The following is a 44,701-nucleotide window of genomic DNA, read 5'->3' on the forward strand; positions in this document are numbered from 1 at the left end:
GGATTGCCTATCCCTTTGGCGTAGTGGGCGTGGTGCTTTTTGTGCAGCTTGTTCCGAAGTTTTTAAAGACGGATATGGCGGCGGAACGGGCCAGGTTTGAGGCAGCCCAGAATGTGGGTGACGATGCTCTGAAGAAAAAAGAGAAGCTGTTTATTGTGGATGAGATGGGGCTTTGTTCCTTTGCCTTGGCGATCGTGCTGGGGATCATCCTGGCAAAGATCGTGATCCCTCTGCCTGGAGGGGCAGAGTTTTCGCTGGGAACTTCCGGCGGACCCCTGATCGCCGGGCTGATCCTGGGACACTTCGGGCATGTGGGAAATATCAGCCTGCATGTGGAGAAATCTGTGCTGGAGTGCCTGCGGGAGTTTGGGCTTGCCATGTTTCTGATCGGAGCGGGTGTGGAGGCAGGCGCCGGATTTATTGAAATCCTGAAGGAACAGGGGCTGATCCTGTTTGTTTACGGTGCGCTGATTACCCTGATCCCGATGTTTATCGGATATTTTGTGGCGGTTAAGATGATGAAGTTAAGTCTGTTCAACACGCTGGGATCTATCTGCGGCGGAATGACCAGCACCCCGGCTCTGGGGACGCTGATCCGTGTGACGGGTACTGACGACGTGGCAAGCGCTTATGCGGCGACCTATCCGGTAGCGCTGGTATTCGTGGTGCTGTCCTGTCAGTTTATCGGGATATTCCTCTGATAGCTGGGCCGTGGTGAATGGAGAAGAAATCGAAAGGAGTAAATTGCCATGCGTGAGATTAATGTAAGCACGCTGACGGATGTGATCGAAAAGCTTTGTATTGAAGCGAATAATCACTTGCCGTCGGATGTGAAATGTGCGATTAAGGATTGCCGTGCCTGTGAGGACGGAGAGATTGCAAAGGGTGTTCTGGACAATATCATAGAAAATTTTGAGATTGCAGATAATGAGAATGTTCCGATCTGCCAGGATACAGGAATGGCCTGTGTCTTTCTGGAGATCGGACAGGACGTACACCTGACAGGCGGTGACCTAAGGGAAGCCGTGGATGAGGGTGTGCGCCGCGGATACGACAAAGGATATCTGCGCAAATCTGTCGTAAAAGATCCGGTGCGCCGGGGAAATACCGGAGATAACACGCCGGCTATGCTCTATACGGAGATTGTTCCGGGCGAGCAGATTAAGGTGACGGTAGGCCCGAAGGGCTTTGGAAGTGAAAATATGAGCCAGATCCGGATGTTTAAACCGTCTGCGGGACTACAGGGGATCAAAGACTTTATCCTGGAGGCTGTAGAGACAGCCGGACCGAATCCCTGCCCGCCTATGGTGGTGGGAGTCGGCATAGGCGGAACCTTTGATAAGTGTGCACTTCTTGCAAAAAAAGCTTTGATGAGACCGCTTGATTCTTCCAATCCGGATCCATTCTATGCGGATCTGGAAAGGGAGATGCTGGAAAAGATCAATGAGCTGGGCATCGGCCCCCAGGGATTCGGAGGAAAGACGACAGCCATCGGCCTGAATATTGAAACATTGCCGACTCACATTGCAGGAATGCCCTGTGCGGTGAATATCAACTGTCATGTGACACGCCACAAAACGGAGGTGATATAAATGGCTAGAAAGATTACCTTACCGCTGACAGAAGAGCTGGCAAAGACCTTGCATGCAGGCGACCAGGTGCTGCTGACAGGCACTATTTACACATCCAGGGACGCCGGCCATAAGAGAATGTGCGAGGCGCTGGCAAGGGGGGAAGAGCTTCCCTTTGACCCGACAGATGCAACCATTTATTATGTAGGCCCCACACCGGCGAAGCCGGGGCAGGTCATCGGCAGCGCCGGACCTACCACCAGCGGGCGTATGGATGCTTATGCGCCGACCATGATGTCGGTGGGCGCCAGAGGCATGATCGGGAAAGGAGCACGCCTCCCGGAAGTGGTAGACGCCATGAAAAAATACAGCGGCGTGTACTTTGGCGCCATCGGCGGCGCTGGCGCGCTGCTGGCCAAGTGCATCAAAAAAGCAGAGCTGATCGCCTATGAAGACCTGGGCGCAGAAGCCCTGCGGAAATTATATGTGGAAGATATGCCGCTTGTCGTTATCATTGACAGCGAAGGCAATAACCTGTATGAGCAGGGACGGAAAAGATATCTGGAGAACAGGTAAAATCGGGGACGTACACTTTTTGCAAAAGTGTACGTCCCCAATTGCGTTTTGGGGTGTCCCTAATTGCATTTGCCCCTGTCCCCAAATGAAATATTCTGATGAATTTATAACGGGAAATTGCTTAGTCCGATGGCTTTTATTCGAAAAGGATTTTTGACAAAATTTAAGGTGGAAGAGTTTGAAGACCAATATATTTATGAACTGGAACGTATAGAACGCTACGGGGCGGACGAGGTTGAAAACATATATATGTTTTATCCGGGGTTCAGGGAAATTAGTGTAGAAGGCGCCAGGAAGGGCGACAGGCCAAAAGTAGAGCGGACAGTACCATTTCTGTATCATTGGGAAATGGATAAAGACAACGACGCCTATAAGGTGACGATAGGAAAAGAGAAATATTATTTTGCGTGGCTCTTTAATTAAGCCATTGAATAGAGGGAAATTGCGGAGTGTCCTGGGGAAAAGGGGGCAGGGATACGAATGAATTTTTTTGAAAAGATTGTTTTTGCTTCATTAGCGGGAAACATGCTCCTAAGCGCCGGTGTATGGGGATTCTGGATGAATCAGATCCCTATAGTAGCATTAAATGAAATATGGCTGATTGTTAATATCCTCTTGATTCCAGCCGGAGTCTTATGGAAAAAGAAAACATGCCGGTTTGAATTAGGGCTGATGACCATATTGTTGTCCCTGTTTTGTTTGTGCGGAAATACTTTTCTGCTTTTATTTTCGCTTAGTGTACGGAACGAAAATTTTCATGCATTATAGAGAAAATAACAAAAGGGGACAGGGGATAATGCAAAAAGGGACATAGACAAACGCAATTGGGGACGTAGACCAAGTGCAAAAGTGTACGTCCCCATTACGTCAAAACAACTCTTGCGAAACGTACCGTAACATGATATACTCCTTCTAAAATGATTTGTTTTAGGAGGAGTTTTTTATTATGGACGCAGACCCTGCGGGGACTAGTATTATTTTCACATTAGTGCTGTTATTGTTTTTTACCCTGATGAATGCCTACTTTGCGGGAGCAGAGATGGCGGTTGTATCCGTAAACAAGACAAGGATACATACGCTGGCAGCGGATGGAAACAAGAAAGCGAAATTGATCGAGGGCTTATTTGAAGACTCGACTAAATTTTTGTCTACAATTCAGGTGGCGATCACATTTGCGGGATTCTATTCCAGTGCATCTGCGGCAGCCGGGCTGGCACCGTATGTGGCGGAGTGGCTGCAGAACTTTGAGATTCCATACAGCAGTGGAATTGCAAGAAACGGCCTGACCTTGATTTTGATGTTTTTTAATCTGGTGTTTGGCGAACTTGTACCCAAAAGGATCGCACTTCAGAAGGCAGAAGCCTTTTCTATGCTGACGGTCATGCCGATCCACTATATTTCGATCGTGCTTTCACCGTTTATCAAACTTCTTTCTGTATCTACAAAAGTGGTATTAAAAGCTTTGCATATGAAGACAGAAGACCAGGAGGAGGCCGTAACAGAGGAAGAGATTAAAGCGCTTCTAAAGATGGGAAATGAGACAGGAACCTTTGACGACGAGGAACGGGAGATGATTGATTCCGTATTTGCATTTGACGATCGGACGGCAAGGGAGCTGATGGTCCCGAGAAGGGATGTGTTTACCCTGGACATAGAAGAGCCTTTTGAAGAGATGATTGATGAGATTCTGGAGTCCCGGCATTCACGAATTCCGGTATATGAAGAAAATATCGACAATATTATCGGTGTTCTATATGTCAAGGATGTGATGATCGAGCTGAGAAAATCTCAGACAGCTAAGATGGATATCCGGAGTATGCTTCATAAAGCATTTTTCGTGCCGGAGACCAAGGAGGCGGACGCACTGTTCCGTGAGATGCAGAAGGCAAGAAAACGAATGGCAATCCTGGTGGATGAGTATGGAGGCTTTTCTGGTATCGTGACCATTGAGGATCTGGTAGAAGAAATCATGGGTGATATTAATGAAGAGTATGAAGAAGTTGAGCCGGAGATTGTTAAGCTGGACGAGCAGACCTACCTTCTGGATGGAGGAATGCAGATCTGGGATCTGAATGAGGAACTGGAGCTTTCTCTGGAAACAGAAAACTATGATACTCTGTCAGGATATCTGACAGAACAGCTGGGATATATCCCAAGCGAAGGCAGCAATGATGTGGTAGAAATCAAAGAAGATGGTTTGACCTTTGTGGTAGAGGAGGTAAAGGACAAGCGTATCACCAGGGTACGCCTGCATATTGAACCCCCCGCTGAAGAGGAAGAATAAGAAATAAAACAGACAGCATCTGGCCGTGTGAAATACGAAGGCCAGGTGTTGTTTTCTTTTTTTGCCCGTTTTATAATAAAATGAGAGTGCAAAATCAACGGATGAAAAAGAAAGGATGAGTGGCCAATGGAATATGAGGGTCAGATCTGCAGGGCTCCTATGGAACGGGCGTCTTTTATGCTGCCAGTGGTGGTTGGGTGTGCTTATAACCGATGCAAATTTTGTGATCTATTTAAGCATTTAAAATATCGGGAACTTCCTCTTGAACAGATTGAAGAAGAATTAAAGCGTGTCAGGGACATTGGCGGAAATCCCAGGAGAGTATTTCTGGGAGACGGCAGTGCATTTACGCTTTCCGTGGAAAAGCTGCTTGCGGTTCTTGATCTTATACATCAGTATTTCCCGGGATGTGAGAGTGTCAACATGGATGCAACGGTGAGCAGCATCCTTAATAAAACTCCGAAGGAACTGAAAACTTTATATGAAAACGGGGTGCGCCATCTGTATATCGGTATTGAGAGCGGGCTTGATGACGTGCTTCGGTTTATGGATAAGGATCATGGCCTTTTGGAAGCGTATGAAGCGGCATCACAGCTGAATAGAGCAGGGCTTATTTTTGACGCCCACATTATGACCGGCGTGGCGGGAAAAGGGAGAGGAATAGAAAATGCCAAGGCTCTTGCAGAGTTTTTTAACCGGACCAGGCCAAAGCATGTTGTGAATTTTTCGATGTTTCTTCACCGGAAACTCGCTTTATACCGGGAGATTCAGGCGGGCAATTTTGCTCCGGCAGACGAACTGGAGAATCTGAAAGAAGAACGATACCTGATAGGGCATCTGGAGGCCCAAGATGGAATCATCTACGACGGCTTCCACGATTTTCTGGAATTCCGGGTGCGGGGACGTCTTCCGGAGGACCGGGAAAAGATGCTTGGAAAACTTGACGGCGTTATAGAAACAAATGTTGGACAGGGGGTATATGCCTATATAGGATAAGAAGGATAAAAAGAAGGATAAGAAGAAATTAAAAAAATTAGCACTCAATACTTGTTATCGCAGTGTGGCTTTTGTCTAACTTCATAGAGTGCCGTAAGTGCCTATTTATGGGTGTTTCTCGGATTTTATGATTTTATCTCAACTCGTCAGAAATCGTCATTTTATAAAAAATTGGTGTCAAAATTGGTGTCAATCAGCAGAGAGATACCTTTTCTTGTTACAGTATATCAGTATCACAAATTGTAAAATTGAATATCGCAAGTAGATTATGGAACGCCGATATTAACGTTCCTTTTCTATTTCCAGCCGTTCAGAAATGGACGGCTTTTTCTATATCCAAACGAAAGGAGAATTTTAAAAGCTATGAAAAAGATATTGAAGCGATTAGCCACAGGCTTCCTTGCCTTTGCGACTATCGTTACCGCTTTGCCGACAACGGCAGTCCACGCTTCCGAGAAGCAATACTGGACAGAAAGTGCCGAGCGTGTCGGTATTGTTGAAAAAGTAATGAATGACGGCTCTATCGGTTCGACATTCAATGAGGGACACATGACCGTTGAGGGCGAGGACGCTTTCTGCGTGGATATTAACACCAACTTCAAGAACGGCTATAAGACCAGAGCTGACGCAAGCACACGCATGAGCTACGACCAGATTTCAGATGTTGCCCTCTCAATCGAGTATGTCAATCAGTATGTGCAGAGCCACAGCGGATTGAGCAGTCAGCATATCTACCTTTTGAAACAGTGCGTCGTATGGCAGAGATTGAGTGTTCATCTGGGCTGGCAATGCGATAACGTCAGAGCTTCCTATGATGAAATCCCAAAGGCGATACAGGACGAGGTGTACGCTGGGGCGAAAGCCTTTGCCAGCGAGAACAAAGGACGCTATGAATGTGGCGGTTATATCTACTCTGGCGAGGGACAGGACATTGGACAGTTCTGGGCGAAACTTGCCGTAGGAAATGCCACCCTTAAAAAGACTTCCAGTAATGCCAGCATTACCGACGGGAACGGGCTTTACTCTATCGCTGGTGCGACTTATGGTGTCTATTCTGATAAGGGCTGCACAAAACAGCTTGCCACACTTACGACTGATAACAGCGGGAACACTGATACCGTGGAAGTAAAGGCTGGTACAGTCTACATCAAAGAGCTTTCCGCTCCTGCTGGCTACAAGGTGGATAATACAGTGTATTCCTTAAATGTGGAAGCTGGCAAGACGGCAACGCTCAATGTATCAGATACGCCAAAGGTTACAGATACCCTTATCGAGCTTTTCAAGATTGACATGGAAACCCAGAAAGACGCTCCACAGGGCGACGCTTCCCTAGAGGGTGCGGAGTTCACATGGAAATTCTATGCGGGACACTATACCGCTGACAATCTCCCCAGCGAGCCGACAAAAACATGGGTGACAAAGACAATCGCTGAAAAGGACAGCGACGGCACTATCCATTACGTTTCCCGCCTTTCTGATGAATACAAGGTATCTGGGGACAGCTTCTATACACAGGATGGAAAGAACGTGCTTCCTTTAGGAACGCTGACCGTTGAGGAAACGAAAGCTCCTAACGGCTATCTTCTTGACGGTGCATATATGCAGGCAAATGGTAGCGAGGAACAGATTAAGGGAATGTACCTTACACAGATTACCGAGGACGGCGACATTGCCGTACTGTCTGGAAGCAATCAGTATCATGTATCAGATAAAATCATTAGAGGTGGTGTAAAAATCCAGAAAAGAGATTTAGAAACCAGCGATACCAAAGGTCAAGGTAGTGCGACCTTGAAAGACGCTGAATTTGAAATCATTTCCCTTAATGACAATGCCGTACTTGTCGAGGGCAAGCTCTACAATAAAGGCGAAGTGGTAAAGACAATCCTTGCCGACATTGAGGGCGTGGCTTCTACTTCTGCCGATTTACTTCCTTACGGGAAATACCGTATCGAGGAAAGCAAAGCACCAGAGGGCTATTTGACGGATGGTGCAGAACCGATTGAATTTGAAATCACAGAGGACGGAAAAATCGTTGACCTTACAGGGACAGACACTTCCATTTACAATCAAGTGAAGCGTGGCGACCTAGAGGGTGTCAAGATTGGAGCTGGCACACACCAGCGTCTTGCGGGAGTTCCGTTTAGGATCACAAGCAAGACCACAGGTGAGAGCCACATTATCGTGACAGATGATAACGGGCAGTTCTCCACTTCTTCTGACTGGGCTTCCCACAAGCACAACACCAACGCAGGAAAGACCAGCGAGGACGGTATCTGGTTTGGAACAAGTGAGCCAGACGACAGCAAGGGTGCATTGCTTTACGATACCTATATCATTGAGGAATTACGCTGTGAGGGCAACAAAGGCTTTGAGCTTATCCCGCCGTTTGAAATCGTAGTATCCAGAAACAATGTGACCGTTGACTTAGGGACACTCACTGATGAATACGAGAAAGAAATCTCTATCCATACCACAGCCACAGGCAAGGACGGCGAGAAGTCTATCGTAGCTGGCAAAGAGGTAACAATCATTGATACGGTTACCCTTGACGGGCTGGAAAAAGGCACAAAATATCAGCTTGTAGGCTGGCAGATGTTGAAAGAGGAAAACGCCGAGCTTCTTATCGACGGACAGCGTGTGGAAAGTGATTACACATTCACAGCCGACAGCGAAGAAATGAAGATTGAAATGGAATATACGTTCAACGCTTCTTCTCTGGGCGGTCAGAACCTTGTAACCTTTGAGGAACTTTACGACCTTTCCAATGAGGACGAGCCTGTAAAGGTGGCAGAACACAAGGACATTGACGACGAGGGACAGACTGTGCTTATCACAGAGCGTATCATCTCTATCCATACCACAGCGACCAGCGAGGACGGAAAGAAAGAGATTGAAGCAGGAAAAGACGTGACAATCATTGATACCGTTACCCTTGACGGATTGGAAATCGGCACAAAGTATCAGCTCAAAGGCTGGCAGATGATTAAGGACGAAAACGCCGAGCTTATCATCAATGGTGAGCGTGTCGAGAATGACTATACCTTTACTGCCGACAGTGAAAGCATGGAAGTCCAGATTGCCTTTACATTCGACGCTTCCGAGCTGGGCGGGAAAGAGCTTGTGACCTTTGAGGAATTATACGATTTGAGCAATCCAGACGAACCGACAAAGGTTACAGAGCATAAGGACATTGAGGACGACGGGCAGACGGTGACAATCACAGAAGTACCAGAAACGCCAGAAGAACCAACAGAGCCAGAACAGCCGACCACACCAGATACACCGAGCAAGACAACGGACGCTCCAAAGACAGGTGATAATACAAATATTGCCTTATTCTTAGGGCTTCTTGTTCTTTCTGGTGCAGGCGTGGCAGGAACATACTTCTTCAAGCGTAGACGCTCATAATCGGGCGGTCTGCTTATGATGATGAAGAAATCACGTTCCCCGCCGATACATGGAAACGGTGGAGCTTCCCTTTATTCAGGCTTGTCCGCCACCCACCTGTAAGCACACGGACAGTCAAGGGTGCTTTTAAGCATTTACCTGCCCTTGACGGTCTGGGGGCTTGCTGGTATCACACCACCAGCCAGAATAAAAGCATGAACAATCAACAGATTTTATAGAAATGAGGTATGAACACATGAAATTGAAATATATCGTGCCTGACATGGCACAGACATTTGGAAATTTGGAGTTTGCAGGAGAAAATGACGTGGAGCAACAGCGTGTCAATGGTCGCTTTGTTCCCGTGACAAGAAGCTATAACCTGTATTCCGACATTCAGAGAGCCGACGACATTATCGTGGTGCTTCCCGCAAAGGCTGGTGAAAAGCGTTTCAAGTATGAGCAGAAAGTAAAGCTCGTCAATCCTAAGATTACCGCCGAGGGAAAGAACGTGCGAGGTCGTGGCTACACCAACTACATTTTAAACGCTGACGATATGCTTCCAGTCGAGGAAAGCAAGTAAAGGGGGTATCAGACTATGAGATTAGCGAATGGAATTGTATTAGATAAGGAAAAGACGTTTGGAGTGCTGAAATTCTCTGCCCTTAGACATGAAGTGCGTGTGGAGAATGAGGACGGGACGACCACCGAGGAAATCAAGCGTAGAACTTACGATTTGAAATGCAGTCAGCAGGAACGCACGATACAGGTATCTATCCCAGCGGAAATACCTGTCAAGGACTATCCGTACAATGCTGAGGTGGAGCTTATCAACCCTGTTGCCGATACGGTGGCAAACGCCAACTACCGAGGGGCAGACGTGGAATGGTACATCAAGGCAGACGACATTGTGCTGAAAAATAAAGGCGGTCAGCCCGCAGGCAATCCACAGAACCATGCTCCGCAAGGACAGCAGAAAAAATAAAAATTGTAGGATAAAATTAAGAAACTATTTTACTTATCTTTGAAATTTTTTCAGAATTATATAGTAAAATATTGTACATAGTTTCAGAGAGGAGTGAGGATAGTGATTTTAATGCTGATTATTCCAATCATTTTAACTGTGTTTCCAGTAATGCTGTATCAAGTAGTTTTAGTGTTATGTAAGAGAAAATCAACTTCTACACATTATTTTTGGACATACACTATGATGATTTATGTATGGCTTGTTTTTTCTGTTACGGGTATCGGCACTGTATGGGACATTATTTCAAAAGGTGGGCTGATTGAGACTTTTCAACAGGCAAACATTGGAATTATCCCATTTCAGTCAGACGGTTTATTTACTTATTGTATGAATGTAATTATGCTTATGCCATTGGGATTTTTATTGCCGTATATATGGAGAAATTTTAGAAATCCAATAAAAGTAGCCCTAACAGGATTAGTATTTTCGGTATTTATCGAATTTGCTCAATTACCAACTAATCGTTTGATAGATATTGATGATTTGCTGATGAATACATTAGGTGCAGTTTTAGGATATGTTGTGTGGAAAATGATTGGAAATCATTTCTTTAACAAAAAAGAAAAACAGCGAACTATTTCATTGGGGAATTTCGAGCCAGTTATCTATTTGGTGTTAGCTTGTGCAAGTAATTTCCTACTATATAACTGGACATGGTTTCTTTAAAGAAAAAGCGGTTGGTCTTTACGATTGACCGCTTTTTCCATATCCAGAAAGGGGTGTTTATGAACCTATATAAATACAAGGGAAAGCGTATCAGAGCCAGCGACAAGAACCTTGTGTACCGCTTCTGTGCGGGTACGCTCCTGCTCCTGTTCGTGGCGGTTCTCCTGCTACTGAACATGGGACAGCTCATGCGTACCGATTGGGAGCATTTCAGTTTACTAGATAATGGCATAACGCTTTCCACCTACAACTTCATAACGATTTTGATAGCGACTGGTGTTTGTGCATTGGTCGCTTTTCTTTATTACCGCTTTTGCTATGACAGCTTCAAGAAGCTATCGCACCGTCAAAAGCTGGCACGCATGATACTGGACAACAAGTGGTATGAAGCACAGACCGTACAGGACAGCGGTTTTTTCACTGACCTGCAGAGCAGATCAAGGGAAAAAATCGTCTGGTTTCCTAAAATCTATTATCAAATGGAAACGGGCTTGCTCCATATCCTCTGTGAAATCTCTTTGGGAAAGTATCAAGACCAGCTTTTACGTCTGGAAGATAAGCTGGAAAGCGGGCTTTACTGTGAACTGACCGACAAGACGCTCCATGACGGCTATATCGAGTACACCCTGCTCTATGACATGATAGCGAACCGTATCACGATTGACGAAGTAAAAGCTGAAAACGGGGGCTTGCGTCTGATGAAGAACCTTACATGGGAATACGACGCACTCCCTCACGCCCTCATCTGTGGCGGGACTGGCGGTGGAAAGACCTATTTCCTGCTGACAATCATTGAAGCCCTCTTGCAGACCAACGCCCAGCTTTTCATCTTAGACCCTAAGAACGCTGACCTTGCGGACTTGGGTACGGTCATGGATAACGTGTACCACACCAAAGAAGATATGATTGAATGTGTCAATGCGTTCTATGAGGGCATGGTACAGCGAAGCGAGGAAATGAAGCACCACCCAGACTACAAGACGGGCGAGAACTATGCCTATCTGGGCTTGCCGCCCTGCTTCCTTATCTTTGACGAGTATGTGGCGTTCTTGGAAATGCTGGGGACAAAGGAAAGCATAAGCCTACTTAGCCAGCTAAAGAAAATCGTCATGCTTGGCAGACAGGCAGGGTATTTCCTCATTGTCGCCTGCCAGCGTCCCGACGCAAAGTATTTCAGTGACGGTATCAGAGATAACTTCAACTTCCGTGTGGGTTTGGGACGTATCAGTGAGCTAGGCTACGGTATGCTCTTTGGAAGCGACGTAAAGAAACAGTTCTTTCAGAAGCGTATCAAAGGACGTGGCTATTGTGACGTGGGTACGAGCGTCATATCGGAGTTTTACACTCCCCTTGTACCAAAGGGGCATGATTTTTTACAGACTATCGGCTCTCTTGCACTGGCAAGGCAAGCCGCACCAGATGAACGAAAGGAGAATTGAAAAATACATGGGACTTTTAGAAATGGGGTACAGCGACCCTAACACAGATTTGCATGTCGAGGGTGTATGCGTAGACTTTGGCCGCTTTCTTGAGGATTTGGAAAGTGTCGCTGGCACGACTGACGATAAATGTGAGGAATTTCCGACAGAAGCCTATCATGCACACATGGAAGATATTCTGATAGAAGCGGGGCTTGGGAGATTGAAACTTCCGTTGCTCTTTTCCGTTGTGCTGGACGAATGGCTTTCCATTCATGGCTTCAACTATCGTTTTTCGTTCCTTGTGGTGGATAAGGATTTTTTCAGACAGATACACCATGAATATGAGATTGACAAAGAGATTGTCAGAAAATGCCTTTCTGCTGATACCGACGTTATCGTAGTTTATACGGGCATGACAAGGATAGACTGAACCACTGACGGCTGGAACGGTCAGCTTTAGCGTCCAGACCGTGTAAGCCGTCCTGTGGAGCAGGGCTTGCCCTGCTCCACGAAAGAAGCCCCTCGGTATCTAACAGAGGGGCACAATTCCGCTGGAAACTACGGTCAAAAAGTCTGGAAATTCCGCTAGGCATAAGGGTTTTCTCTCACTCATGGCTGACTGTGACAATCGGCGGAAAATATCACAAATTTCTATAAATACATGATTGGGGGTATGCAGGCTGAATGAAAGCACCTTTATCACCGCCTTGAAAGAGAAACGCCTATCTTACGGCGTGTCCCAGACAAGGCTTGCTATCATGGCTGGTATCAGCCGTGAACACTTGAACCGTATCGAAGCGGGAAAGGTCAACCTCACGGACGATATGCAGGACAAGCTCATGGAAGCCGTCGAGAAATTCAATCCCGACGCTCCTATGTTCCTGCTGTTCGACTATGTGCGTATCCGTTTCCCCACGCTGGATATACAGCACGTTATCAGAGATATATTGAAGCTCAACATTGACTATATGCTCCATGAGGACTACGGACATTACAAGTACACAGAGCATTACTATCTGGGTGATGTGTTCGTCTACACCTCGCAGGACGAGGAAAAAGGTACGCTTCTGGAGCTGAAAGGAAAAGGCTGTCGCCAGTTTGAAAGCTACCTGCTGGCACAGGGGCGTAGCTGGTATGACTTCCTCATGGACGCACTCATTGAGGGCGGTGTGATGAAACGCCTTGACCTTGCGATTAACGACAGGGCGGGCATACTGGATATTCCAGATCTGACCGCCAAATGCAACCGTGAGGAATGTGTTTCCCTGTTCCGTTCTTTCAAGTCCTATGCTTCGGGTGAGCTGGTGAAGCACAACGAGCAGGACAAGGCGGGCATGGGACATACGCTGTATATCGGCTCTCTGAAATCGGAAGTCTACTTCTGCTGTTACGAGAAAAGCTATGAACAGTACGCAAAGCTGGGAATACCGATTGAGGAAGCACACATAAAGAACCGCTTCGAGATACGATTGAAAGATGAAAGAGCCTATTATGCCGTCCGTGAACTGCTGACCCATTATGACGCAGAACAGACGGCATTTTCTATCATCAATCACTATATCCGCTTCGTGGACAGAGAACCAGAGAAGCGAAAGACAGACTGGAAGCTCAATGACCGCTGGGCGTGGTTTATCGGAAAAGACCGCCCGCCTGTCAAGCTGACGACAGACCCAGAGCCTTACACATTGGAAAGGACGCTGGGCTGGATAAGCCGACAGGTCGCCCCTACGCTGAAAATGCTGAAAAAGATAGACGCTGGCAACAGCACAAGCTATCTGAAAGAGATTGAGGACAACGCAAAGCTGACGGAAAAGCACTTGCAGATAATCAAACAGCAGACAGCGGACACAGAGGAACTTATCACAGAGTAAAGGAGAATTTAGATTATGGCAGAACTTGTCAAGGACTTGGTGCTGGTATCGCTGGGAATGGGTATCGGCGTTGTCCTTATGTGTATCGCACAGGTCAGCAAAATGGCTGACGAAGAAATGGAAGAAATCAAAAAAGAAAGGATTGATAAAGAATGAATTTCGGACAGAACTTATACAACTGGTTTTTAAGCAACGCCCAGAGCTTGGTGCTTATGGCAATCGTGGTAATCGGTATCTACTTAGGATTTAAGAGAGAGTTTTCTAAACTTATCGGCTTCCTTGTGATTGCTTTAATCGCTGTCGGGCTGGTATTCAATGCCGGCGGTGTCAAGGACGTGCTGTTAGAGCTGTTCAACCGTATCATTGGAGCGTAATAATCAGTAGTTTGCGGACACGCAAACTTACCTGTCCCCCCTATGGGAGTTCGGGCATAGGGGGAATGAAAGGGGGTGACGGAATGGTACACAGATAAAAGATAGTCACGCTATGAATTTCATTGAATGGTTGAATTTCAACTGATATAATGTGAGTATAGAAATCGACAAATTGAAAGTTATAAAGGAGAAACGAATATGCTGGATAAAATACCTAATGCAGAAGAAATGACTGCTTTAATCGGACAATCATTATATGATATATGGAATAAACTTTGTGCTTTAATTGATGAAAAGTATGACATGGAATGTTTATGGAACAAAGGTGGTAAAGCGTGGACTTATGAGTATAAATATCGTCGTGGCGGAAAAACGCTTTGTGCATTGTACGCAAGGGAAAACTGTGTAGGATTTATGATTATCTTGGGGAAAGATGAACAATTAAAATTTGATACAGATAGAAATAGTTATTCAAAAGAAGTGCAGAAAATTTATGATGAAACTAAAACCTATCACGACGGAAAATGGTTAATGTTTGAGCCAACAGATACAGCCTTATTTGATGATTTTGTTAAACTGCTGGGAATAAAAAGAAAACCAAACAAGAAGTGATGATTTTTTTCGTAAATGAATAAATACAAATCCTAATTTAATAATTACATATCCCGACACAAAGCGGTTACTCCATTGGAGATCAACCGCTTTTTCTATACTCAAATTTCAGATTGGAGTGATTGATTGAAAGATATTTTTACGGATATGCAGGCAAAAATCGGCTGTCCGTATCTCTCCGACCTGCCCTACTACAAGCGTGCGGTCTGGTTTGAGATGAAACGCCTTTGCCTGTCCGACTACCCTAAAAAACAGTTAGAAGATTTTTCACGCTATGTATTCGGTGTGCCTTACGCCGTCATACAGGAAGCGTTGCAAAGAAAGGACGTGATGAAACATGGAAGAAATGCGTGTGCAGATTGAAGCCAGAGAGCCGACAGACGGAGAAATCAGAGCCTTTTGGTTCACCCTGCCTATCGACACAGAACAGGTAGAAGAACTGCTGGGGATTGATATAGATACGGACTATTACTATATCACGGGAAAGGAGCTTCCCTTTGCTGATGAAGTGCAGGAAGATACCACCATTGAAAAACTCGACGACCTGTACCATACCTATGAAAGTCTACCCTCTGACTTGAAAGAGGACTACGGGGAGCTGATGTGCTATTTCACCGACCTTGACGAACTGCACCGATATAGAAATGACATTATTCATTACTCATGGTGCAAGAACATGACGGACGTTGCCCGCCACATTCTGAACAACGACCCAGACTTTACTTCCCTTAGTGAGAACGTCACCCGCTATTTCGATTATGAAGCCTACGGGCAGTACCTTGACGACAACGGACGCTTTGTGGAAACCGACCACGGTATCTATGAACTTCCATAGAAAAGAGGTGTAAGCCTGTGGTGGACGACATGAGGGTGTATATCGCTAATCTTGGCAAGTACAACGAGGGTGAGCTTGTCGGGGACTGGTTTTCTTTCCCTATCGACGAGGAAGATGTTGCGGAGCGTATCGGGCTGAACAGCTATTATGAGGAATACGCTGTCCATGATACCGACAACTTCCCTATTGAAATCGGGGAGTATATCTCCATTGAAGAACTCAATGAAATGTACGACATGATTTGTGAGCTTCCCGACTATATCACGGACGCTCTGGACGAGTTTGTTTCCTACTATGGAAGTCTGGAAGAAGTTTACGAGCATAAGGACGAGATTTATTATTATCCAGACTGCGGGGACATGACCGACGTTGCCTATTACTTCATTGACGAGTTGCAGGTATTGGGACAGATACCGCTACCGTTGCAGAACTATATCGACTATGAAGCATACGGCAGGGACTTATCCATAGAGGGGACGTTCATTGAAACAAGCCGTGGGATATGCGAGATACCATATTAGAGCTGGCAGATCAGCGACAGGCAAGGTCGCTACTGACAGCTTTTTCTATCAAGGACAGTCTGAAAATGGCTATCCTTTTCCATTACAACGAAAGGAGCTGAAACGAATTGAAGAAGATTAAGAGCTACACGGGTATCTGGAACGTGGAGAAAGTCTTGTATGCAATCAATGACTTTACTCTCCCGTTTCCCGTTACCTTTACCCAGATAACGTGGTTTGTCATCACGGAGTTTGCTGTCATTCTCTTGGGGGACTTACCGCCGTTATCGCTTATCGAGGGGGCATTTTTAAAATACTTCGGTATTCCCGTCGCCCTCACATGGTTTATGAGTCAAAAGACCTTTGACGGCAAGAAGCCTTACAGCTTCTTGAAATCGCAGATTACGTTTGCCCTGCGACCAAAAGTGACCTATGCAGGAAAAGCCGTGAAGCTGGAAAAGGAAGTGTTCAGCGAACCCGTCACGGCAGTTAGGAGTGTGATGTATGTTCCCGATTAAATATATCGACAACAACCTTGTATGGAACAAGGACAATGAGGTATTCGCCTACTATGAGCTGATACCGTACAATTACAGCTTCTTATCGGCTGAACAGAAGTTTATCGTCCATGACAGCTTCCGTCAGCTTATCGCACAGTCCCGTGAGGGTAAGATACACGCCTTGCAGATAGCGACGGAAAGCTCCGTAAGAAGCATACAGGAGCAGTCAAAAAAGCTGGTGACGGGGCGACTTCGTGATGTGGCGATACAGAAGATAGATGAACAGACAGAAGCGTTAGTAAGCATGATTGGGGACAATCAAGTAGACTACCGCTTTTTTATCGGCTTCAAGCTCATTGTAACAGAGGAAAAGGTCAGCCTTGAAAGCATGAAGAAATCGGCGTTTATGACGTTCAAAGAGTTCTTGAATGAGGTCAACCATACGCTGATGAACGACTTTATCTCCATGCCAGATGATGAAATCAACCGCTACATGAAAATGGAAAAACTGCTGGAAAATAAAATCTCCCGCCGTTTCAAGTTCCGACGCTTGGATAAGAACGACTTCGGGTATCTTATCGAGCATATCTACGGCAGGGACGGCGTGGCGTATGAGGACTACGAATATTCGCTTCCAAAGAAGAAGCTGAAAAAGGCAACGCTCATCAAGCAGTACGACCTTATCCGTCCGACCCGCTGTCTGGTAGAAGAAAGCCAGCGATACTTGCGACTCGAACATGAGGACAGCGAGAGCTTCGTGTCCTACTTTACCGTCAATGCCATTGTGGGCGAGCTGGATTTTCCGTCCAGTGAGATATTCTATTTCCAGCAACAGCAGTTCACTTTTCCCGTGGACACTTCTATGAATGTGGAAATCGTCGGCAACCGCAAGGCACTTTCCACGGTGAGAAATAAAAAGAAAGAACTGAAAGATTTGGACAACCACGCCTATCAGTCTGGGAGTGAAACAAGCTCAAATGTGGTGGACGCATTAGACAGCGTGGACGAATTGGAAACCGACCTCGACCAGAGCAAGGAAAGTATGTATAAACTTTCTTACGTTATCCGTGTGTCTGCTCCCGACCTCGACGAGCTGAAACGACGCTGTGATGAGGTCAAGGACTTCTACGACGACCTCAATGTAAAGTTAGTCCGACCTGCTGGGGATATGCTGGGGCTTCACTCTGAATTTCTCCCCGCCAGCAAGCGTTATATCAATGACTATGTGCAGTATGTGAAATCGGACTTCTTGGCTGGGCTTGGCTTTGGGGCGACACAACAGCTTGGCGAGAATACAGGTATCTATATCGGCTATTCCGTGGACACGGGAAGAAACGTCTATTTACAGCCGTCCCTTGCTTCACAGGGTATCAAGGGGACAGTCACCAATGCTCTGGCTTCTGCCTTTGTGGGAAGTCTTGGCGGTGGAAAATCATTCTGCAACAATCTGATTGTCTATTATTCCGTCCTCTTTGGCGGACAGGCGGTCATTCTCGACCCTAAGAGCGAGCGTGGCAACTGGAAAGAAACGCTCCTAGAGATAGCCCATGAAATCAATATCGTAAACCTTACCAGCGATAAGGAAAACGCTGGGCTTCTTGACCCGTTCGTGATTATGAAGAATGTAAAGGACGCTGAAAGTCTGGCGATAGACATTCTCACATTCCTTACGGGGATTTCCTCTAGGGACGGCAAGAAATTCCCTGTCCTTAGAAAAGCGGTGCGAGCCGTGACCCAGAGCGATCAGCGAGGACTTCTCCATGTGATAGACGAGCTACGCAGAGAGGAAACGGCGATTGCCCGCAATATTGCCGACCATATCGACAGTTTTACGGACTATGACTTTGCACATCTGCTGTTCTCCGACGGAACGGTTAAGAACGCTATCAGCTTGGACAACCAGCTCAACATCATACAGGTGACAGACTTGGTACTCCCCGATAAGGACACGACCTTTGAGGAATACACCACCATTGAACTGCTGTCCGTGGCTATGCTGATTGTCATTTCCACCTTTGCCCTTGATTTTATCCACAGTGACAGAAGCATTTTTAAAATCGTGGATTTAGATGAAGCGTGGGCGTTCCTCAACGTGGCACAGGGCGAAACCCTCTCCAACAAGCTGGTGCGTGCGGGACGTGCTATGCAGGCGGGCGTGTACTTCGTCACACAATCCTCTGGCGACGTGTCAAAGGAGAGCTTGAAAAACAATATCGGTTTGAAGTTTGCCTTTAGAAGTACCGACATCAACGAGATAAAGCAGACCCTTGAATTTTTCGGTATCGACAAGGACGACGAGAACAACCAGAAACGACTTCGTGACTTGGAGAACGGACAATGCCTGCTTCAAGATTTGTACGGGCGTGTGGGCGTGGTGCAGATACACCCTGTCTTTGAAGAATTGTTGCACGCCTTTGATACCAGACCGCCCGTGAAAAGCGAGGTGGAGTGATGAAAGATAAGATAAAGGGGCTTCTGACAAAAAAGAAGCTCTTTCGTTTTTTAAAGATTGCTCTGATAGTCATTTTTACCTCTGTTGTGTTCCTCTCCCTGTTCGGGACGGTGGCTCATGCCACGGGGCTGGTTGATGATACGGTCAATGCGGACAACCTGTATTCACAATATCCGCTGGAAAACTACCAGCTTGACTTCTATGTGGACAATAGCTGGGGCTGGCTTCCGTGGAACTGGCTGGACGGTATCGGGAAATCCGTACAATACGGGCTTTACTGTATCACCAATTTTATCTGGACTATCAGCCTGTATCTAAGCAACGCCACGGGGTATGTCGTCCAGCAGGCGTATAAGCTGGACTTCATCAATGACATGGCAGACAGTATCGGCAAGAGCATACAGACCCTAGCGGGCGTGACGGAAAACGGCTTCGGAAGTACGGGCTTCTATGTGGGCTTCCTGCTTCTCATTATCCTTATTGTGGGTATCTATGTAGCCTACACAGGACTGATAAAGAGAGAAACCAGCAAGGCACTACATGCCGTTATCAATTTCGTTGTGGTGTTTATCGTGTCCGCTTCCTTTATCGCCTACGCTCCCGACTATATCAAGAAAATCAATGACTTTTCTTCGGATATTTCCACGGCTTCGCTGGATTTGGGAACAAAAATCATGCTCCCCGACAGCGACAGTCAAGGAAAAGACAGCGTGAACTTGATAAGGGACAGCTTGTTCTCCATACAGGTACAACAGCCGTGGCTACTCCTGCAATTTGGCAACAGCGATATAGAGGAAATCGGAGCTGACCGTGTGGAAGCTCTGGTATCGGTCAGTCCGTCAGCAGACGACGGGGCGACCCGTGAGGACGTGGTGAAAGCGGAAATCGAGGATAACGACAACGACAATCTGACAATACCGCAGGTCATCAACCGTCTGGGAATGGTGTTCTTCCTGCTTATCTTCAATCTGGGGATAACGATATTCGTTTTCCTGCTTACGGGCATGATGATATTCTCCCAGATACTATTTATCATCTTTGCCATGTTCCTGCCGATTAGCTTCCTGCTCTCCATGATACCCAGCTATGAGAACATGGCGAAACAGGCAATCGTCCGAGTGTTCAATACGATTATGACAAGGGCGGGAATAACGCTCATTGTCACGGTGGCTTTCAGTATTTCCAGTATGTTCTACAACATATCCACCGATTACCCGTTCTTTATGATTGCGTTCTTACAGATAGTGTGCTTTGCGGGTATCTACATGAAGCTGGGCGACCTTATGAGTATGTTCTCCCTCAACGCTGGTGACAGCCAGAGCATGGGACGCAGGATATTCCGTCGCCCGTATCTGTTCATGCGACACAGGGCTAGGCGTATGGAACACCGTATCGCAAGGGCTGTCGGTGCTGGAAGTGTCGCTGGTGCGGTGGCTGGTACAGTAGCCGGAACAGCCATGAATGACGGTTCTGGAAAATCTGCCAGAGCTGGTACGGGCAGAAAAGAACGCCGAGAAAATGCTTCTTTTGGAAGCCGAGCTGGTTCAGCGGTGGGTGCGGTGCTTGATACAAAAAATAAGGTCAAGGACAAGGCAACGGCTGTCAAGGAGAATATCAAGGATATGCCGACCCAGACCGCCTATGCCGTACACTCCGCAAAGGAAAAGGCAAAAGCAAATGTGTCCGACTTCAAGCGTGGCATTGTGCAGGGACAGGAAACCAGACAGAGCCAGCGTGCCGACAAGCTCCAACAGCATAGACAGAATATCGCTGATAAGCGTATGGAGCTTCAAAAGGCACAGGAAGCAAAACAGGCTGGAAGAACAACGGACGGATCAGCGACAACAGGAGCTACCCGTCCTCATGATAGACCTGTCACCGCTTCTAAGACAGACACAGGAAAAATGCAGGAAATCAAGCGTCCTGTCACTACCGACAAGGTACATACCGAGCCGATAAAAGCACAGCCTGTCAAGGAGCGTCCGCTTGCGTCTGGCACAGATAGGAAAACTTCTGAACCTGTATTGCAGAAACATGGAACAAGGCTCAATGGTGTAGAGCTGAACCAGCAGACCACCAGAAAGGAACGAAACATCAAGAAAGCGACCCTAAACATGACAGGAAAGAAAGGACGTAAGAAATGAAGCTAAGACATATCGCCCTTATCGGCAGTCTGTTTCCCTTTCTTCTTGCGATAGTGCTTTTCTTTGGCGTGCTTATCAGTGCCGAGGACGACGACGGGGGCGGTGGTTCTTCCTCATGGGTAACGGGCATGAACCTGTCCGCAGAGGTCTTGAAACATCAGCCTATGGTAGAGAAATACGCAAAGGAGTACGGCATTTCCGAGTACGTCCCCTATCTGCTGGCAATCATACAGGTGGAAAGTGGCGGGACAGCCGAGGACGTTATGCAGAGTTCCGAGAGCATGGGCTTACCGCCTAACTCCCTTGATACGGAAAGCTCCATCAGGCAGGGGTGCAAGTATTTTGCGTCCCTGCTTTCTTCAGCAGAAAATCAAGGCATAGAGGATATAAACGTCGTGATACAGTCCTATAACTATGGCGGTGGCTATATCGGCTATGTGGCTAAGAACGGGAAAAAGCACAGCTTCACGCTGGCAGAGAATTTCGCCCGTGATAAGTCTGGCGGGAAGAAAGTCACCTACACGAACCCTATCGCTGTCGCCCGCAATGGTGGCTGGCGATATGCCTACGGGAATATGTTCTATGTGGAGCTTGTCAGCCAGTATCTCACGGTCAGTCAAGTATCGGGCGAGCTGGCACAGAAGATAATGAATGAAGCTCTGAAATATCAAGGCTGGGACTATGTGTACGGCGGGAGCAATCCTAACACTTCTTTTGATTGTTCGGGGCTGGTTCAATGGTGCTATGGCAAGGCTGGTATCAGTCTGCCGAGAACGGCACAGGCACAGTATGACGCTACCCAGCATATCCCGTTTTCACAGGCACAGGCTGGGGATTTGGTTTTCTTCCACAGTACCTATGACGCAGGAAGCTATGTAACGCACGTCGGTATCTATGTAGGAAACAATCAGATGTACCACGCTGGCGACCCGATAGGCTACGCTGATTTGAACAATAGCTACTGGCAACAGCACCTTATCGGGGCTGGCAGAATTAAGCAATAGAAAGAAAGGAATGGAAATATCATGTTCAAGAAGAAAGAAAAACCGATAAAGGAAAAGAAAATCCGCACTATGAAAGTGGGGACGCATAAAAAATCCGTCATTGCCCTCTGGGTGGTGCTTATCGCAAGCGTGAGCTTTGGTGTGTATAAGAATTTTACGGCTATTGACCAGCACACCACGCATGAGATAGAAACCATACAGCTCCGCTTGAATGACACCAACGGTATAGAAAATTTCGTGAAGAATTTTTGTAAATCCTATTACACATGGAGTAACAGCAAGGAAGCAATCGAAGCGAGGACACAGGCTATCAGTGCCTATCTGACACAGGAATTGCAGGATTTGAATGTTGATACCGTGAGGACGGATATACCGACCAGCTCCACGGTCACGGACGTGATTATCTGGGATATAGAACAGTCTGGGAAGAACGCTTTTAATGTTACCTACGAAGTAGATCAGCGGATAAAAGAGGGCGACCAGACAAGAAACGTATCAGAAACCTATACCGTGACTGTTCATGTAGACGCTGACGGGGATATGGTTATTATACAGAACCCGACCCTTGCTCCTGCTATGGAAAAATCCAGCTATGAACCAAAGGCACAGGAAGCGGACAACAGCGTGGACGCTGACACAATCAATGACGCTACGGCGTTTCTGGAAACATTCTTCAAGCTGTACCCGACCGCAACGGACAAGGAGCTTGCCTACTATGTAGAGGGAAACACCCTTGAACCGATAAACGGGGACTATCTCTTTTCTGAGCTTGTCAATCCTGTATTCACGGCTGACGGCGACAACGTGAAAGTAAGCGTTGCGGTGAAGTTCATTGACAATCAGACAAAAGCGACACAGATTTCACAATATGTGCTGACGCTTCATAAGGATAGCAACTGGAAAATTATAAATTAAGGTTTTAGCTTGTACTTAAAAATATAGTTGTAATAAATTCTAGAAAGTGATAAAATGAACATATAAACATATCGTTCATTTTATCACTTAAAGGAGAAAAATATGCCTAAAATTTTTTCGGAAACAAGGAAACAGTATTTGTATAAAATTATAAAACAAAATTGTATTGATTTAATTAGGGAAAAAGGATATAGACAGCTTAATATTAGAGAGTTAGCAAAAATGACGGGTATATCAACAGGTACATTTTACAATTTTTATAACTCAAAAGAAGATTTAATATTATCTATTATGGAAGATTCGCAACACAACTTGCAAAATCGATTTTTTAAAATTTTAGAATGTAATGGAAAAATAACAAAATCTGAATTTATAGATTTATATTCATTCTTTTTTCTGAAAGATGAAAGTAATATTTTTCGATATTTATCGAGAGATGACTTAACGACTATTCTTTTAAGAGCGGATAGAAGCCAACCTTTTGAAAACATACGAACTTCTATGAAAAAAAATATTATGTATATAGATAAACCAAAAAAAAATATTAACTTTAATGCTGTTATAAATTTTATACAGCTTGTTAATCTTTGTTTGCAAAATAGCGATTTGTTAGTTAAAGAAGAAATTGAAAGTACAGTAAAAAAGCTATTAGAAAATATTACAGAACAGATTTTTGAGGAGGAATGTAAATGAAATTTCATGAGTTCGGAGATAAAGAAAATCCGCATATTATGTTAATTCATGGCGGTGGAAATTCATGGTGGAATTATTTAAGACAAGCAAAAGTATTGTCTAAAGAATATCATGTTATTCTGCCAACATTAGACGGGCATGGAGAAGAGTATAATACAGAATATGTCTCTACAACAGATAGTGCTCAAAAACTAATCTCGTATATAAATCGAAATTGTAATGGACAGCTTTTTTTTCTTTGTGGTGTATCTTTAGGTGGGCAGATTGTGATAGAAATGCTTTCTCTTAAAGCTGATATTTGTCAAAAGGCTATCATAGATGGAAGTATTTGTTATCCACAACCTAAATTGGAAAAATTCTGTATTGCTACAGTAAAGTTTTTTGGGGGATTGATGTTTAGTAGATTTTCGTGCAAATGTCAAATGGTTTTGCTACGATTGTCTCCTAATATGAGATTTCCAAAAGAAATTGAAAATTATTATATACATGATATGCCCTTATTAAAGAGAAATACGCTTTATACTATGTATCGTACATACATGGCGGAATATCAATTAAAAAAAGATATTTCCAAAACGAAAGCACAAATTATGTATTGTTATGGTTCAAAAGAAATGAAATGTGTAAAGGAGTCGGCACAACTCTTTAAAAAATTAGTTCCTTCATGTCAAATATACGAAGCTAAAGGATATAATCATGGATATTTAGCAATATATTTACCTGACGAGTGGTTGAAAGTAGTTGTACCCTTTTTAAATACAAAGGAGAGCTTATGATAGGATTGAAAAAACGTGATGTAAAAAAGATGTTAAAATATGGAGCAAAATTAAGCGGTGTCCCTGTGTCGGAACTAAGGGCAGAAATACAGGCTACGATTGACGAAGTTATGAACAGTACAGACCCAGAGGTACAGGCGAACTTCAAGCGATATTTTGGGAACAAAACGACTACACCAGAGGAATATATTTACACAATCACAGCCAAAACGAAATTTTAAATAATTATCATGCTTCCTTGCAAAGCAGATCAGCATGATAATTTTGATACATTGAAAATAGCAAGAATGATGAAAACTGGATAATTTTATCATGCTATACTGTTTCCTCGGAAAGGAGGGAGTGCAAATGCAAGGACAAGCAGTGTATATTGTTTCACAGGCAATTCGATATATAGAAAATAATTTAGATAACAAGCTGGATTTGGAAACAGTTGCAACCGCTCTACATTACTCTAAATATCATTTACACCGTATATTTACAAAGATAGTTGGGTTGACAATACATGAATATGTTCAAAGGAGACAGCTTACAGAAGCGGCTAAGTTACTGGTTTTTTCTAAAAGACCGATTATAGAAATCGCACTTATCAGTGGTTATGAAAGTCAACAAGCATTTACAAGCATTTTTAAAGCAATGTATAAAATGACTCCTGCTGATTTTAGAATAGCTGAAGAATTTTATCCTTTACAGTTAGAAATTCATTTAAGTAAAGAGCCGATAAAAATGGATTTTACAAAAGATGATATACAATTTGCAACTATCAAAGATATAAATGACTGGATGGAATTAGTTCATTTAACTGTTGATGGCTATCCCTGTTTAGACGAAGATGACTATATTGAAAAATTGACTTTCTATATGGCTGATAAAAGAGCCTTAATTTTAAGAGATGAAGGCATGGCAATCGGTATAATGGGATTTTCAGCAGAAGCAGGAAGTATTGATTTTCTGGCAGTTCACCCACAATATCGAAATTTGGGGATTGAAAAGGTTTTCCTTGATAAACTTGTAGATGAACTTCTTGCAGGAAAAGAGATTAGTTTAACTACATATCGAGAGGGCGATAAAGCAGATACAGGCTATCGTGAAGAATATTTGCGTCTTGGTTTTGCGGAACGAGAGTTGCTTACTGAATATGGGTATCCTACTCAACGCTTTGTGCTTCCACCAAAAGATAAGGAGGAAGTGTAAAATGCAACAAGCACAGGATACTTGGAAGAAGAAAATTATTCTTTTTCTTATCAGTCAAAGTATTACATTATTTGGCTCTCAAATAGTTCAAATGGCAATCGTATGGTATGTAACACTTCATACAACCAGCGGTGCATGGGTAGCTGTTTTTTCAGTATGTTCCTATTTACCACAATTTCTTGTTTCGTTTGTAGGTGGAGTTTGGGCTGACCGTTATAATCGCAAATTTCTTATCATAGGTGCTGATTTAGGAATAGCGATTGTCACATTTAGCATGATACTTATTATGCCTTATATATCAATAGAAATCGTACTACTTAGCTTACTGATAGTAATGTCTATTCTTCGTTCTATTGGTGCTGGAATACAGTCACCCGCTGTTAATGCTGTTATCCCGCAACTTGTACCAGCAGAAAATTTAATGCGTTATAATGGTATCAATGCAACCATGCAATCAGTTGTTCAATTTTCTGCTCCTGCTGTCGCAGGGATAGTTTTATCTGTTGGAACATTGCAGAATACATTGTTGATTGATATTTTGACTGCAATAGTAGGGATTGCATTGTTTGCTTGTATATCATTGCCTAAGCAAGACAAAAAAATCACTTCATCTCCTATTTTATCGGATATGAAAAGTGGAATTAACTATGTATTCTCGCAAAAAAATATTGGTATCTTATTGATGATATATGGAATATTTACTTTTCTATGTGTTCCAGCAGGCTATCTATCTGGACTATTGGTAAGTAGAATATATGGTGATACATACTGGTATCTGACTGCCGTTGAAATATGTGGATTTGGCGGTATGGTTGTTGGCGGGTTGTTAATGAGTGTATGGGGCGGTTTTCATAAACGTAGTAAAACTATGTTCAGTGGTTTAGCTGTATTTGGAATAATGGCAATAGGTATGGGCATAACTCAAATTTTTTTACTGTATCTTATTTTTATGATTTGTTATGGTGTTGCTTTAACGATAATACAAACAACAATTACTACCTTACTTCAAGAAAATACGAATGTTTCAATGCAGGGGCGAATATTTGGCTTCATGGGAGCGATGTATGCTATTTGCTATCCGTTTGGTATGGTAGTTTTCGGTCCTTTAGCAGACATTATTTCCTTGCAATGGATTATGATTAGTTCTGGAATTATTTTACTTCTAATGCCTATTTTCTTGTACATCAATAAGTCATTAAATGGGCTATAAGAGAATGATTGGGGAGAAGAAATGTGAAAAAATATGAATGGATATTATGCCCTGTTTGCGGGGCTAAAACCCGTAACAAAATTAGAGAAGATACTGTTTTGATAAATTATCCGCTTTATTGTCCAAAATGTAAGCAAGAAAATTTAATCAACATACAAAAAATGCAAATAACCATTATTAAAGAGCCAGACGCTAAGACGCAGAGCCGATAGTTTGTAAGAATTACTCTTGCAGATTATTGGCTCTTTTCATTAAATCCTGCTTTCTGCGGAGCAGATCAGCAGGATAGCTTATGAGAGGAAAAAGAAAACGAGAAGCCTATTTGCTTCCCGTTCCCTTGTATTTCATGATACCGTCAATCGTTCCTTGAATGATTTTGAGTTCTTCATCTGTCAGTTTATCAAGCGATACGTCTATCTGTCTGCGGATTGTAGATTTTTCCGCTTTCTCCTGCGGATAGAAGTATTCATCAACAGAGATATGGAACATTGTCACTAAATCATGAAATAACTGGAAGCTGGGGTGTTTCCCTATATTCTCAATATCTGCGATATGACGTTCTCCGTAAAAGACCTTATCGCCTAAGTCATTACGGGAAAGCCCAGCTTTCTCTCTCGCTTCTCTGATTGCCAGTCCCAACGGACGGAAATCAAAGCTGTGAGTATCTTTCTTTTTCCTCATTTTAAATCACCTGTCATGAGTTTATACTTCATGGCACATGATTAGAATGTGTTAAAAACACATATATTATGCTTTATTAGTTCACATCAATATTACCTTGACGGTAAATAAAAAAAACCGTTCTAGGGTAATATCTTTTTCCATGTCTTTCAATTTGATTAGGACGGTTTTGGATAACCAGAGCTGTCCTTTTCTTTTTCACTCACGGTACAGCTCTGAATAAGGGGGTTGTACTATGATTGCGTATCAGCGAATACGCCAGTATTCACAACTGAATAACCGCCTTACAATGGTTATCCAGTCAGTACACCTTAAACATGAGTTAAAAATTCATATCGTAAACATAACAAAAACAGTCTGTTGGTACATTCATGTGCTGATTGACTGTTTTTGTTATTTATGAGAAGTTCAATATTTTTTTGAATTTCTTTCTTATACAGGTTAGCAAATCACCCACTCCTGTACCGATGTGGGGCGGAAAGAGGGATAGATACCTTTTACGTCTGGACAGAGAGGGGGTGAGATGATGAAACCGTCTGACTTCCAAAAAACAATCCAGTGTCAGTTTGACTGTAAGCTCAAACGTACTGTTAAAGGCGTTATCTGGAATTATAAAAAGGAATTAAAACGTCGTAAGGATAAAGAAATTCCTTTCTGTGAGCTTCCAGAAATCGTTGTTGAAAAGCTGGCTGTATGGGACGAGTACATGAGTGACTATACCGTGTTTGAGGTATGCGGTGTTGAAATCCGAGTGCTTGATGAAGAACTTTCAGAAGCATTAAAGCAATTATCGGAACGTAACCGTGAAAATCTTCTGATGTACTACTTTCTGGAAATGAGCGATACAGAAATTGCAAAAGCACAGAAAATTTCCAGAGCAGGAGTTTTTAAAAACCGTTACAGAGCTTTACAAAATTTAAAGAAAACACTGACAAAGGAGCGTGAATAAAACATGAAAAAAGGGTACAAGCTTCCACCTTACCGACTTATTTCATCTGCTGTGGACGGAAATGAACAGTCTATTGAAAGAATACTGGCATTTTATGACCCGTACATATCAAAATGCTGTTTGCGTCCTCTGTATGATGAATACGGTAATGTTTATATCGTAGTAGATATGGAGCTTAAAGGGCGTATCAGAGAAGCTATTATCAAAATGATTTTAGACTTCGATATCGGTACTGTGCCAATAGAAGAATAAAGCAATTATGGCAGGGCATGATTTGTTGCAATCCCCTCTTTCCTGTCCTGCCCTCTGCTTTTACACATGAGAGCCTATAGCTTTCGCCACTGTTCTTTGACAACTGAATAAAGCAGACAGATACGTTTGTGATACAGCGAGCCACGGGGACTGTACGCCATGACCTTTCCAAAAGAAAGCGAGCGACCCACGCAGTGATCCGAGAGCGACCTTTGGAAAAGTCGCCCCGCCATGACCTGTATTCACAGGATAATGATACGTCCCAGAGGTGGTTTTGCTCATAGGAATGAGATTGGTTGAGATACCAGCGGAGCTTTTCCAGAGCCGTCTGTCTGCTTCTAAAAATACAGGAAAGGGGGTGTTGCAAAATAAGTGATACTGATATGCTTATTTTGCTGATATATGAACAAGACAAAAGAACGAAAAACCAGCCAGCCGATTACTGTTGATATAGAGGGGCTTTCTGCTATGCTCTCATGCGGTCATGCTACGGCAAGGAAAATCGGTGAGCAGGCAGAAGCAAAAATTGTCATAGGTCGCAGGGTTCTTTACTCCGTGGAAAGGGTCAAAAAATATCTGCTTTACCTTGCAGAATAGGACGGTTTTCTATTTATGTTCTTACGGAAATATGGTATAATTATCCATAGGCAAACCACGCTGTGAGAACATGAAAAGAGAGCTACAAGAAAGGAATGGTTCTCATGGCAGTTAGCAGAAAAGACCCGAAAGGGAGAAAATTAAGAGAGGGCGAAAGCTGGCGTAATGACGGCAGATACAGCTATCGCTTCACAGATATAAGGACAGGAAAACGTCGCACAATCTACGCACAGGATTTACCAGAGCTTAGAGAGAAAGAAAAAAAGATTGCAAAGGATATGGACGATAACATTTTGACTGACAGCGCAATCAAGAAAATGACGTTAAATACCTTGTTCGAGCGATATATGGCGACCCGTGAACTGAAAGAGCCTACACGAGTAAATTACATTCGTGTATGGAATAATCGGGTGAAAGATGAAATCGGCAATATTAAGGTTGTCCAGATGTTACCCTCTCACATTAAATCCTACTATTCAAAATTGTCCAAAGCTGGATATGCTCATTCTACTATCAAGTATATTAACAACATGATTTTTCCTGCGTTGGAAATGGCGGTTGATGATGATATTATCCGTAAAAATCCGGCAAAAGGTTCTATCAGTGATTATGGCAGACCAGCAGAAGAACGTGTGGCGTTGACAATCTTGCAACAGGAAAAGCTCATTGATTTTGTGAAGCAGAGCAATGTCTACAATACCTATTATCCTATGCTTACGATTATGATAGGTACAGGGTTAAGATGTGGAGAGCTGATCGGTCTTACATGGAAAGACGTGGACACGAGAGCAAGACGTTTGAATGTAGACCACCAGCTTATTTACAAGAATTTAGGAGACGGCTGTCGCTTCCATATTTCTACGCCAAAGACGGACTCTGGTATTCGTGTGATACCTATGACGCAGGAAGTACAGAAAGCATTTGAAGAACAGAGAAAAATCAACTTCATGCTGGCGAAAGATAAGTCTTTTGAGGTGGACGGATATTCTGGTTTTGTTTTCACTGCTAAATCCGGCAGACCGCTTATGCCTTATGGTGTAAACAGTGTATTGTATAACATTGTGGACGCTTATAACAAAGCGGAAGTCCAAAAGGCAAAGAAAGAACACAGGAAAGCAGAACTGCTTCCAAAGGTTTCCGCTCATGTTATGCGACACACAGCCTGCACAAGAATGGCAGAGTGCCGTATGGACATTAAGGTATTGCAGTACATCATGGGACACGCTCATTTTGATGTGACTATGGAAGTGTATAACCATTTGGGCGACAGAGCAAGAATTGAAAACGAGATAGCAAAGTTGGATAGTATGGCAGTGAACTTCTGACACCATAAAAGAAAAAAATGGTGTCAAATTGGTGTCAAACCTAAGAAAAATGACAATTTCAAGAGTGGAAAATGCTTGCAAACCATTGATTTTACAGGGTTTGCAAAAAAATATAGAAAAAATTAGCACTCAAGTGTTGACGGTGCTAAACATAAGTGTTATAGTACAAATAGAACAAAGGAAAAGGATTGAAAAAGGAGAAAAATCCTAAGTCCTGAGTTTTTATTCGCTTGCAACACTTGAGACAACTTCAAGAGTGCTGATGGCAGCTGCGAAAGCAGTTCATAAAAAGTTTAAATTTGATGTTTTAACATGAAAGGAGAAATGACTTATGATGATGCCTAGTATTTTTGGAGAGAACTTATTTGATGATGATTGGATGGATTTCCCGTTTGACAGATTTGACAGAGAATTCTGGGGAAGAAAGAATCCGTTATATGGAAAACACGCAAAGAACCTGATGAAGACCGATATCCGTGAGCACGAAGAAGGATATGAACTGGACATTGATCTGCCGGGATTTAAGAAAGACGAAATCAATGTACAGCTTGACAATGGTTACCTGACAATATCTGCTGCAAAAGGCCTTGATAAGGATGAACAGGATAAGAAGGGCAAATATATCCGGAAGGAGCGGTATGCGGGAGCTATGCAGAGAAGCTTCTATGTCGGTGATGCCGTTGCCCAGGAGGATGTAAAAGCCAAATTTGAAGACGGTATCCTGAGACTGAGTATCCCCAAAAAGGATGCAAAAGCAGTGGAGACAAAGAAAACCATTGCGATAGAAGGATAATAAAAGACAGGGGCCCGGCGTTTCGCCGGGTCTTTGCTTGAGTGAAACAGAGTATGGGAGGTGAACCACATGGGAATAAAACGTGATTATTATGAAGTCCTTGGGATTGACAGGAATGCGGATGCGGCCGCAATAAAAAAGGCATATCGGAAGCTTGCAAAAAAATATCATCCAGATACGAATAAGGATCATCCGGAGGCGGAGCAGAAATTTAAAGAGGTTACGGAAGCATACTCTGTTTTAAGTGATCCAGAGAAAAAGAAAATGTATGATCAGTTTGGCCATGCGGCCTTTGACGAATCCGGCGGAGGTTATGGTGGCCAGGGACCGTTTTACAGGCAGAGCGGGCCGGGAGGAAGCTATCAGGAATACCATTTTACCGGCGGAAGTATGGGAGATATGGGTGATATTTTTGATGATATTTTTGGCGATATTTTCCATGGCAAGGCGGGCAGAGGATTTTCTGGAAGGACGGGAGATGGATTTGGCGGAAGAAATTTTGCCAGAAAAGGTTCCGATTTAAAAGCACAGGTGACGGTAAGCTTTGAGGAAGCTGTTTTTGGATGTGATAAAAGAATTACGCTTCAGGATTCCGCAGGTACGCCCCATACTTTGCAGGTCCATATTCCGGCCGGCATTGACACTGGAAAAAGCGTCCGGCTCCGCGGAAAAGGAATGCCGGGAAGCGGCGGAGGGGAACCGGGAGACCTGCTTTTGGAAGTACAGGTTTTGAAGAAGCCAGGGTATGAAAGAAAGGGCATGGATGTATATACGACCGTGCATATACCATTTACGACCGCAGTGTTTGGCGGGGAAGCTCTGGTAACAACCCTCTATGGAAATGTCATCTGCAAGATCAGGGAAGGGACACAGTCCGGCTCCAGGATCCGTTTGAGAGGAAAGGGGATCGTTTCCATGAAGGATCCATCGGTTCATGGCGACCAGTATGTGACTGTGGAGATAGATGTGCCCAGACATCTCGGCGAGGAAGCAAAACAGAAACTGAAAGAATTTGAAATGGCTTGCGGCCATGGACGCTCCGGTAATGGAAAGCATGCCGCATGAAAACCCTAAAGCCAGGTTGAAATAAATAAAGCGCAGAGGCGTATCGGACAGGATGCTGAATCTTCGGAGACGGCATCCTTTTTCTTTGGTAAACATTTGTATTTTAAATTCAGATGTGATAGGATACAATGGATTTAGGAGGAAATAACTATGCTGACGATAGGAGCACATATGTCGATCGCCAAGGGAATTGCAAAAGCGGCGGAAAACGTTATCAAAATGCAGGCAAATACCATGCAGATATTCAGCCGTAATCCCCGAGGATCCAGTTATAAAGATTACAGCCGGGCAGAGGTGGATAAATTCCAGACATTGCGGAAAGACCATGAGTTTGGAGCGCTGCTGGCCCATGCGCCTTATACGATGAATCTGGCAAGCCCCAGGCCGGAGACCTACGAGTTTGCCTGTACCGTGATCCAGGAAGATACGGCAAGAATGGACGCGCTGGGAGTTGAAAACCTGGTATTTCATCCGGGAAGCCATACAGGCATCGGAAAGGAAGCAGGTATTCGGAATATCATTGCAGGACTTGATCAGGCCATCACCGGTGACGAGAAGATCTATGTTCTTCTGGAGACCATGACCGGAAAAGGAACAGAGATCGGAGACCGCTTTGAAGAACTAAAGGCGATCCGGGAAGGGGCAGCCCATCCGGAGCGGATCGGTATCTGCCTGGATACCTGTCATGTGTTTGCGGCAGGCTATGATATCGTACATGATCTGGACGGAGTATTGCAGGAATTCGATGACATACTGGGACTTGAGCATTTAAAAGCGATACATCTTAATGACAGCATGATGCCGTTTGGCTCTCATAAAGACCGCCACGCTGTTCTTGGAGAAGGAGAGATCGGCATGGATGCGCTGCTTGCCGTGGTATGTCATCCAGTGCTTTCAGAGCTGCCGTTTTATCTGGAGACTCCTCTGGATGACAAAGGTCATGCGGAGGAGATAAAAAGGATCAGAGAACGTATGGGGAAGACCCGGTGACAAAAGACAGGAGGGAAAAAGATGGATTGCCCGGATACGACAACAATGCATGTGATAGCCAGAATCCATACCGGATTTCCAACAAAGTTCGGCATCCCAAGACAGAGCGGCCTTGTAAGGACCTGGGGGCGGATTGTGTTCGAACCAGACTACAGGAATCCGGATATGCTCCGGGGGATAGAGGAATATTCACATCTGTGGATCCTGTGGGGATTTTCTGAAGTGGAAGGAAAGTCCTGGCATCCGACGGTACGTCCGCCAAGACTTGGAGGAAATCAGAGAGTCGGCGTGTTTGCCACCCGTTCCCCTTTCCGGCCAAATGCCATTGGTCTTTCCTGTGTGGAGCTGGCAGGTGTGGACCTGGATGGACAGGAAGGCCCTGTTCTTCATGTACGGGGAGCTGACATGATGGAAGGGACTCCGATCTATGACATCAAGCCTTATCTGGCTTATGTAGACAGCATACCAGGCGCCAGGGGCGGTTTTGCAGACCGGGTAAAGGACTATTCTCTCCAGGTGGAGTGTCCGGAATGCTGGCGGGAGAAAATACCGGAAGAAGAAAGGGAGACCCTGTTTCAGATTTTGAGTCAGGACCCAAGACCCTCTTATCAGAACGATCCGGGCAGGATCTATGGAATGGAGTATGCCGGCATGGAAGTAAAATTCCGGGTACAGGGCAGACAGCTTGAGGTGTGTGAGATAACAAAGGAGGAATGATAGGGATGATGGAATTTAGGACTGCGTCTATGGAGTATATTGAACGGATGTGTGAGATTACGGAAGATGCCAAGAGACAGCTTCGCAGCATGGGCCTGGACCAGTGGCAGAAAGGATATCCGTCCAGGGAAGTGTGGCTTAAGGATATTAAGGACGGGTGTACCTACCTGGCTGTAGATGACGGCGAGGTGCAGGGGATTTTCGCATTTCAGACAACGCCGGATCCCTCCTATGAGGAGATTGACGGTGCCTGGCTGACAGACGGCGCCTATGCTTCCATGCACCGGGTATGTGTGGCAGACGGCTGTAAAGGAAAAGGCGTGGCCGGTCAGATGTTTGCCAAAGGATTCGAGCTAGCCAGGGAAATGGGATTTCCGGCTGTGAGGATCGATACGCATCCGGAGAATTTTCCTATGCAGAGAGCGCTTGCCAAAGCAGGGTTCCAGCCCTGCGGCCAGATCCATCTGGTAGGCGGCTGTGAGGACGGCGATCTTCGGATCGCATTTGAAAAGGTGTTGTAAAGGAGGAGAGAAGATGGGACAGTCAAGCTATGAGAAAGCATACAAACTGGGGAAGAAAGATTATCAGTACAGAGCAATGCACGGGATGCTGCCTACCCTGGAGGTGCTGGATGATATTCTGCCGCCCAGAGGATCGTATTCGGAAGTTCCGCTGGGACTGGTGCAGATTCCGCTGGAGCAGGTGGTAGGAACCAAGACAAATGGAAGAAGCAATGCGTTTTCGGGCAATTTTATGCCAATTCTGAAAATAGATTCCGAATTTGCCCAAAAGTGGATCGCACTGAGCGAAAGCCACGTAAACGAGGGAATACACACGCCGGTTAAGGCTTATGAATACATGAACAAATTCTATATCGAAGAGGGAAATAAAAGGGTCAGCGTCATGAAATTTTTCGGCGTGGTGTCTGCCCCGGGGATGGTGACCCGTATTGTACCGAGACGTACGGAAGAAAAGGAAAATAAAATCTACTATGAATATATGGATTTTTATGAGCTTTCAAAGGTGAACTTTATCTGGTTTACGAAGCTTGGAAGCTTCCAGAAGCTGCAGGAGGCGGTAGGGAAAGGGCCGAAAGAAGTATGGAGCCATGATGACCAGCTGGATTTCAGTTCTATCTACACCCGCTTTAAGGCAGAGTATCAGGCGGCGGGAGATCCGATCCCTTCAATCACGCCGGGAGATGCGTTCCTTGCCTTCATCACACTTTACGGCTATGATGAAGTCCGGGAAAAAACAGTAAATGAACTGAGGGAACTGATCTCCAAGAGCTGGGAAGAATTTAAGATGCTGGAAGAAGACGAGGAAGTAGAGCTGAAAATGGATCCGAATACAGAAAAGAAGCCTCTTCTGAGCAGGCTTTTACAGCCCAGCTCTCCCAGACTGAAGGTGGCGTTTATTTATGAAAAAACGGTCACGTCTTCTGCCTGGACCTATGCCCATGAGCTGGGGAGGCTTCATCTGGAGCAGACATTCCCGGAGGAGGTCAGCACCTGCTATTATGACGGTGTGACGCAGGAAAATATAGACGCTACGCTGGAGGATGCAGTGGCAAAGGGGTGTGATCTGATTTTTACAACAACACCGGTCATGGTACAGGCCAGCGTAAAGGCAGCTATTGCCAATCCGAAGGTGCGGATTCTGAACTGTTCAGTCAACACTATGCACCGCTATATCCGGACCTATTATTCCAGGATGCACGAGGCCAAGTTCCTGATGGGAGCTATTGCGGGGGCGATGGCGGAAAATAACAGGCTTTCCTATATTGCAGATTATCCGATTTACGGGACTATTGCCAATATCAATGCTTTTGCGCTTGGCGCACAGATGACGAACCCGCATGCAGAGGTGTATCTGGAATGGTCTTCTGTAAAAGATATTGATGTAATGGAAAATGTAAAACGGACGAACTCCAGCTGTATTTCCGGAAAGGATATGGTAATTCCGGAGGAAGGGTCCAGGTTTTTTGGGATCTATCATCTGGAAGACGGATCACCCCATAACCTGGCAATGCCGGTATGGCACTGGGGGAAATTTTATGAACAGCTGATCCGCACAATTATGAACGGAACCTGGAGCTACGATGATGATCCGACTACGAAAAAGGCGATCAATTACTGGTGGGGCATGTCGGCGGGAGTCGTGGATGTAATCTGCTCCCAGAATCTGCCGCTTGGCATGAAACGGCTGGTGAAGGTGCTGAAAAAGGCCATATGCTCTGGCAACTTCAATCCGTTTGACGGCGTGCTGTGTTCTCAGAACGGCATTATCCAGCCTGATCCGCAGGGAGTTCTGTCGCCGGAAGAGATCGTGACTATGGACTGGCTGGCTGACAATGTAATCGGCGAGATTCCGCCGGAGGATAAGCTGGAGGAGCAGTCCAGGGCAGTGGTACAGCAGCAGGGAGTAGAAAAGAAGAAAGGTTAGAATAAAAGAATGAGAATACTTGCGATTGCAGATGAGGAGTCTCCTTATCTGTGGGATTACTTTGAAAAGAGTAAGCTGGAGGGGATCGACCTGATCATTTCCTGTGGAGATCTTGCTCCGGAATACCTGTCCTTTCTTGCCACATTTACTTCAGCGCCGGTGCTGTATGTGCATGGCAATCATGATACCAAATATGATGAGCATCCGCCCAGCGGATGTATCAGCATTGAAGATCAGATCTATGTCTATCAGGGGGTGCGTATCCTTGGACTGGGCGGATCTATGCGGTACCGGCCCGGAAATTACCAGTATACAGAAGGTCAGATGAGAGGGCGGATCCGCAGACTCTGGTTCCAGCTTTTGCGCCATGGCGGATTTGATATTCTGGTGGCACATTCCCCGGCCTATCAGCTGAATGACGGCCGGGATCTGCCTCACCAGGGATTCCAGGCTTTTTTGAAGCTGATCGAGAAATACCATCCCAGATTCTTCCTTCATGGCCATGTGCACAAATCATACGGAAGACAGCACAAAAGATATGACAAGTATCTGGACACGCACGTCATCAATGCATTTGAGCGATGTGTATTTGATTATGAAGATGAAAACATAAAAGAGCATGTGTTTTAGCCCATTGGGGACGGGGGATTTTCAGAAATCCCCCGTCCCCAATCAATTTAATCTAAAAAAAGTTGTTGCAATATACCCCATTAGGGTATATAATATGTGCGTAAGGAGGAGCGGATATGGAAGAGAAACGAGAATGTCCACACAAAACCAAAGAACGTTCAGATAAAGAATTTAAGGATCTGATCCATCGCCTGAACCGGATCGAGGGCCAGGTGCGGGGGATCAAGCGTATGGTGGAGGACGATGCCTACTGTACAGATATCCTGATCCAGGTGTCTGCCGTAAATTCAGCGCTTAACAGCTTCAATAAGGTCCTGCTGGCCAATCATATCCGGACATGTGTAGCAGATGATATCCGGGCGGGACATGAAGAGACCATTGATGAACTGGTGGCTACATTGCAGAAACTGATGAAATAAGACGCTGGCCGAAGAGGAAAGATAATGAGTACAACATCAAAATGCAAGCAGGGAGGTCTGGATATATGGAACAATATACCGTGACCGGGATGAGCTGCGCCGCGTGCAGCGCCCGGGTGGAAAAGGCAGTATCCAAAGTGCCGGGTGTGTCGTCATGCTCTGTAAGCCTTCTGACAAATTCCATGGGGGTAGAAGGTACGGCCCGGCCGGAGGATATCATAGCCGCTGTAGAAGAAGCGGGATACGGGGCTTCACAGAAGGGGGCCGATGCTGCAAAAAGGAGCGGTTCCCGGGCGGCAGACGAAGAACTTTTGAAGGATAAAGAGACGCCGGTATTAAGACGGAGGCTGATCGCTTCGTTGTGTTTCCTGATCCCGCTGATGTATGTGTCCATGGGGCACATGATGTGGGGATGGCCTGTGCCGGGGGAGCTTGAGGGAAACCATGTGGCAATGGGGCTTTTCCAGTTACTGTTTACCGTCATCATTATGGTGATCAATCAGAAATTTTTTATCAGCGGCTTTCGGAGCATCCTGCACCGGGCGCCCAACATGGACGCTCTGGTGGCACTGGGATCCGGCGCGTCTTTTCTTTACAGCACCTATGCATTGTTTGCCATGACAGACGCACAGATGCGGGGAGATGCGGAAGCAGTCATGTCTTATATGCATGAATTCTATTTTGAATCTGCCGCCATGATCCTGACGCTGATAACAGTGGGTAAGATGCTGGAGGCAAGGTCGAAAGGAAAAACGACAGATGCTCTGAAGAGTCTGATGCGGCTTGCACCAAAGACGGCGGTTATTATCCGGAACGGTGCGGAGACAGAAGTCGGCATCGAAGAAGTGAGGACCGGAGACATCTTTGTGGTGCGTCCCGGTGAAAATATTCCGGTGGACGGACGGATCCTGGAAGGGCACAGTGCGGTCAATGAATCAGCGCTGACCGGAGAGAGTATTCCGGTAGATAAAGAGGCGGGAGATCCGGTTTCCGCGGCTACGGTGAATCAGTCGGGATTCCTGAAATGTGAAGCCACCCGTGTGGGAGAGGATACCACGCTTTCCCAGATCATCCAGATGGTCAGCGATGCGGCGGCGACCAAGGCGCCTATTGCCAAGATTGCAGACCGGGTATCCGGCGTGTTTGTGCCGGCGGTGATCGGGATTGCAGTCCTGACACTGATCGTGTGGCTGATCGCAGGGCAGAGCTTTGGATTTGCCGTGGCAAGGGCGGTATCCGTCCTGGTGATCAGCTGTCCCTGTGCACTGGGACTTGCCACGCCTGTGGCAATTATGGTTGGAAGCGGCATGGGAGCCAGGAACGGCATCATGTTTAAAACAGCGGTTTCTCTGGAAGAGGCTGGAAAAATGGAGATTGTTGCCCTGGATAAGACGGGCACGATCACCAGCGGGGAGCCTAAGGTGACAGATCTTCTGCCAGCGGAAGGCGTGTCCGAAGAAGAACTGCTTTCACTGGCCTATGCCCTGGAGAGAAAGAGCGAGCATCCTCTGGCGAAGGCGATCCTTGCTCTTGCAGAGGAACGGGAGATTGAAGCCGGAGAGGTAAAGGATTTCCAGGCGGTTCCGGGAAACGGTCTTTCGGCTGTGCTTCAGGAGGAACAGCTGTACGGAGGAAATCTGATATTTATCCGGAAGCATGCAAAGGTGCCGGAGGATTTGCGAAAAGCGGCGGAGCGGTTTGCAGAAGATGGAAAGACACCGCTGTTCTTCAGCAAAAACGGAACGGTCACCGGCGTGATCGCTGTGGCGGATGTGATCAAGGAAGACAGCCCGCAGGCAGTAAAAGAATTGCAGAACATGGGAATCCGTGTAGTTATGCTGACCGGAGATAATGAGCGGACGGCAAAAGCCATCGGACGCCAGGCTGGCGTGGACGAAGTGATCGCAGGAGTTCTGCCGGACGGAAAGGAAAGCGTGATCCGCCGGCTGAAACGAAATGGCAGGGTAGCGATGGTGGGAGATGGCATCAATGACGCTCCGGCGCTGACCCGGGCAGATATAGGCATCGCCATCGGAGCGGGGACCGATATTGCTATAGATGCGGCAGATATTGTATTAATGAAGAGCCGTCTGAGTGATGTGCCGGCTGCTATCCGCTTAAGCCGGGCAACACTTAGAAATATTCATGAGAACCTGTTCTGGGCATTTTTCTATAACGTGATCGGCATCCCGCTGGCAGCAGGAGTCTGGTTCCCGCTGTTTGGATGGAAGCTGAATCCAATGTTCGGGGCGGCGGCCATGAGCCTTTCCAGTTTCTGTGTGGTGACAAACGCACTGCGGCTGAACTGGTTCCGGGTGCACGATGCATCCAGAGATAAGAAAATTAAAATTAGAAATCATAAGGAGGAACAATCAATGGAAAAGACAATGAAGATCGAGGGTATGATGTGCGGGCACTGTGAGGCGAGAGTGAAAAAATGCCTGGAGGCGCTTCCGGGCGTTGAGGAAGCGGTTGTCAGCCATGAGGCAGGGACTGCTGTCGTGACACTTAGCACAGACGTGTCAGACGAAGCGCTTAAAAAAGCCGTTGAAGATCAGGACTACCAGGTGCTTGGAATTGAGTAGCAGGATGAAATATTATCTGGCCCCGCTGGAGGGTGTCACTTCGCACATTTACCGGAGGGCCTACCATACCTGTTTTTGCCCGATGGACAAATATTTTACGCCGTTTCTTGTACCGCACACAAAACGGGGATTTAATTCCAGAGAGAGACGGGAGATCCTGCCGGAAAATAATCCGGGGATGTATCTGGTTCCGCAGATCCTGTCCAATGATGCGGACGGTTTCCTGAAGACAGAGGAAAAGCTCCGGGAATACGGCTACGAAGAGGTGAACCTGAATCTGGGGTGCCCTTCAAAAACAGTGGTGTCAAAGAACAGAGGATCCGGATTCCTTTCAAAAACAGAGGAGCTGGACCGGTTTCTGGATCAGATCTACCGGGGGACAAAGGGAAAGATTTCTATCAAGACCAGAATCGGGAGATATAGTCCGGATGAATTTGAGGAGATTTTGCGGATATACAATCAGTATCCGGTAGAGGAACTAATCATTCATCCAAGGGTTCAACAGGATTTTTATAAGAATCGCCCCAATCTGGAAGTGTTTGCCCGTGCAATGAAGGAAAGCAGGATCCCGGTCTGCTATAATGGAGATATCTTTACGCCGGAAGATGAAAAGCGGCTGGAAGAAAAATTCCCGGATCTTTCCTGTGTCATGCTTGGCAGAGGGATCATAAGAAATCCCGGGCTTTTAGGAGAGATAGAAGGATCCGGAAAAGCCTCGGCAGAACAACTTCGGAAATTCCATGATCAGATTTTTCATGATTATCAGGAAAACAGTATGGGAGAGAAGCAGGTCCTGTTTAAAATGAAGGAGCTGTGGTCCTATATGGGAACCATGTTTCCGGAGAAGGGGAAGGCGTTAAAAAGTATTCGGAAATCAGAAAAATATGACCGTTACCAGGCGGCTGTGGAGGAGATCCTTGGATAAGGGTCTCCTCTTTGGATATTCAGACAGCTGCAGGGATTTCGGCTTTACATTTCTTCGGCACTGCACTATAATAAAGAAAAATTTGTTTTGGGATCAGAAAGGAGAAAATCCGCCATGGAAAATCAGAAGCAGAAAGTATATGATGCATTGGACAAGCTGAATATCAAATATGAGGTCGTGGAGCACGAACCAGTATATACAATGGAAGATATGGACAGACTCGGACTGCCGGAAAAGGGAACCCTGTGTAAAAATCTTTTTTTAAGAGATTCGAAGGGGAAGCGCCATTTTCTGGTAACCTGTGAGGAAAGCAAGAAGGTGGACTTAAAGGCTCTTGGGCGCCAGCTGGGCGGAGGAAACTTAAGCTTTGCGTCGGAGGAGCGCCTGGAGAAGTATCTGGGGCTGAAGCAGGGAAGTGTGTCTCCTTTCGGGCTGATGAATGATACAGATCACCAGGTGGAATTCTTTATAGATAAAGACCTGAGCAGATGCAAGAGTCTGGGAATCCATCCGCTGGAAAATACAGCGACTGTCTTTTTATCCTACAAGGATCTGGACAAGTTCCTGTGGGATCTGGATGTAGACGTGATCAAGATCAAGCTCTAGGCCAGGCATCCGGATCAAGTATCGAAACAGCCTCTGGTACCTGGGCTTCCCGCTTTTTGAAAGTTTATACTTTTTTAATTGCAAGTTCTGCATATGGGAAGTAAAATAGAAAAAGTAGTCACAGAGGAAAGCGAGGAACAATATGGAACAACAGCAGGGCAGGCCGACGCCGCCAATGCCGCCGGAAAATTACGGAAAACGGATGTGGCAGCTGTGGGGGCCGATTCTGATAAAATGGGGGATTGAGTTTCTGGTGTCAATGATAGCCATGACGGTACTGGCTATGGTATACCAGGTCGCCAATCCCGATGCCTTTACGGCAGCTTTAAATAGCGAGCAGAGTATGATAGATTTATATAATCAGCTGCTGGAACAGTATCTGAAGTCAAGTACCCTGATTCAGGGGATGACCGCATTTGTCATCATTCCAGTCATGTGGATTTTCTTCCACCGTGACAGAGTAAAGGAGCGTATGATGGGGATCGTACCGAATAAAAAGGCTCCTCTATGGAAGTATGCAGCAGTGGTGCTGATGTCTCTGACGCTGTGCCTGGGACTGAATAATCTGATCAATATCGGAAACCTGGCTGCTTCGGACGAAGCCTATACACAGACAATCCAGGCGCTTTATTCCGCGGCCTTCCCGGTACAGATCGTATGTCTGGGGATCCTGGTGCCAATCAGTGAGGAGCTGGTTTTTCGGGGATTATTATTCCGGCGTCTGAGAGAGCGGGGAACATTTTTGCAGGCAGCACTTTATTCCGCAGTGGTATTTGGGCTGATGCATATGAATATGGTTCAGATGCTCTACGGGTTTATCCTGGGAATGATGCTGGCCTATGTTTATGAAAAATATGGCTCCGTTAAAGCTCCGATCCTGGCGCATATGACGATGAATCTTTTGTCTGTCACAGCGACAAAGATCGGTCTGATGGACTGGATGATGGAAGACATCATGCGTGTGGGCACGGTAACCGTAATCTGTGCGGCGGTGGCCGCGACCATGTTTGTCTTTATCCAGCGGATTGAGGAGAAGCCGGATCAGCCGGAGAAAAAGGATCATAATGAAAAAGTGGCGGCGATGTAGCCGCCTTTTTTCATGCCCGCGCCATTCGGAAAACCGCGGGCCGTACCGCGTTGCTGAGCGCCCGCAATTCGCAGTCCCGCCCCTGTCGGGGCTTTCCCTGCGGCTGACGCCGCAAGACTGCTCATAAGAGGGCGCACAGCTCATACCGTTATTCAGCAGTTCAGCCTGCGCCATTCGGAAAACCGCACTGCGTGCTTACTGCGGCTACGCCGCTGTTTTCCTCATATACTGGCGCTTATCTCATGGATCTGTCCACTCAAAAAATCATACAAGCATGATTTTTCGTTGAACAGATCCATGGCTGAACTTTTGCCCAATATGTTACAAAAATGTTAAAAAATGTTGCAAAAGTAATGCTGATGGAGTATAATCGACTCTAGATGTAGGTGGACTATGTCAAATCGAGGGGAAATCGAGTATAATTTATGTGAGAAGGAAGGTTGATTATGAAAAGATTTGGAATCAGACTGCTGACAGCGGTTGCAGCCAGCTCAATGATCGTGACACCGGTAATGGCAGCGCCTTCGGTAGATGATTTGGAAAGTGATAAAGCGGCGGCGCAGAGCGAGGTTACTTCGCTGCAGGCACAGCTGACAGATTTGCTGACAAAGATCGGAGACCTGGAAGCGGACCTGATCTCTAAAGGAGAAGAGGTTATTCAGGCGCAGGAAGATCTGGAAGAGGCAGAAGCGAAAGAGGAGCAGCAGTATGAGGATATGAAGCTGCGTATTAAATATATGTATGAACAGGGCGGAAGCAGTGCGCTGGAGACTCTGATCGCATCGGAAAGCTTCTCTGATTTTGTAAACAAAGCAGAATATATTCAGAACGTTCATACATACGACCGTCAGATGCTGGATGAGTATGTGGCAACGACAAAGCAGATTGAAGAACTGAAGACAACTCTGGAGGATGACCAGAAGAAAATGGAATCCATGCAGACAGAGTATGAGGCTCAGGAAGCAGAGCTGAGCCAGACCATCGAGTCTAAGAAAGATGAAGTTGCCAATCTGGACGCACAGATTCAGGCGGCTGCAGAGGAAGCGGCAAGACAGGCGGCAGAGCAGCAGGCAGCCGAAGAAGCGGCAGCAGACAATAACGGCGGAAACAACGGCGGCGGAAATAATGGCGGCACTGTAAATAACGGCGGTGGAACAACAGGCGGATCCACAGGCGGAAGCACTGGAGGCAGCACAGGCGGCGGTTCTGGTAATGCAGGCAGCGGCAATACCTCTGTTGCACAGACAATCGTGAATGCAGCATACAGCCAGCTGGGTGTCCCTTATGTTTATGGCGGAAGCACTCCGGGTTCTGCGCTTGATTGTTCCGGACTGACACAGTACTGCCACAGAGTTGCAGGTATCAGCATCGCACGTACTTCTCAGGCACAGGGCGGCGGCGGAAAAGCAGTCAGCAGCCCGCTCCCGGGAGACCTGGTATGTTACGGCGGACATGTAGGTATCTATATCGGCGGCGGACAGATGATCCATGCACCGCACACCGGTGATGTCGTAAGAGTTGCCAGTGTATACGGATCACCGTGGTACAGACGGTATTGGTAGAAGTTGACGGATATTGTGGGAAATTTCTGGAAAAGTACAGAAATCTTGAGTTTCCGCAAACTGCA

Annotated in this window: 49 protein-coding genes (1 of these 49 running past the window's edge); 48 read left to right on the plus strand and 1 reads right to left on the minus strand. The window is 45.7% G+C overall.

Features of this window, described 5'->3' with window-relative positions; genetic code table 11:
• The 31 genes from BKD12_RS00935 to BKD12_RS01085 form a co-directional block, all read left to right on the plus strand.
• A protein-coding gene (locus BKD12_RS00935) for an aspartate-alanine antiporter-like transporter (protein WP_083262775.1) crosses the window boundary here: on the plus strand, positions 1-701 show its 3' portion. Its footprint begins 457 nt before the window's first position; the window shows 701 of its 1,158 coding nt (coding positions 458-1,158); its start codon lies off the left edge, out of view; it ends in the stop codon at positions 699-701.
• A gap of 48 nt (positions 702-749) precedes the next feature.
• The gene (locus BKD12_RS00940; RefSeq protein ID WP_070087521.1) at positions 750-1,592 is read left to right on the plus strand and encodes a fumarate hydratase; all 843 of its coding nucleotides are present in this window, start codon (positions 750-752) and stop codon (positions 1,590-1,592) included.
• Positions 1,593-2,147, plus strand: coding sequence for a Fe-S-containing hydro-lyase (locus tag BKD12_RS00945; protein ID WP_070087522.1), 555 nt, complete (start codon positions 1,593-1,595; stop codon positions 2,145-2,147). It abuts the gene before it with no gap.
• A 153-nt stretch (positions 2,148-2,300) separates the two neighbouring features.
• Entirely contained in the window at positions 2,301-2,570 is a 270-nt protein-coding gene (locus BKD12_RS00950) for a hypothetical protein (protein ID WP_176730900.1), read from the plus strand.
• Positions 2,571-2,627: 57 nt separating this feature from the next.
• Positions 2,628-2,915 carry a hypothetical protein gene (locus tag BKD12_RS00955; protein WP_070087524.1) on the plus strand — a complete coding sequence of 96 codons (288 nt, stop codon included), beginning with the start codon at positions 2,628-2,630 and terminating at the stop codon, positions 2,913-2,915.
• 178 nt (positions 2,916-3,093) lie between these two features.
• Positions 3,094-4,431, plus strand: a complete 1,338-nt coding sequence (locus tag BKD12_RS00960) for a hemolysin family protein (RefSeq protein WP_070087525.1) — start codon at positions 3,094-3,096, stop codon at positions 4,429-4,431.
• Between the two features lie 126 nt (positions 4,432-4,557).
• Entirely contained in the window at positions 4,558-5,427 is an 870-nt protein-coding gene (locus BKD12_RS00965) for a radical SAM protein (RefSeq protein WP_070087526.1), read from the plus strand.
• Positions 5,428-5,790: 363 nt separating this feature from the next.
• Positions 5,791-8,835 carry an SrtB-anchored collagen-binding adhesin gene (locus BKD12_RS00970; protein WP_070087527.1) on the plus strand — a complete coding sequence of 1,015 codons (3,045 nt, stop codon included), beginning with the start codon at positions 5,791-5,793 and terminating at the stop codon, positions 8,833-8,835.
• Between the two features lie 235 nt (positions 8,836-9,070).
• Positions 9,071-9,397 (plus strand): YdcP family protein, encoded by a 327-nt coding sequence (locus tag BKD12_RS00975; RefSeq protein ID WP_070087528.1) that lies wholly within the window; start codon positions 9,071-9,073, stop codon positions 9,395-9,397.
• Positions 9,398-9,412: 15 nt separating this feature from the next.
• On the plus strand, positions 9,413-9,799 hold the full coding sequence (locus BKD12_RS00980) for a YdcP family protein (protein ID WP_021401038.1): 387 nt from the start codon (positions 9,413-9,415) through the stop codon (positions 9,797-9,799).
• Positions 9,800-9,910: 111 nt separating this feature from the next.
• The gene (locus BKD12_RS00985) at positions 9,911-10,507 is read left to right on the plus strand and encodes a VanZ family protein (protein ID WP_204243901.1); all 597 of its coding nucleotides are present in this window, start codon (positions 9,911-9,913) and stop codon (positions 10,505-10,507) included.
• A 59-nt stretch (positions 10,508-10,566) separates the two neighbouring features.
• The gene (locus BKD12_RS00990) at positions 10,567-11,946 is read left to right on the plus strand and encodes an FtsK/SpoIIIE domain-containing protein (RefSeq protein WP_070087563.1); all 1,380 of its coding nucleotides are present in this window, start codon (positions 10,567-10,569) and stop codon (positions 11,944-11,946) included.
• A 7-nt stretch (positions 11,947-11,953) separates the two neighbouring features.
• The gene (locus BKD12_RS00995; RefSeq protein ID WP_070087529.1) at positions 11,954-12,358 is read left to right on the plus strand and encodes a hypothetical protein; all 405 of its coding nucleotides are present in this window, start codon (positions 11,954-11,956) and stop codon (positions 12,356-12,358) included.
• A gap of 250 nt (positions 12,359-12,608) precedes the next feature.
• The gene (gene mobT, locus BKD12_RS01000; RefSeq protein WP_083262781.1) at positions 12,609-13,799 is read left to right on the plus strand and encodes a MobT family relaxase; all 1,191 of its coding nucleotides are present in this window, start codon (positions 12,609-12,611) and stop codon (positions 13,797-13,799) included.
• A gap of 15 nt (positions 13,800-13,814) precedes the next feature.
• Positions 13,815-13,955: a DUF3789 domain-containing protein gene (locus tag BKD12_RS01005; protein ID WP_010817889.1), complete on the plus strand. Its 141-nt coding sequence runs from the start codon at positions 13,815-13,817 to the stop codon at positions 13,953-13,955.
• On the plus strand, positions 13,952-14,173 hold the full coding sequence (locus BKD12_RS01010; protein ID WP_010817890.1) for a hypothetical protein: 222 nt from the start codon (positions 13,952-13,954) through the stop codon (positions 14,171-14,173). The genes BKD12_RS01005 and BKD12_RS01010 overlap by 4 nt, the downstream gene beginning before the upstream one ends.
• Before the next feature lie 198 nt (positions 14,174-14,371).
• Positions 14,372-14,785: a DUF3788 domain-containing protein gene (locus BKD12_RS01015; protein ID WP_070087530.1), complete on the plus strand. Its 414-nt coding sequence runs from the start codon at positions 14,372-14,374 to the stop codon at positions 14,783-14,785.
• 126 nt (positions 14,786-14,911) lie between these two features.
• On the plus strand, positions 14,912-15,148 hold the full coding sequence (locus BKD12_RS01020; RefSeq protein WP_070087531.1) for a hypothetical protein: 237 nt from the start codon (positions 14,912-14,914) through the stop codon (positions 15,146-15,148).
• A complete protein-coding gene (locus BKD12_RS01025) occupies positions 15,123-15,620 on the plus strand; it encodes an antirestriction protein ArdA (RefSeq protein WP_070087532.1) in 498 nt (165 codons plus the stop codon). Before BKD12_RS01020 ends, BKD12_RS01025 begins: the two co-directional genes overlap by 26 nt.
• 17 nt (positions 15,621-15,637) lie before the next feature.
• Complete coding sequence (locus BKD12_RS01030) at positions 15,638-16,141, plus strand: antirestriction protein ArdA (RefSeq protein ID WP_060815475.1); 504 nt, start codon at positions 15,638-15,640, stop codon at positions 16,139-16,141.
• A 107-nt stretch (positions 16,142-16,248) separates the two neighbouring features.
• Positions 16,249-16,638 carry a conjugal transfer protein gene (locus BKD12_RS01035; RefSeq protein ID WP_070087533.1) on the plus strand — a complete coding sequence of 130 codons (390 nt, stop codon included), beginning with the start codon at positions 16,249-16,251 and terminating at the stop codon, positions 16,636-16,638.
• A complete protein-coding gene (gene tcpF, locus BKD12_RS01040) occupies positions 16,625-19,072 on the plus strand; it encodes a conjugal transfer ATPase TcpF (protein ID WP_070087534.1) in 2,448 nt (815 codons plus the stop codon). Before BKD12_RS01035 ends, tcpF begins: the two co-directional genes overlap by 14 nt.
• A complete protein-coding gene (locus BKD12_RS01045) occupies positions 19,072-21,216 on the plus strand; it encodes a CD3337/EF1877 family mobilome membrane protein (protein ID WP_070087535.1) in 2,145 nt (714 codons plus the stop codon). The genes tcpF and BKD12_RS01045 overlap by 1 nt, the downstream gene beginning before the upstream one ends.
• On the plus strand, positions 21,213-22,220 hold the full coding sequence (locus BKD12_RS01050; protein ID WP_070087536.1) for a bifunctional lytic transglycosylase/C40 family peptidase: 1,008 nt from the start codon (positions 21,213-21,215) through the stop codon (positions 22,218-22,220). The genes BKD12_RS01045 and BKD12_RS01050 overlap by 4 nt, the downstream gene beginning before the upstream one ends.
• Before the next feature lie 21 nt (positions 22,221-22,241).
• Entirely contained in the window at positions 22,242-23,135 is an 894-nt protein-coding gene (locus BKD12_RS01055) for a conjugal transfer protein (RefSeq protein ID WP_070087537.1), read from the plus strand.
• Between the two features lie 102 nt (positions 23,136-23,237).
• On the plus strand, positions 23,238-23,828 hold the full coding sequence (locus BKD12_RS01060) for a TetR/AcrR family transcriptional regulator (RefSeq protein ID WP_070087538.1): 591 nt from the start codon (positions 23,238-23,240) through the stop codon (positions 23,826-23,828).
• The gene (locus tag BKD12_RS01065) at positions 23,825-24,604 is read left to right on the plus strand and encodes an alpha/beta fold hydrolase (RefSeq protein ID WP_070087539.1); all 780 of its coding nucleotides are present in this window, start codon (positions 23,825-23,827) and stop codon (positions 24,602-24,604) included. The genes BKD12_RS01060 and BKD12_RS01065 overlap by 4 nt, the downstream gene beginning before the upstream one ends.
• Entirely contained in the window at positions 24,601-24,825 is a 225-nt protein-coding gene (locus BKD12_RS01070; RefSeq protein WP_070087540.1) for a hypothetical protein, read from the plus strand. The genes BKD12_RS01065 and BKD12_RS01070 overlap by 4 nt, the downstream gene beginning before the upstream one ends.
• Before the next feature lie 127 nt (positions 24,826-24,952).
• Positions 24,953-25,798, plus strand: coding sequence for a GNAT family N-acetyltransferase (locus BKD12_RS01075; protein ID WP_070087541.1), 846 nt, complete (start codon positions 24,953-24,955; stop codon positions 25,796-25,798).
• Position 25,799: 1 nt separating this feature from the next.
• Entirely contained in the window at positions 25,800-27,008 is a 1,209-nt protein-coding gene (locus BKD12_RS01080) for an MFS transporter (protein ID WP_070087542.1), read from the plus strand.
• 23 nt (positions 27,009-27,031) lie between these two features.
• Positions 27,032-27,220: a cysteine-rich KTR domain-containing protein gene (locus tag BKD12_RS01085; RefSeq protein ID WP_070087543.1), complete on the plus strand. Its 189-nt coding sequence runs from the start codon at positions 27,032-27,034 to the stop codon at positions 27,218-27,220.
• Positions 27,221-27,326: 106 nt separating this feature from the next.
• Here the strand turns inward: BKD12_RS01085 and BKD12_RS01090 are convergent, their stop codons facing one another.
• Positions 27,327-27,689 (minus strand): helix-turn-helix transcriptional regulator, encoded by a 363-nt coding sequence (locus tag BKD12_RS01090; protein WP_070087544.1) that lies wholly within the window; start codon positions 27,687-27,689, stop codon positions 27,327-27,329.
• Between the two features lie 526 nt (positions 27,690-28,215).
• Between BKD12_RS01090 and BKD12_RS01095 the strand changes: the two genes are divergently transcribed.
• From BKD12_RS01095 to BKD12_RS01175, 17 genes are all read left to right on the plus strand, one after another.
• Positions 28,216-28,638, plus strand: coding sequence for an RNA polymerase sigma factor (locus BKD12_RS01095; RefSeq protein ID WP_021421704.1), 423 nt, complete (start codon positions 28,216-28,218; stop codon positions 28,636-28,638).
• A 3-nt stretch (positions 28,639-28,641) separates the two neighbouring features.
• Positions 28,642-28,890, plus strand: coding sequence for a helix-turn-helix domain-containing protein (locus tag BKD12_RS01100; protein ID WP_070087545.1), 249 nt, complete (start codon positions 28,642-28,644; stop codon positions 28,888-28,890).
• Between the two features lie 402 nt (positions 28,891-29,292).
• Complete coding sequence (locus BKD12_RS01105) at positions 29,293-29,487, plus strand: hypothetical protein (protein WP_058692537.1); 195 nt, start codon at positions 29,293-29,295, stop codon at positions 29,485-29,487.
• A gap of 104 nt (positions 29,488-29,591) precedes the next feature.
• Positions 29,592-30,812, plus strand: a complete 1,221-nt coding sequence (locus BKD12_RS01110; protein ID WP_070087546.1) for a tyrosine-type recombinase/integrase — start codon at positions 29,592-29,594, stop codon at positions 30,810-30,812.
• 331 nt (positions 30,813-31,143) lie between these two features.
• Positions 31,144-31,605, plus strand: coding sequence for an Hsp20/alpha crystallin family protein (locus BKD12_RS01115; protein ID WP_070087547.1), 462 nt, complete (start codon positions 31,144-31,146; stop codon positions 31,603-31,605).
• A 69-nt stretch (positions 31,606-31,674) separates the two neighbouring features.
• Entirely contained in the window at positions 31,675-32,670 is a 996-nt protein-coding gene (locus tag BKD12_RS01120) for a DnaJ C-terminal domain-containing protein (protein ID WP_070087548.1), read from the plus strand.
• Positions 32,671-32,820: 150 nt separating this feature from the next.
• Positions 32,821-33,660: a deoxyribonuclease IV gene (locus tag BKD12_RS01125; RefSeq protein ID WP_070087549.1), complete on the plus strand. Its 840-nt coding sequence runs from the start codon at positions 32,821-32,823 to the stop codon at positions 33,658-33,660.
• Positions 33,661-33,681: 21 nt separating this feature from the next.
• Complete coding sequence (gene tsaA, locus BKD12_RS01130; protein WP_070087550.1) at positions 33,682-34,377, plus strand: tRNA (N6-threonylcarbamoyladenosine(37)-N6)-methyltransferase TrmO; 696 nt, start codon at positions 33,682-33,684, stop codon at positions 34,375-34,377.
• A 5-nt stretch (positions 34,378-34,382) separates the two neighbouring features.
• On the plus strand, positions 34,383-34,898 hold the full coding sequence (locus BKD12_RS01135) for a GNAT family N-acetyltransferase (protein ID WP_176730901.1): 516 nt from the start codon (positions 34,383-34,385) through the stop codon (positions 34,896-34,898).
• 13 nt (positions 34,899-34,911) lie between these two features.
• Positions 34,912-36,822 (plus strand): BMP family ABC transporter substrate-binding protein, encoded by a 1,911-nt coding sequence (locus BKD12_RS01140; RefSeq protein WP_070087551.1) that lies wholly within the window; start codon positions 34,912-34,914, stop codon positions 36,820-36,822.
• A 9-nt stretch (positions 36,823-36,831) separates the two neighbouring features.
• Positions 36,832-37,452, plus strand: a complete 621-nt coding sequence (locus BKD12_RS01145) for a metallophosphoesterase family protein (protein ID WP_070087552.1) — start codon at positions 36,832-36,834, stop codon at positions 37,450-37,452.
• 116 nt (positions 37,453-37,568) lie between these two features.
• Complete coding sequence (locus tag BKD12_RS01150; RefSeq protein WP_070087553.1) at positions 37,569-37,871, plus strand: metal-sensing transcriptional repressor; 303 nt, start codon at positions 37,569-37,571, stop codon at positions 37,869-37,871.
• Positions 37,872-37,936: 65 nt separating this feature from the next.
• On the plus strand, positions 37,937-40,456 hold the full coding sequence (locus tag BKD12_RS01155) for a heavy metal translocating P-type ATPase (protein ID WP_070087554.1): 2,520 nt from the start codon (positions 37,937-37,939) through the stop codon (positions 40,454-40,456).
• Positions 40,457-40,460: 4 nt separating this feature from the next.
• On the plus strand, positions 40,461-41,381 hold the full coding sequence (locus BKD12_RS01160) for a tRNA dihydrouridine synthase (RefSeq protein ID WP_070087555.1): 921 nt from the start codon (positions 40,461-40,463) through the stop codon (positions 41,379-41,381).
• A gap of 114 nt (positions 41,382-41,495) precedes the next feature.
• Positions 41,496-41,987 carry a prolyl-tRNA synthetase associated domain-containing protein gene (locus BKD12_RS01165; protein ID WP_070087556.1) on the plus strand — a complete coding sequence of 164 codons (492 nt, stop codon included), beginning with the start codon at positions 41,496-41,498 and terminating at the stop codon, positions 41,985-41,987.
• 142 nt (positions 41,988-42,129) lie between these two features.
• Positions 42,130-43,074, plus strand: coding sequence for a CPBP family intramembrane glutamic endopeptidase (locus BKD12_RS01170; protein WP_083262778.1), 945 nt, complete (start codon positions 42,130-42,132; stop codon positions 43,072-43,074).
• Between the two features lie 446 nt (positions 43,075-43,520).
• Positions 43,521-44,636 carry a C40 family peptidase gene (locus BKD12_RS01175; protein ID WP_070087557.1) on the plus strand — a complete coding sequence of 372 codons (1,116 nt, stop codon included), beginning with the start codon at positions 43,521-43,523 and terminating at the stop codon, positions 44,634-44,636.
• Positions 44,637-44,701 lie beyond the last annotated feature (65 nt).

The organism is Merdimonas faecis (assembly GCF_001754075.1).
GTDB classification, from domain to species: Bacteria; Bacillota; Clostridia; order Lachnospirales; family Lachnospiraceae; genus Merdimonas; species Merdimonas faecis.

Coding starts and splice junctions, on each gene's coding strand:
- BKD12_RS00940 (WP_070087521.1), top strand. CDS start 750: ATGCGTGAGATTAATGTAAGCACGCTGACGGATGTGATCGAAAAGCTT.
- BKD12_RS00945 (WP_070087522.1), top strand. CDS start 1,593: ATGGCTAGAAAGATTACCTTACCGCTGACAGAAGAGCTGGCAAAGACC.
- BKD12_RS00955 (WP_070087524.1), top strand. CDS start 2,628: ATGAATTTTTTTGAAAAGATTGTTTTTGCTTCATTAGCGGGAAACATG.
- BKD12_RS00960 (WP_070087525.1), top strand. CDS start 3,094: ATGGACGCAGACCCTGCGGGGACTAGTATTATTTTCACATTAGTGCTG.
- BKD12_RS00965 (WP_070087526.1), top strand. CDS start 4,558: ATGGAATATGAGGGTCAGATCTGCAGGGCTCCTATGGAACGGGCGTCT.
- BKD12_RS00970 (WP_070087527.1), top strand. CDS start 5,791: ATGAAAAAGATATTGAAGCGATTAGCCACAGGCTTCCTTGCCTTTGCG.
- BKD12_RS00975 (WP_070087528.1), top strand. CDS start 9,071: ATGAAATTGAAATATATCGTGCCTGACATGGCACAGACATTTGGAAAT.
- BKD12_RS00980 (WP_021401038.1), top strand. CDS start 9,413: ATGAGATTAGCGAATGGAATTGTATTAGATAAGGAAAAGACGTTTGGA.
- BKD12_RS00985 (WP_204243901.1), top strand. CDS start 9,911: ATGCTGATTATTCCAATCATTTTAACTGTGTTTCCAGTAATGCTGTAT.
- BKD12_RS00990 (WP_070087563.1), top strand. CDS start 10,567: ATGAACCTATATAAATACAAGGGAAAGCGTATCAGAGCCAGCGACAAG.
- BKD12_RS00995 (WP_070087529.1), top strand. CDS start 11,954: ATGGGACTTTTAGAAATGGGGTACAGCGACCCTAACACAGATTTGCAT.
- BKD12_RS01005 (WP_010817889.1), top strand. CDS start 13,815: ATGGCAGAACTTGTCAAGGACTTGGTGCTGGTATCGCTGGGAATGGGT.
- BKD12_RS01010 (WP_010817890.1), top strand. CDS start 13,952: ATGAATTTCGGACAGAACTTATACAACTGGTTTTTAAGCAACGCCCAG.
- BKD12_RS01015 (WP_070087530.1), top strand. CDS start 14,372: ATGCTGGATAAAATACCTAATGCAGAAGAAATGACTGCTTTAATCGGA.
- BKD12_RS01025 (WP_070087532.1), top strand. CDS start 15,123: ATGGAAGAAATGCGTGTGCAGATTGAAGCCAGAGAGCCGACAGACGGA.
- tcpF (WP_070087534.1), top strand. CDS start 16,625: ATGTTCCCGATTAAATATATCGACAACAACCTTGTATGGAACAAGGAC.
- BKD12_RS01045 (WP_070087535.1), top strand. CDS start 19,072: ATGAAAGATAAGATAAAGGGGCTTCTGACAAAAAAGAAGCTCTTTCGT.
- BKD12_RS01050 (WP_070087536.1), top strand. CDS start 21,213: ATGAAGCTAAGACATATCGCCCTTATCGGCAGTCTGTTTCCCTTTCTT.
- BKD12_RS01055 (WP_070087537.1), top strand. CDS start 22,242: ATGTTCAAGAAGAAAGAAAAACCGATAAAGGAAAAGAAAATCCGCACT.
- BKD12_RS01060 (WP_070087538.1), top strand. CDS start 23,238: ATGCCTAAAATTTTTTCGGAAACAAGGAAACAGTATTTGTATAAAATT.
- BKD12_RS01065 (WP_070087539.1), top strand. CDS start 23,825: ATGAAATTTCATGAGTTCGGAGATAAAGAAAATCCGCATATTATGTTA.
- BKD12_RS01070 (WP_070087540.1), top strand. CDS start 24,601: ATGATAGGATTGAAAAAACGTGATGTAAAAAAGATGTTAAAATATGGA.
- BKD12_RS01075 (WP_070087541.1), top strand. CDS start 24,953: ATGCAAGGACAAGCAGTGTATATTGTTTCACAGGCAATTCGATATATA.
- BKD12_RS01080 (WP_070087542.1), top strand. CDS start 25,800: ATGCAACAAGCACAGGATACTTGGAAGAAGAAAATTATTCTTTTTCTT.
- BKD12_RS01090 (WP_070087544.1), bottom strand. CDS start 27,689: ATGAGGAAAAAGAAAGATACTCACAGCTTTGATTTCCGTCCGTTGGGA.
- BKD12_RS01095 (WP_021421704.1), top strand. CDS start 28,216: ATGAAACCGTCTGACTTCCAAAAAACAATCCAGTGTCAGTTTGACTGT.
- BKD12_RS01100 (WP_070087545.1), top strand. CDS start 28,642: ATGAAAAAAGGGTACAAGCTTCCACCTTACCGACTTATTTCATCTGCT.
- BKD12_RS01105 (WP_058692537.1), top strand. CDS start 29,293: ATGAACAAGACAAAAGAACGAAAAACCAGCCAGCCGATTACTGTTGAT.
- BKD12_RS01110 (WP_070087546.1), top strand. CDS start 29,592: ATGGCAGTTAGCAGAAAAGACCCGAAAGGGAGAAAATTAAGAGAGGGC.
- BKD12_RS01115 (WP_070087547.1), top strand. CDS start 31,144: ATGATGATGCCTAGTATTTTTGGAGAGAACTTATTTGATGATGATTGG.
- BKD12_RS01120 (WP_070087548.1), top strand. CDS start 31,675: ATGGGAATAAAACGTGATTATTATGAAGTCCTTGGGATTGACAGGAAT.
- BKD12_RS01125 (WP_070087549.1), top strand. CDS start 32,821: ATGCTGACGATAGGAGCACATATGTCGATCGCCAAGGGAATTGCAAAA.
- tsaA (WP_070087550.1), top strand. CDS start 33,682: ATGGATTGCCCGGATACGACAACAATGCATGTGATAGCCAGAATCCAT.
- BKD12_RS01135 (WP_176730901.1), top strand. CDS start 34,383: ATGATGGAATTTAGGACTGCGTCTATGGAGTATATTGAACGGATGTGT.
- BKD12_RS01140 (WP_070087551.1), top strand. CDS start 34,912: ATGGGACAGTCAAGCTATGAGAAAGCATACAAACTGGGGAAGAAAGAT.
- BKD12_RS01145 (WP_070087552.1), top strand. CDS start 36,832: ATGAGAATACTTGCGATTGCAGATGAGGAGTCTCCTTATCTGTGGGAT.
- BKD12_RS01150 (WP_070087553.1), top strand. CDS start 37,569: ATGGAAGAGAAACGAGAATGTCCACACAAAACCAAAGAACGTTCAGAT.
- BKD12_RS01155 (WP_070087554.1), top strand. CDS start 37,937: ATGGAACAATATACCGTGACCGGGATGAGCTGCGCCGCGTGCAGCGCC.
- BKD12_RS01160 (WP_070087555.1), top strand. CDS start 40,461: ATGAAATATTATCTGGCCCCGCTGGAGGGTGTCACTTCGCACATTTAC.
- BKD12_RS01165 (WP_070087556.1), top strand. CDS start 41,496: ATGGAAAATCAGAAGCAGAAAGTATATGATGCATTGGACAAGCTGAAT.
- BKD12_RS01170 (WP_083262778.1), top strand. CDS start 42,130: ATGGAACAACAGCAGGGCAGGCCGACGCCGCCAATGCCGCCGGAAAAT.
- BKD12_RS01175 (WP_070087557.1), top strand. CDS start 43,521: ATGAAAAGATTTGGAATCAGACTGCTGACAGCGGTTGCAGCCAGCTCA.